General features: G+C 64.9%; 53 protein-coding genes, 1 tRNA gene and 3 pseudogenes. 43 read left to right on the top strand and 14 right to left on the bottom strand.

Translation table 11 applies throughout. From position 1 onward, the window contains the following. Positions 1-79: 79 nt before the first annotated feature. From QMX82_RS13365 to fabA, 3 genes are all read right to left on the bottom strand, one after another. The gene (locus QMX82_RS13365) at positions 80-1,294 is read right to left on the bottom strand and encodes a sugar MFS transporter (protein ID WP_282284313.1); all 1,215 of its coding nucleotides are present in this window, start codon (positions 1,292-1,294) and stop codon (positions 80-82) included. A 254-nt stretch (positions 1,295-1,548) separates the two neighbouring features. Further along, a complete protein-coding gene (fabB, locus tag QMX82_RS13360; protein WP_133862490.1) occupies positions 1,549-2,766 on the bottom strand; it encodes a beta-ketoacyl-ACP synthase I in 1,218 nt (405 codons plus the stop codon). A gap of 11 nt (positions 2,767-2,777) precedes the next feature. Further along, complete coding sequence (gene fabA / locus QMX82_RS13355; protein WP_058761548.1) at positions 2,778-3,293, bottom strand: 3-hydroxyacyl-[acyl-carrier-protein] dehydratase FabA; 516 nt, start codon at positions 3,291-3,293, stop codon at positions 2,778-2,780. A gap of 233 nt (positions 3,294-3,526) precedes the next feature. Here fabA and QMX82_RS13350 point away from each other — a divergent pair, with 233 nt between their 5' ends. From QMX82_RS13350 to QMX82_RS13325, 6 genes and pseudogenes are all read left to right on the top strand, one after another. Further along, a complete protein-coding gene (locus tag QMX82_RS13350) occupies positions 3,527-4,549 on the top strand; it encodes an NAD(P)H-dependent glycerol-3-phosphate dehydrogenase (protein ID WP_282284292.1) in 1,023 nt (340 codons plus the stop codon). A gap of 31 nt (positions 4,550-4,580) precedes the next feature. Further along, the gene (locus QMX82_RS13345; protein WP_405046448.1) at positions 4,581-4,880 is read left to right on the top strand and encodes a DUF4389 domain-containing protein; all 300 of its coding nucleotides are present in this window, start codon (positions 4,581-4,583) and stop codon (positions 4,878-4,880) included. After that, positions 4,877-5,332, top strand: a complete 456-nt coding sequence (gene sixA / locus QMX82_RS13340) for a phosphohistidine phosphatase SixA (protein WP_282284290.1) — start codon at positions 4,877-4,879, stop codon at positions 5,330-5,332. The genes QMX82_RS13345 and sixA overlap by 4 nt, the downstream gene beginning before the upstream one ends. A 20-nt stretch (positions 5,333-5,352) precedes the next feature. Beyond that, positions 5,353-5,794, top strand: a pseudogene (locus tag QMX82_RS13335) (hotdog fold thioesterase); the annotation flags it as partial. 33 nt (positions 5,795-5,827) lie between these two features. After that, complete coding sequence (locus tag QMX82_RS13330) at positions 5,828-6,709, top strand: alpha/beta fold hydrolase (protein WP_282284286.1); 882 nt, start codon at positions 5,828-5,830, stop codon at positions 6,707-6,709. Positions 6,710-6,715: 6 nt separating this feature from the next. Continuing rightward, positions 6,716-7,525, top strand: coding sequence for a DUF4892 domain-containing protein (locus QMX82_RS13325; protein ID WP_282284284.1), 810 nt, complete (start codon positions 6,716-6,718; stop codon positions 7,523-7,525). Here QMX82_RS13325 and QMX82_RS13320 read toward each other — a convergent pair. After that, positions 7,522-8,712 carry a CynX/NimT family MFS transporter gene (locus tag QMX82_RS13320; protein WP_282284282.1) on the bottom strand — a complete coding sequence of 397 codons (1,191 nt, stop codon included), beginning with the start codon at positions 8,710-8,712 and terminating at the stop codon, positions 7,522-7,524. The two genes, QMX82_RS13325 and QMX82_RS13320, sit on opposite strands and share 4 nt — an antisense overlap. A 343-nt stretch (positions 8,713-9,055) precedes the next feature. Here QMX82_RS13320 and selD point away from each other — a divergent pair, with 343 nt between their 5' ends. The 5 genes and pseudogenes from selD (at position 9,056) to QMX82_RS26020 (ending at position 13,661) form a co-directional block, all read left to right on the top strand. Next, a complete protein-coding gene (gene selD, locus QMX82_RS13315; protein WP_282284280.1) occupies positions 9,056-10,090 on the top strand; it encodes a selenide, water dikinase SelD in 1,035 nt (344 codons plus the stop codon). Beyond that, positions 10,090-11,190, top strand: a complete 1,101-nt coding sequence (mnmH, locus tag QMX82_RS13310; protein WP_282284278.1) for a tRNA 2-selenouridine(34) synthase MnmH — start codon at positions 10,090-10,092, stop codon at positions 11,188-11,190. Before selD ends, mnmH begins: the two co-directional genes overlap by 1 nt. Before the next feature lie 79 nt (positions 11,191-11,269). Next, a complete protein-coding gene (locus tag QMX82_RS13305) occupies positions 11,270-11,560 on the top strand; it encodes a hypothetical protein (protein ID WP_133862481.1) in 291 nt (96 codons plus the stop codon). Next, positions 11,511-12,776 (top strand): annotated as a pseudogene (locus QMX82_RS26025) (HAMP domain-containing protein); the annotation flags it as partial. The gene QMX82_RS13305 and the pseudogene QMX82_RS26025, both read left to right, overlap by 50 nt. A 21-nt stretch (positions 12,777-12,797) precedes the next feature. Continuing rightward, positions 12,798-13,661, top strand: a complete 864-nt coding sequence (locus tag QMX82_RS26020; protein WP_372241636.1) for a methyl-accepting chemotaxis protein — start codon at positions 12,798-12,800, stop codon at positions 13,659-13,661. 9 nt (positions 13,662-13,670) lie between these two features. Here the strand turns inward: QMX82_RS26020 and QMX82_RS13295 are convergent, their stop codons facing one another. From QMX82_RS13295 to QMX82_RS13280, 4 genes are read right to left on the bottom strand one after another with little or no spacing between them, the layout of a single operon-like run. Beyond that, entirely contained in the window at positions 13,671-14,405 is a 735-nt protein-coding gene (locus tag QMX82_RS13295; RefSeq protein WP_282284274.1) for a YciK family oxidoreductase, read from the bottom strand. 8 nt (positions 14,406-14,413) lie between these two features. After that, positions 14,414-15,085, bottom strand: a complete 672-nt coding sequence (gene mupP, locus QMX82_RS13290) for an N-acetylmuramic acid 6-phosphate phosphatase MupP (RefSeq protein WP_282284272.1) — start codon at positions 15,083-15,085, stop codon at positions 14,414-14,416. A gap of 3 nt (positions 15,086-15,088) precedes the next feature. After that, positions 15,089-15,787, bottom strand: coding sequence for a bifunctional 2-polyprenyl-6-hydroxyphenol methylase/3-demethylubiquinol 3-O-methyltransferase UbiG (gene ubiG, locus QMX82_RS13285; RefSeq protein ID WP_059315629.1), 699 nt, complete (start codon positions 15,785-15,787; stop codon positions 15,089-15,091). A gap of 32 nt (positions 15,788-15,819) precedes the next feature. Beyond that, positions 15,820-17,145, bottom strand: coding sequence for a TRZ/ATZ family hydrolase (locus QMX82_RS13280; protein WP_282284264.1), 1,326 nt, complete (start codon positions 17,143-17,145; stop codon positions 15,820-15,822). Positions 17,146-17,263: 118 nt separating this feature from the next. Between QMX82_RS13280 and mtnA the strand changes: the two genes are divergently transcribed. The 4 genes from mtnA to pheA all read left to right on the top strand — a co-directional run bounded on the left by mtnA (position 17,264) and on the right by pheA (position 23,590). After that, positions 17,264-18,337, top strand: coding sequence for an S-methyl-5-thioribose-1-phosphate isomerase (gene mtnA, locus QMX82_RS13275; RefSeq protein ID WP_158891754.1), 1,074 nt, complete (start codon positions 17,264-17,266; stop codon positions 18,335-18,337). Positions 18,338-18,570: 233 nt separating this feature from the next. Continuing rightward, positions 18,571-21,408, top strand: a complete 2,838-nt coding sequence (gene gyrA, locus QMX82_RS13270; protein ID WP_208692078.1) for a DNA gyrase subunit A — start codon at positions 18,571-18,573, stop codon at positions 21,406-21,408. Continuing rightward, positions 21,408-22,493, top strand: coding sequence for a 3-phosphoserine/phosphohydroxythreonine transaminase (gene serC / locus QMX82_RS13265; RefSeq protein ID WP_282284257.1), 1,086 nt, complete (start codon positions 21,408-21,410; stop codon positions 22,491-22,493). Before gyrA ends, serC begins: the two co-directional genes overlap by 1 nt. A 2-nt stretch (positions 22,494-22,495) precedes the next feature. Continuing rightward, entirely contained in the window at positions 22,496-23,590 is a 1,095-nt protein-coding gene (gene pheA / locus QMX82_RS13260; RefSeq protein ID WP_183629072.1) for a prephenate dehydratase, read from the top strand. Positions 23,591-23,614: 24 nt separating this feature from the next. On the opposite strand, the gene QMX82_RS13255 is transcribed toward pheA, so the two are convergent. Continuing rightward, positions 23,615-24,091 (bottom strand): DUF4124 domain-containing protein, encoded by a 477-nt coding sequence (locus QMX82_RS13255; protein WP_282284250.1) that lies wholly within the window; start codon positions 24,089-24,091, stop codon positions 23,615-23,617. A 288-nt stretch (positions 24,092-24,379) separates the two neighbouring features. Between QMX82_RS13255 and mgtE the strand changes: the two genes are divergently transcribed. Beyond that, complete coding sequence (gene mgtE / locus QMX82_RS13250) at positions 24,380-25,825, top strand: magnesium transporter (protein ID WP_423814992.1); 1,446 nt, start codon at positions 24,380-24,382, stop codon at positions 25,823-25,825. A gap of 51 nt (positions 25,826-25,876) precedes the next feature. On the opposite strand, the gene QMX82_RS13245 is transcribed toward mgtE, so the two are convergent. Beyond that, positions 25,877-26,191, bottom strand: a complete 315-nt coding sequence (locus QMX82_RS13245; RefSeq protein ID WP_007160462.1) for an Arc family DNA-binding protein — start codon at positions 26,189-26,191, stop codon at positions 25,877-25,879. Positions 26,192-26,449: 258 nt separating this feature from the next. Between QMX82_RS13245 and QMX82_RS13240 the strand changes: the two genes are divergently transcribed. The 9 genes from QMX82_RS13240 to QMX82_RS13200 all read left to right on the top strand — a co-directional run bounded on the left by QMX82_RS13240 (position 26,450) and on the right by QMX82_RS13200 (position 34,760). Beyond that, positions 26,450-26,526 (top strand) — tRNA-Arg (locus tag QMX82_RS13240). A gap of 245 nt (positions 26,527-26,771) precedes the next feature. After that, positions 26,772-27,794, top strand: coding sequence for a glycosyltransferase (locus QMX82_RS13235; RefSeq protein ID WP_282284245.1), 1,023 nt, complete (start codon positions 26,772-26,774; stop codon positions 27,792-27,794). Positions 27,795-27,841: 47 nt separating this feature from the next. Then, the gene (locus tag QMX82_RS13230; protein ID WP_423814993.1) at positions 27,842-28,906 is read left to right on the top strand and encodes an FAD-dependent oxidoreductase; all 1,065 of its coding nucleotides are present in this window, start codon (positions 27,842-27,844) and stop codon (positions 28,904-28,906) included. After that, the gene (locus QMX82_RS13225) at positions 28,887-30,518 is read left to right on the top strand and encodes a hypothetical protein (RefSeq protein WP_282284241.1); all 1,632 of its coding nucleotides are present in this window, start codon (positions 28,887-28,889) and stop codon (positions 30,516-30,518) included. Before QMX82_RS13230 ends, QMX82_RS13225 begins: the two co-directional genes overlap by 20 nt. Positions 30,519-30,523: 5 nt before the next feature. Then, the gene (locus tag QMX82_RS13220; protein ID WP_282284239.1) at positions 30,524-31,312 is read left to right on the top strand and encodes a pyridine nucleotide transhydrogenase; all 789 of its coding nucleotides are present in this window, start codon (positions 30,524-30,526) and stop codon (positions 31,310-31,312) included. After that, positions 31,312-32,145: a sugar phosphate isomerase/epimerase family protein gene (locus QMX82_RS13215; protein WP_133862469.1), complete on the top strand. Its 834-nt coding sequence runs from the start codon at positions 31,312-31,314 to the stop codon at positions 32,143-32,145. Before QMX82_RS13220 ends, QMX82_RS13215 begins: the two co-directional genes overlap by 1 nt. Next, complete coding sequence (locus QMX82_RS13210; protein ID WP_158892960.1) at positions 32,142-32,498, top strand: SMR family transporter; 357 nt, start codon at positions 32,142-32,144, stop codon at positions 32,496-32,498. The genes QMX82_RS13215 and QMX82_RS13210 overlap by 4 nt, the downstream gene beginning before the upstream one ends. Positions 32,499-32,511: 13 nt before the next feature. Then, positions 32,512-33,360 carry a glycosyltransferase family 2 protein gene (locus QMX82_RS13205; RefSeq protein WP_282284233.1) on the top strand — a complete coding sequence of 283 codons (849 nt, stop codon included), beginning with the start codon at positions 32,512-32,514 and terminating at the stop codon, positions 33,358-33,360. A gap of 44 nt (positions 33,361-33,404) precedes the next feature. Next, the gene (locus QMX82_RS13200; RefSeq protein WP_282284229.1) at positions 33,405-34,760 is read left to right on the top strand and encodes an MFS transporter; all 1,356 of its coding nucleotides are present in this window, start codon (positions 33,405-33,407) and stop codon (positions 34,758-34,760) included. A 42-nt stretch (positions 34,761-34,802) separates the two neighbouring features. Here the strand turns inward: QMX82_RS13200 and QMX82_RS13195 are convergent, their stop codons facing one another. The 4 genes from QMX82_RS13195 to flgA form a co-directional block, all read right to left on the bottom strand. After that, the gene (locus QMX82_RS13195) at positions 34,803-35,537 is read right to left on the bottom strand and encodes a flagellar brake protein (RefSeq protein ID WP_282284227.1); all 735 of its coding nucleotides are present in this window, start codon (positions 35,535-35,537) and stop codon (positions 34,803-34,805) included. 88 nt (positions 35,538-35,625) lie between these two features. Continuing rightward, entirely contained in the window at positions 35,626-36,093 is a 468-nt protein-coding gene (locus tag QMX82_RS13190; RefSeq protein ID WP_282284225.1) for a flagella synthesis protein FlgN, read from the bottom strand. Between the two features lie 60 nt (positions 36,094-36,153). Then, positions 36,154-36,462, bottom strand: a complete 309-nt coding sequence (flgM, locus tag QMX82_RS13185) for a flagellar biosynthesis anti-sigma factor FlgM (protein ID WP_059315614.1) — start codon at positions 36,460-36,462, stop codon at positions 36,154-36,156. Between the two features lie 159 nt (positions 36,463-36,621). Beyond that, the gene (gene flgA / locus QMX82_RS13180; RefSeq protein WP_423814995.1) at positions 36,622-37,350 is read right to left on the bottom strand and encodes a flagellar basal body P-ring formation chaperone FlgA; all 729 of its coding nucleotides are present in this window, start codon (positions 37,348-37,350) and stop codon (positions 36,622-36,624) included. Between the two features lie 98 nt (positions 37,351-37,448). Between flgA and QMX82_RS13175 the strand changes: the two genes are divergently transcribed. The 18 genes and pseudogenes from QMX82_RS13175 to QMX82_RS13090 form a co-directional block, all read left to right on the top strand. Further along, on the top strand, positions 37,449-38,381 hold the full coding sequence (locus QMX82_RS13175; protein WP_044340938.1) for a chemotaxis protein CheV: 933 nt from the start codon (positions 37,449-37,451) through the stop codon (positions 38,379-38,381). 42 nt (positions 38,382-38,423) lie between these two features. Beyond that, positions 38,424-39,251: a protein-glutamate O-methyltransferase CheR gene (gene cheR, locus QMX82_RS13170; protein WP_282284213.1), complete on the top strand. Its 828-nt coding sequence runs from the start codon at positions 38,424-38,426 to the stop codon at positions 39,249-39,251. A 221-nt stretch (positions 39,252-39,472) separates the two neighbouring features. Beyond that, complete coding sequence (gene flgB / locus QMX82_RS13165; RefSeq protein ID WP_282284211.1) at positions 39,473-39,895, top strand: flagellar basal body rod protein FlgB; 423 nt, start codon at positions 39,473-39,475, stop codon at positions 39,893-39,895. Positions 39,896-39,897: 2 nt separating this feature from the next. Then, the gene (flgC, locus tag QMX82_RS13160) at positions 39,898-40,335 is read left to right on the top strand and encodes a flagellar basal body rod protein FlgC (protein WP_027601641.1); all 438 of its coding nucleotides are present in this window, start codon (positions 39,898-39,900) and stop codon (positions 40,333-40,335) included. A 12-nt stretch (positions 40,336-40,347) separates the two neighbouring features. After that, positions 40,348-41,058, top strand: coding sequence for a flagellar hook assembly protein FlgD (flgD, locus tag QMX82_RS13155; protein ID WP_282284203.1), 711 nt, complete (start codon positions 40,348-40,350; stop codon positions 41,056-41,058). A gap of 26 nt (positions 41,059-41,084) precedes the next feature. Beyond that, complete coding sequence (locus QMX82_RS13150) at positions 41,085-42,608, top strand: flagellar hook protein FlgE (RefSeq protein ID WP_282284202.1); 1,524 nt, start codon at positions 41,085-41,087, stop codon at positions 42,606-42,608. Positions 42,609-42,777: 169 nt separating this feature from the next. Then, positions 42,778-43,521 (top strand): flagellar basal body rod protein FlgF, encoded by a 744-nt coding sequence (locus tag QMX82_RS13145; RefSeq protein ID WP_133862456.1) that lies wholly within the window; start codon positions 42,778-42,780, stop codon positions 43,519-43,521. Positions 43,522-43,567: 46 nt separating this feature from the next. Continuing rightward, positions 43,568-44,353: a flagellar basal-body rod protein FlgG gene (gene flgG, locus QMX82_RS13140; protein ID WP_282284198.1), complete on the top strand. Its 786-nt coding sequence runs from the start codon at positions 43,568-43,570 to the stop codon at positions 44,351-44,353. 21 nt (positions 44,354-44,374) lie between these two features. Then, complete coding sequence (flgH, locus tag QMX82_RS13135) at positions 44,375-45,070, top strand: flagellar basal body L-ring protein FlgH (protein WP_133862455.1); 696 nt, start codon at positions 44,375-44,377, stop codon at positions 45,068-45,070. Positions 45,071-45,081: 11 nt separating this feature from the next. Continuing rightward, positions 45,082-46,182 carry a flagellar basal body P-ring protein FlgI gene (locus QMX82_RS13130; protein ID WP_133862454.1) on the top strand — a complete coding sequence of 367 codons (1,101 nt, stop codon included), beginning with the start codon at positions 45,082-45,084 and terminating at the stop codon, positions 46,180-46,182. Positions 46,183-46,194: 12 nt separating this feature from the next. Then, complete coding sequence (gene flgJ, locus QMX82_RS13125) at positions 46,195-47,412, top strand: flagellar assembly peptidoglycan hydrolase FlgJ (protein WP_282284196.1); 1,218 nt, start codon at positions 46,195-46,197, stop codon at positions 47,410-47,412. Positions 47,413-47,420: 8 nt separating this feature from the next. Further along, positions 47,421-49,460 carry a flagellar hook-associated protein FlgK gene (gene flgK / locus QMX82_RS13120; protein ID WP_282284193.1) on the top strand — a complete coding sequence of 680 codons (2,040 nt, stop codon included), beginning with the start codon at positions 47,421-47,423 and terminating at the stop codon, positions 49,458-49,460. An 11-nt stretch (positions 49,461-49,471) separates the two neighbouring features. Then, on the top strand, positions 49,472-50,770 hold the full coding sequence (flgL, locus tag QMX82_RS13115) for a flagellar hook-associated protein FlgL (protein ID WP_282284191.1): 1,299 nt from the start codon (positions 49,472-49,474) through the stop codon (positions 50,768-50,770). A gap of 119 nt (positions 50,771-50,889) precedes the next feature. Beyond that, positions 50,890-51,885, top strand: coding sequence for a UDP-N-acetylglucosamine 4,6-dehydratase (inverting) (pseB, locus tag QMX82_RS13110; RefSeq protein ID WP_282284188.1), 996 nt, complete (start codon positions 50,890-50,892; stop codon positions 51,883-51,885). Continuing rightward, complete coding sequence (gene pseC / locus QMX82_RS13105) at positions 51,882-53,033, top strand: UDP-4-amino-4,6-dideoxy-N-acetyl-beta-L-altrosamine transaminase (protein ID WP_282284186.1); 1,152 nt, start codon at positions 51,882-51,884, stop codon at positions 53,031-53,033. The genes pseB and pseC overlap by 4 nt, the downstream gene beginning before the upstream one ends. Before the next feature lie 11 nt (positions 53,034-53,044). Continuing rightward, positions 53,045-53,665, top strand: a complete 621-nt coding sequence (locus QMX82_RS13100) for a pseudaminic acid biosynthesis-associated methylase (protein WP_282284185.1) — start codon at positions 53,045-53,047, stop codon at positions 53,663-53,665. After that, complete coding sequence (gene pseF, locus QMX82_RS13095) at positions 53,662-54,363, top strand: pseudaminic acid cytidylyltransferase (RefSeq protein WP_282284184.1); 702 nt, start codon at positions 53,662-53,664, stop codon at positions 54,361-54,363. The genes QMX82_RS13100 and pseF overlap by 4 nt, the downstream gene beginning before the upstream one ends. Further along, positions 54,363-54,689 (top strand): annotated as a pseudogene (locus tag QMX82_RS13090) (UDP-2,4-diacetamido-2,4,6-trideoxy-beta-L-altropyranose hydrolase); the annotation flags it as partial. The gene pseF and the pseudogene QMX82_RS13090, both read left to right, overlap by 1 nt.

Here is a 54,689-nt window from a genome sequence, read left to right as displayed (position 1 = left end):
GAGGCTGAGGGATCGGGGAGGACGGGGTCGCGGCGGGAGTGGCGAAGCGCTGGCAGGCCGCCAGCGCTTCGGGGGAGGATCAGCGACGCAGGGTGGGGCGATAGCCCATCACGCCGTAGAACAGGATGTAGAGGTAGCAGACCAGCGGGATCAGGAAGGAGGGCAGCAGGCCGATGGTGTCGGCGAAGTAGCCCTGGATGGCCGGCACCAGCGCGCCACCGACGATACCCATGCACAGCAGACCCGAACCCTTGGAGGTGAACTTGCCCAGGCCCTTGAGCGCCAGGGAGAAGATCGTCGGGAACATGATGGAGTTGAAGAAACCGATGGCCAGCAGGGACCACATGGCGACCTTGCCACCCTGCAGCACGGCGATGGCCAGCAGTACGCCAATGGCGATGGCGTTGAAGGTCAGCACCAGATTCGGCCGTACCTTGGTCATGATCACGCCGCCGATGAAGCGACCGATCATGGCGCCACCCCAGTACAGCGACAGGTACTTGGCGGCGGTGGCGGCGTTCAGGCCGGCCACGTCCGGGCTTTCCATCAGGCTCACCAGGTAGCTGCCGATGGAGACTTCCGCGCCCACGTACATGAAGATGCCGACCACGCCGAGCAGCAGGTGGCGATAGGCCCAGACGCTGCTGGCGGTCAGGGCGTTTTCGTCAGTGGCGTTGTCCTGTTCGGTGTCCTTGATCTGCGGCAGGCGGAAGAGGCCGATGATCACCGCCAGGGCCACCAGCATGCCGGCCAGGATCAGGTAGGGCAGCTGTACCGAGTGGGCGGCGGAGTCTTCGCCGACCAGTGCCAGGATGGTCACCGCGCCCACCAGCGGGCCGACGGTGGTACCCAGGGAGTTGAAGGCCTGGGTCAGGTTGAGGCGCGAGGCCGCGGTTTCCGGCTTGCCGAGGATGGTGACATAGGGATTCGCTGCCACCTGCAGCACGGTGATACCGGCCGCCAGCACGAACAGGGCGGTCAGGAAGAAGCCGTAGGACTGGGCTCCGGCTGCCGGGTAGAACAGCACGCAACCGACGCCGGCGGTGAGCAGGCCGACGATGATGCCCTTCTTGTAGCCCAGGCTTTCCACCAGGCGACCTGCCGGGAAGGACACGATGAAGTAGGCGGTGAAGAAGCAGAACTGGATCAGCGAGGCCTGCAGATAGCTGAGGGTGAAGACCGCCTTGAGGTGGGGAATGAGGATGTCGTTCAGCGAGGTGATCAGCCCCCACATGAAGAACAGCATGGTGAGGACGATCAAGGGTCCGCGGTAGCTCTGGTTTTGATTGTGCATTGGGGCTCCATGGGTACTACAGTTTCTTGTTTCTGCCCGGCATGGCCAGACAGCGCTGTCTAGGGCGGCTGCGCAGACACAGCGAAGCGGCGCGAGATTAAGCTATTCACGCTGCTGAATCCATTCTTCCTGGAGGTTCGCAGGCGAAGTGCCGGCGCCTTCGACCGCGGGTCCTGGGACCGGTTCAGCCGGGCAGGGGGCGGAAATGAAAAACGGCGCCAGAGGCGCCGTTTGGTTCACACAAGCGAGGGCTATCAGCCCTGCCAGCGCTTCAGGACCAGGGTGGCGTTGGTGCCGCCGAAGCCGAAGCTGTTGCTCATGATGAGGTCCAGCTTGGCGTCTTCCTTGGTCTCGCGCAGGATCGGCAGGTCGGCGACCTCCGGATCCAGCTCGTCGATGTTGGCCGAGCCGGCGATGAAGTTGCCTTCCATCATCAGCATGCAGTAGATGGCCTCGTGCACACCGGCCGCGCCCAGTGAGTGGCCGGACAGGCTCTTGGTGGAGCTGATGGCCGGAGCCTTGTCGCCGAACACGGCGCGCACGCCCTTGATCTCGGCCACGTCGCCCACCGGAGTGGAGGTGCCGTGGGTGTTCAGGTAGTCGATCTCGCCGTCGACGGTGGACAGCGCCTGCTGCATGCAGCGGATGGCGCCTTCGCCACTCGGGGCGACCATGTCGTAACCATCGGAGGTCGCGCCGTAGCCGACGATCTCGGCGTAGATCTTGGCGCCACGGGCCAGGGCGTGTTCGAGTTCCTCGACCACCACCATGCCGCCGCCGCCGGCGATGACGAAACCGTCACGCTTGCTGTCGTAGGCACGGGAGGCCTTTTCCGGCGTCTCGTTGTAGTCGCTGGAGAGCGCGCCCATGGCATCGAACAGCATGCTCTGGGTCCAGTGCTCTTCCTCGCCGCCGCCGGCAAAGACGACGTCCTGCTTGCCGAGCTGGATCTGCTCCATGGCCAGGCCGATGCAGTGGGCGCTGGTGGCGCAGGCCGAGGCTACGGAGTAGTTCAGGCCCTTGATCTTGAAGGGAGTGGCCAGACAGGCGGAGACCGTGCTGCTCATGGTCCGGGTCACGCGGTAGGGACCGACGCGCTTGACGCCCTTCTCGCGCAGGATGTCCAGGGCTTCCATCTGGTTGAAGGTGGAAGCGCCACCGGAACCGGCGATCAGGCCGGTACGGGGGTTGGAAACCTGGTCTTCGGCCAGGCCGGAGTCCTTGATCGCCTGCTCCATCGCCAGATAGGCGTAGGCAGCGGCATCGCCGACGAAGCGCTTGACCTTGCGGTCGATCAATTCTTCGAGGTTCAGGTCGATGGAACCGGAAACCTGACTGCGCAGACCCATTTCGGCATATTCCGGATTGTGACGGATGCCGGCACGGCCTGCGCGCAGGTTGGCGGAAACGGTGTCTTTATCATTGCCCAGGCACGAAACGATACCCAGACCGGTAATGACGACGCGACGCATGCGAAAAGCCCTTAGAAGCTATCGGTGGAAGTGAACAGGCCAACGCGCAGACCTTCGGCGGAGTAGATCTCGCGGCCGTCCACGCTTACGGTGCCATCGGCGATGGCGAGAATCAGCGACCTGTTGATGGTGCGTTTGATATGGATATTGTAGGTGACCTTCTTGGCGGTCGGCAGTACCTGGCCGAAGAACTTCACTTCACCAGAGCCCAGGGCGCGACCGCGACCCGGATTGCCCTGCCAGCCAAGGTAGAAACCGACCAGCTGCCACATGGCATCCAGGCCCAGGCAGCCCGGCATTACCGGATCGCCTTCGAAATGGCAGCCGAAGAACCAGAGGTCGGGACGGATATCGAGTTCCGCCACCAGTTCGCCCTTGCCGTATTTCCCGCCTACCTCACTGATATGCACGATCCGATCGATCATCAGCATGTTCGGTGCGGGCAATTGGGCATTGCCCGGACCGAAGAGCTCGCCACGGCTGCAGCGCAGCAAGTCTTCGTAGGTAAAGGCGTGTTGTTTGGTCATGCAAGCTCCTGTAGCTGGCCTAGGTCCAGGCTCTGGCGACTCCAATGGTCGCTCTGGGTATGGCTTCGTGTAGCAGTAGACTGTCGGGGCATGGGGAAAGTCACAGGCCAGCGCCCCGCTCGTTAACGGACCATTGTGCACTTTCCGCAGTCAATTCTCCATCCTGGGCCGCGCGAGCGGCTACCGTATACTGGCGACGAGGCCGCGCGATCGCGGTGAAGCCGAGAGTTTCGATGACAGTCCAATCCCCCATCGCCGTCCTGGGCGGCGGCAGTTTCGGTACCGCCCTGGCCAATCTGGTCGCCGAGAACGGGCTGCCGGTGCGCCTGTGGATGCGTGATCCGCAGCAGGCCGAGACCATCCGTCGCGAACGCGAGAATCCGCGCTATCTAAAGGGCATCAAGGTGCACGCCGCGGTCGAGGCGACCAGCGACCTGCAGGGCGCCATCCAGGGCTGCGAACTGATCCTGGTGGCGCTGCCGTCCAGCGCGCTGCGCCAGGCGCTGGCGCCCATCGCCCAGCAACTGGAAGGGCGTTTTCTGGTCAGCACCACCAAGGGCATCGAGGCGCATTCCTTCATGCTGATGAGCGAGATCCTCGCGGAAATCGTGCCGCGGGCGCGCATCGGCATCATCTCCGGGCCCAACCTCGCCCGCGAGATCGCCGAGCATCAGCTTACCGCCACGGTGGTGGCCAGCGAGGATGAAGAGGTCTGCCGGCGGGTCCAGGCGGCGCTGCACGGTCGCACCTTCCGCGTCTATGCCAGCGCCGACCGCCTCGGCGTGGAGCTGGCCGGTGCCCTGAAAAACGTCTACGCCATCATCGCCGGCATGGCCGCGGCCCTGGCGATGGGCGAGAACACCCGCAGCATGCTGATCACCCGCGCCCTGGCCGAGATGACCCGCTTCGCCGTGCAGCGTGGCGCCAATCCCATCACCTACCTGGGCCTGGCCGGGGTAGGGGACCTGATCGTGACCTGCTCGTCGGAGAAGAGCCGCAACTACCGGGTGGGCCAGGCCCTCGGTCGGGGACAGACCCTGGCCGAGGCGGTGGCGCAGATCGGCGAGACCGCCGAGGGCGTCAACACCCTGCGCGTGCTCAAGGAAAAGGCGGATGAGCTGGGCGTCTACATGCCCCTGGTCAACGGCCTCTATGCGATCCTGTTCGAGGGTCGCAGTCTGGGCCAGGTGATCGAGGCCCTGATGGGCGGCGAACCCAAGACCGATGTCGATGTGGCGGACGCCCCTTTTACTTGAGCCGCTACACTGTCTGAAAAGAGGAATTCCCATGTCTCAACCCGAGCATTCCCGCGAGCTGCTGGGCCTGCGCCTGATCTGGATGCTGCTGTTCCTGTTCGTCTGGCTGGGTGCGCAGTACGTGCTGGCGGTGGTGGTACTGGTGCAACTGGTGGTGCGCCTGATCAAGGGCGAGGCCAATCCCGGGCTGATCGCCTTCGGCGCCGCCCTGGGCACCTATCTGGCGCAGATCGTCCGCTTCGGCACCTTCGCCAGCGAAGTGAAGCCCTGGCCCTTCGCCGACTGGCCGGCCACCGCGCAACCCGACGACCGCTCCGCCACCGCGCCATGAGGCTCTGGCTGCTGCGCCATGGTGAAGCCGAAGCGCGAGCGCCGAGCGACGAGGTGCGCGAGCTGACCGCGGCCGGTCGCGCCGAGGTGCTGCGCAGCGCCCTGCAGCTGCAGGAAGCAAAGCTGCAGCTCATCCTGGCCAGTCCCTACGTGCGCGCGCAGCAGACGGCGGCCCTGGTCCGGCAGCAACTGGGCTGGCCGGGCGAGGTGCGCAGCGTCTCCTGGGCCACGCCCGACGGCGAGCCGGAGCGCGCCCTGGCGGAACTGGCGCGACTGGAGGTGGAGGAGCTGCTGCTGGTGACCCACAATCCCTTCGTCGGTGAACTGGCCGGGTGGTTGCTGCACGGTCATCGGCAGGCGCCGGTGGCCATGGGCACCGCCTCCCTGCTGTGCCTGGAGGCACCGCTGCCCCTAGCCGGCGGTTTCGATCTGGTCAGTCGCTTCCACGGCTGACGCCCTTGCAAGGAAAGTACATGAGCATCTGGCAGACCCTTCCGGATCCCGCGGACCTCGAGCGTGCGCTCGAAAACACCCTGGCCGAACACCTGGACATGCGCATCGAGGCCTGGGACGACAGCAGCCTTACCGCCAGCATGGTGGTCGACCGCCGCACCCACCAGCCGATGGGGCTGCTGCATGGCGGCGCCTCGGTGGCCCTGGCGGAAACCGTGGGCTCGATCGCCAGCATGCTCTGCGTGGATCGCTCGCGCTTCTATTGCGTGGGTCAGGAAATCAATGCCAACCACCTGCGCGGCGTCCGGTCCGGGCGGGTGACGGCGGTGGCCCGGCCCCTGCATCTGGGGCGCAGCAGCCATGTCTGGGATATCCGCCTGAGCGACGAAGAGGGGCGCCTGACCTGTGTCTCGCGCCTGACGGTAGCCGTGGTCGCCTTGCAGCGAGACGCCTCCCAGGCATGAAGCGCGCACTGTCGTCGGCGGAGCCAAAGTCATGACCGCCCAGGTGCAGGAATTGCGCCTGGAGCTGCCCCATATCGAGCTGAGCGCCCGGGTGTTCGGCCCGGAAGACGGCTATCCAGTGCTGGCGCTGCATGGCTGGCTCGACAATGCCATGACCTTCGCCCAGCTCGCTCCGCGGCTGCCAGGGCTGCGTATCGTCGCCCTGGATCTGCCGGGACATGGCCTGTCGGCACATCGTCCCGCGGGCGTCGGCTATGCCATCCAGGACTATGGGCTGGACGTGCTCGCTGCCGCCCGGCAACTGGGCTGGGACCGCTTCGGCCTGCTCGGGCATTCCATGGGGGCCATCGTTGGCGTCATCGCCGCCGCCGCCCTGCCGGAGCAGATCGAGCGCCTGGCGCTGATCGATGGCCTGCTGCCCTACACCACGCCGGCGGAGGAAGTCGCCGAGAAGCTGGGCAAGGCCTTGCTCGCCGAACTGGAAGTGCCCAATCGGCGCAAGCCGGTCTACGCCACCGTGGAAGACGCCGTGGCGGCGCGGTTGAAGGGCGCCCTGACGGTCAGTCGCGAAGCCGCCGAGTTGCTTGCCGAGCGCGGGCTGATGGCGGTGCCCGGCGGCTACACCTGGCGCTCCGATCCGCGCTTGCGCCTGCCCAGCCGGATCCGCTTTACGCCGGAACAGGCTGCCGCCTGCCTGGGCGCCGTCCGCTGCCCAACGGCGCTGGTGGTGGCCGCGGGCGGCCTGGTGGCGCCCCATGCCGAGGCCATGCGCCTGGCACGGCAGCAGCCGAACGTCCGTCTCCATGAACTGCCGGGCGGGCACCATCTGCATCTGGACGATGCCACGGGCGCCCAGGCCGTCGCAGATTGTTTCAATGCCTTCTTTGCCGCCGGCACCGGGCACGACGAATAATGCGGCATGCCTAGCCGTCCGTCTTGCTCGCGCTTCCCCTTCGTTCGACGCTCTTTGCTGATCGGCCTGCTGCTGTCCGCCGGGATGGCGCAGGCGGAGGTATTGCCGGAGATCGCGCCCATGGATCATGCCCAGCTCGTGCGCGAAAGCGGACCGGCCAGCGCCGAACGCCTCTATCCACTGGGACCGGTCAGTCGCATTGGCGGTCGGCTGCGCCTGGAGGACTCGCTGCAGCTGGAAGGCCAGCTGCTGACCCAGACCTTCGAGCTGGCCAGCGGTCATCCGCCGCTGGCACGGTTGGACAGCGAACGGCAGCGCCTGCAGCAGCAGGGCGCGACGCTGCTCTACTGGTGCGAAGGGCGTGATTGCGGCGCCAGCAATGTCATCGCCAACAGCCTGCTGGGCGAAGCCATGCTCTATGGGCCGGATGATCAGCAGGGGCTGCTGGTGCTGCAACTGGCGGAGCCACAGACGGTGCTGACCCTCTATGGCATCACCCGTGGCAATCGTCGCGGCTACCTGCATGCCGAGCGGCTGCAGGCCGGCCAGCCCCTGCCTGAACTGTTGCCCAGCGCCGCTACCCTGCTCAAGGAATTGCAGCGCGACGGCCAACTGCGCTTGTCCGCCCTGGAGCGGGCGCCAGAGCAACCCTGGATCGCCCGCCTTGCGGCGGCCCTGGCGCTCAATGGCGATGTGGCGGTGACCCTCGGCGGCGACCAGGCCGCAGCCTGGCAGAGCGCCCTGCGCGAGGCGGGAATCCGCGCGCCGCGGCTGCAGACCGAAGCCGGTCGGGCCGCCGGGCTCTATCGCCGCTAGACGTCGTTGACGTAGCGGGTCCGCCCTGCGCCCAGGCCGAACAGCGTGGCCAGCACGGCGATCAGGGTAAAGAGCACGCCCATGGGCGCCCAGCCGTGGGTGGCGTCGTGGATGATGCCCACCAGCAGCGGACCGAGCGAAGCCAGGCTGTAGCCCGCGCCCTGGGCCATGCCCGACAGCCGCCCGGCGGTTTCTGCATCCCGCGAGCGCAGCACCAGCAGGGCGAGGGCCAGGCTGAAGGTGCCGCCCTGGCCCAGGCCGAGGATCACCGCCCACAGCCAGAGGCTGCCGACGGGGGCGTACAGACAGCCGAGCAGGCCGGCGAGGGTCAGACTCATCACCACCACGATGGCCAGGCGCTGGTCCTGGCCGCGGGTCGCCAGCCAGGGGGCGGTGAGGGCGCTGACCAGCTGGGTCATCACCGAGCCCGACAGCATCAGTCCGGCCTGCACCATGCCCAGGCCGCGATCCATCAGCAGGGTCGGCAGCCAGCCGAAGACGATATAGGCCAGCGACGACTGCAAGCCCATGTAGAGGGTGATCTGCCAGGCCAGCCGATTGCGCCACAGCGAACCCCCAGCACCCCGCGCCGGTGCGGTCGTGGGCGCCTGGCGCAGCTGTGGCAGCCACACCAGCAGCGCGATCACGGCGACCAGGGCCCAGGCGGCGAGGGCAGGCTGCCAGTGGCCGTCGAAGGCTTCGGCAAGGGGCGCGGTGGCCCCGGCGGCCACGGCGGCGCCAATGCACAGCATCATGGTGTAGAGCCCCATCAGCTGGCCGGCCTGGGCAGCAAAGTCGCGCTTGACCAGGGCCGGCAGCAGCACGCCAAGGATGCCGATGCAGGCACCGGCGATCAGGCTGCCGAGAAACAGCCCCAGGGGCGGCAGCAGGCTGCGCAGGACGATGCCACAGGCGAGCAGTGCCAGGATGGCGCCCAGGGTGCGTTCGCTGCCCCAGCGGCGCGCCAGGCGCGGAGCCAGGGGCGCGAACAGCCCCAGGCAGAGCACCGGCAGGGTGGTGAGCAGGCCGATGGCGCTGCTGGACAGGCCCGTGCTGGCCTCGATCTGCCGCAGCAGGGGCGCCAGGCTGGAGAGGGCCGGGCGCAGGTTGAGGGCGATGAGCATGAGGCTGGCGAGCAGCAGGCCGCGTTGCCAGGACGTGAGATGGGAAGTCGCTGAGGAAGACATGAGCACTGCTATGACCGGGGAAACCGCCAATGCTAGCGCACCCTGGCCATAACGCACGGCGCTTCCCTTCGCTACCCTGCAACGGGAAAAAATAGTTGGCGGACCGGCTAAAAAATCGCCAGTTCGTTAATCGCCGCACCGCCGCTCGCTTGTCCGGGGTCAGCTGGAGGTTTTCCACGAGGTTATCCACAGCAACTGTGGATTACCCTCAGAAAACAGCCCTTTTGCTTTGGCGGGCGATCTGTTAAGCGCGGCGGGTGCCCGCCAGCAGACGGGCATTTGCTACTATTACGCCCCTTCGCGCTGCCTGTCGAATCAGCGCCACCGCTGAACCGGAGTAACGATGACCGATCCCATTCGCCTCACCCAATACAGCCACGGTGCCGGTTGTGGTTGCAAGATCGCCCCCAAGACCCTGGAGACCATCCTGGCCGGCAGCGGCGCCCAGCACCTGGATCCGCGCCTGTGGGTGGGCAATGCCTCGCGCGACGACGCGGCGGTCTATGGCCTGGACGACGAGCGCGGGGTGGTCTCCACCACCGATTTCTTCATGCCCATCGTCGATGACCCCTTCGATTTCGGCCGCATCGCCGCCACCAATGCCATCAGCGACATCTACGCCATGGGTGGCGATCCGCTGCTGGCCATCGCCATCCTCGGCTGGCCGGTCAACGTGTTGCCGCCGGAAGTGGCGCGCGAGGTCATCGCCGGGGGGCGGCGGGTGTGCGACGAGGCCGGCATTCCCCTGGCCGGCGGTCATTCCATCGATGCGCCCGAGCCGATCTTCGGCCTGGCCGTCACCGGGATCGTGGAAAAGCGTCATCTCAAGCGCAACGACACCGCGACCCTGGGCAGCCGCCTCTATCTGACCAAGCCGCTGGGCATCGGCATCCTCACCACCGCCGAGAAGCGCGCCCTGCTGCGGCCCGAGGATCGCCATCTGGCGCGCGACACCATGTGCCTGCTCAATCGTCCTGGCAGTCGCTTCGGCCGGCTGGCCGGGGTCACGGCGATGACCGACGTCACCGGCTTCGGCCTGCTCGGCCACCTGGTGGAGATGGCCGACGGCAGTGGCCTCACCGCCGAACTCGACTTCGCCGCCATTCCCCGCCTCGAAGGGGTGGAGTTCTACCTGCAGCAGGGCTGCGTGCCCGGCGGTACCGAGCGCAACTTCGACAGCTACGGCAGCCGCATCGCCCCGCTGGCCGAAGACCGCCGCCAACTGCTGTGCGATCCCCAGACCAGCGGCGGCCTGCTGGTGGCCGTGGCGCCCGAGGGCGAGGCGGAATTTCTCACCGTCGCCGCGGAGCTGGGCCTGGCTCTGCAACCCATAGGGCGACTGGTGGACCGACGCGCCCATGCGGTCGAGGTGGCCTGATGAGTCAGCGTGAGGATGCCCGCGACCTGCAGGCGTTGTTCCTGAGCGATATTCCCCTGGTCGATGTCCGCGCCCCCGTGGAGTTCGGCAAGGGCGCCTTTCCCCGGGCGACCAATCTGCCGCTGATGAACGACCTGGAACGCCAGCGCGTCGGCACCCGCTACAAGCAGCAGGGTCAGCAGGCCGCGCTGCAACTGGGTCATCAACTGGTGTCCGGTGCGGTGAAGGAAGCGCGCATCCAGGCCTGGGCCGACTTCGCCCAGGCGCATCCCGAGGGCTATCTCTATTGCTTTCGCGGCGGCTTGCGCTCGCAGATCAGCCAGGAATGGCTGCGCAGCGAAGCCGGCATCGCCTATCCGCGGGTGGTGGGGGGCTACAAGGCCATGCGCACCTTCCTCATCGACACGCTGCAGCAGGCGCTCGCCGAATGCGCCTTCGTGGTGGTGGGCGGCATGACCGGCACTGGCAAGACCGAAGTGGTGGCCCAGCTCGACAACGCCGTCGATCTCGAAGGCCACGCCAACCACCGGGGCTCCAGCTTCGGCAAGCGCGCCACGCCGCAGCCGGGGCAGATCGATTTCGAGAACAGCCTGGCCATCGACCTGCTGCGGCGTCGCCATGCGGGGCAGGCGCAATTCGTACTGGAAGACGAGTCGCGCCTGGTCGGTCGCTGCTCCCTGCCGCTGGACTTGCACCAGGGCATGCAGCAGTACCCCTTGGTCTGGCTGGAGGACAGCCGGGAAAACCGCATCGAGCGCATCCTGCGCGACTATGTCATCGACCTGGCGGCGGAATTCATCGGCCTGCACGGTCCCGAGCAGGGCTTTGCGCTGTTCGCCGAGCAACTGCGCAGGAGTCTTTCCGGCATCGCCAAGCGTCTGGGTGGTGAACGCTTCCAGCGCCTGTCGGCCATTCTCGAAGAGGCCCTGGCGGAGCAGGAGCGCTCGGGCGACGTCGCGGCTCATCGTGGCTGGATCGAGGGACTGCTGGCGGAATACTACGACCCCATGTACGCCTATCAGCGCGAGAGCAAGGCCTCCCGGGTGATCTTCAGCGGCGATCAGGCCGCCGTGGTCGAATTTTTGCGCAACCGGCACTGAACAGCCTCCGCGCTTGGCGGTCTACGCTGCGGTTATCCGGCCGTTCCGGCCGGCTGCAGGTCGCAAGGAGACAAAAGAGATGAAAGCGAAACTGGTTCCTGTTCTGGCCGCCACCCTGGCTGCCGTGGTACTCGCAGGGTGCTCGGGGAAGGTGGTCAATCGCGACAGCTGCGCCGCCCAGACCCGTTCCGCCTGGCAGGAGCTCGACCTGGCCAAGGCCGAAGGCTTTTCCGGTACGGTGAGCTATTCCAAGGCGCTGGCGCTGCTGTCCACTGCCAAGACGCAACAGCAGGTCGAGGCCTACACCGGCTGCGTGAAGAATGCGGAAAAGGCGAGCTTCTATATTCGCGAGTCCCGCGCCGGTCGTTGAGTGGTCCTACGGCTGGCAAACGGCCACCATCCAAAGCGACGTCGGCATAACCGCGTGCGACGGATTACGGCCCGTTAGCCCCCAACCCCTCAAGAATCGGCTTCTGCGGACGACAGCGTCGGTAGAACTCATTCCGTTGGGGTGCCGTATGAAAGGGATTGCCCGCTATCGCCTGGCCAATTGGCGAACCGCGACCAAACTGGCCGTGGGCTTCGGCCTGGTGCTGCTGCTGACCCTGGTGGTCGCCTTGCAGGGCGGGCTCGCGCTCAAGGACGTGGAACATCGCTTCGGTTCCCTGCGCGACATGGCCGCGGTCAACCGGCAGGTGATGCAGCTCCGCGCCCTTGAGCAGGGTTTTCGCCTCAGCGGCGAGGCGGCCCAGGCCGAGCACCTGCGGCAGGCGCTACCGCTGGTACTCGATCACCTGGGACAGCTCGGGTCCGAGGTGGGCAGCGCCAACGCGGCCGATATCGACGCTGCCCGCATGGCCACCCAGGCCTACGGCGCCGCCTTCGCCGACTATGAGCGCCTCAACACCTCACGCCGTCTGGCCATGGAGGGGGCGGCCTTCCTCGTGGAAGGCGCGGCCAACAGCCTGGATATCCTCCAGTCCGGCCTGCTGGACGATGGCGCCTATGCCCTCAAGGACTCCGGCGGCAAGCAGGGCGCCGAACTCCTGACCCTGTCGCAGCAGGTCGGCGAACTCTATCGCCTGATGCTCAAGAGCCTCGACGAAGCCCAGGCGCGGGCGAGCAAGAGCACGGTGGACGACCAGCCGCTGCCCTCGGCCAGCGCCGCCCTCGAATTGCTGGCCAAGGTGGAGCCGCAACTGAGCGATCCGGCCTATTCCTCGGTCATCCAGGACGTCTCCACCAACATCAAGGAATTCATCCGCCGCCTGGGCGACTATGCCGCCGCCCTGGCCCAGGAGCAGGCCGCCGGCGCGCGCATGAGCAGCCTGGCCGAGACCGCCGTGCAGCGGGTCGATGCCCTCTACGGCCAACAGGAAGTCGAACTGCAGGCGATGATGACCAAGCGCCTGCTGACCATCGGTGGCGTGGCCTTGCTGGCGTTGATCGTCGGCGCCCTGGCTGCGCTGATCATCACCCTGGCCATCGTCCGGCCGCTGCGCAAGGTGATCGCCGCTGCCGAACGCATCGCCCAGGGTCAGCTGGATGTCGAATTGACGGTGGATCGGGGTGACGAGATCGGCCAGCTGCAGAGATCCAGCGCCAGCATGGTGGCGGCGCTGCGCGGCATGGTCCTGCAGTTGCAGAGCGGTATCGGCCGACTCGGCCAGTCCGCGGCCGCCCTGGCCGAGCAGGCGCGCGAGGCGCAGCTGGGCGTGACCCGCCAGCGGGAGGAAACCGATCAGGTGGCCGCGGCCATGGCCGAACTGGCCGCCACGGCCCAGGGGGTCGCCGCGGACGCCGAGGCCGCTGCCGGTGCCGGCGATCAGGCCGAACGCCAGGTCAGCGATGGCCAGGCGGTGATCGGCCGCAGCCTGGCCGGCATCGAGACCCTGGGGGTGGACGTTCGCGCCGCTGCCGAGCGGCTCCAGGGCGTGTCCCACGACAGCCAGGCGATCAGCAGCGTGCTCGACGTGATCAAGGCGGTGGCCGAGCAGACCAATCTGCTGGCGCTCAACGCGGCCATCGAGGCGGCGCGCGCCGGGGAACAGGGTCGCGGCTTCGCCGTGGTCGCCGACGAGGTCCGGGCCCTGGCGCGCCGTACCCAGCAGTCGAGCGTCGAGATCGAACAACTCATCGTGGTGTTGCAGAAGGGCAGTGGCGAGGCGGTCGCGCGGATGCAGCAGAGCGAGACGCTGCTGGCCGGGACCCTGGGCAGTGCCGGTGACACGCGGCGCGCCTTTGCCGGTATCGCCACGGCGGTGGCCAGCATCCAGCAGAAGAATCAGCAGATCGCCGCGGCGGCGGTCCAGCAGCGTGGGGTGGCCGAAGAGGTCGCGGTCAATGTCACGCGCATTCGCGACGGTGCCGATCAATCCAGTCAGGCGATGGCGGCGACGGCCTCGGCCAGCCGCGAGCTGGCCGAACTGGGTGACGAACTCTCGCGCCTGGTGCAGCGCTTCCACGTCTGACCGGCGCTGTTACTGAGCGTTGAGCGCCTGGCCGGTGGTGCCCTGGCTGGCCGGACCGAGCAGATAGAGATAGACCGGCAGGATGGCGTCCGCCGCAGGCACCCGGGCCGGGTCCTCCTCGGGATAGGCCGCCGCGCGCATGGCGGTACGGGTACCGCCCGGGTTGACGCTGTTGACCCGGATACCGGCTTCTCCAAGCTCCTCGGCCCAGACCTGCATCAGGCCCTCGGTGGCGAACTTGGACACCGAATAGGCGCCCCAGCCAGCCCGGCCCTTGCGACCGACACTGCTGGAGGTGAAGATCACCGAAGCCTCACCGGCAGCCTTGAGCAGGGGCAGCAGGGCCTGGGTCAGGGCGAAGCCGGCCTGGACATTGACCTGCAGCACCTGCGCCAGGGCCGTGGCGGGCGTCTGCTCCAGCAGTACCCGCGGCCCCAGCAGGCCGGCGTTGTGCACCAGTCCATCCAGACGACCATGACGTCGCTGCAGGCGCTCAGCGACGGCGGCATAGGCCGCCGCATCGGCCTGTTCGAGATCCAGCACCAGGGTCTCGGCCTGGCCGCCGCTGGCCTGGATCTCCTGGCGCAGCTGATCCAGCGCCGCGGCATCGCGACCCTGGAGGATGAGGGTCGCGCCCAGGGCGGCGCAGCCCTTGGCCAGGGCGGCGCCGATGCCGCGATTGGCGCCGGTGACGAGGATGATCCGGTCTCTGAGCAGGTCGGCCGGAGCCTGGTAGTCGAACATCTGAACCCCTAGCAGCCGCACAGTGCGCGATCGAGCAGCGCACGCAATTCCAGCGGATGGTCGATGATGGCGTCGGCACCCCAGTGCTCGGGGTGGTCGTCCGGATGGATGTAGCCGTAGCGCGCCGCCACCGTCTTGCTGCCGGCGGCGCGGCCCGACTCGATGTCGCGCAGGTCGTCGCCGATGAACAGTGCGGTCTGGGGATCGACATCCAGTTGCCGACAGGCCAACAGCACCATCTCCGGGTCCGGCTTGCTGTGCGTGACGTGATCCGGGCAGACCAGGCAGGCCGAGCGCTTGGCCAGGCCCAGGCGCTGCATGATGGGCTCGGCGAAGCGCACCGGCTTGTTGGTCACCACGCCCCAGCGCAGCCGGGCGGCGTCGAGATCGCGCAGGATCTCCTCCATGCCGTCGAACAGCCGGGTATGGACCGCGCACTGCGTCTGGTAGCGCGCGAGGAATTCCAGGCGCAGCGGTTCGAGTTCGGCGCCCAGCGGATCGACCTCGAAGCCGGCCAGGATCATCGCCTTGGCACCGCCGGAAATGACGCCGCGCAGGCGGGCCTCGTCGGCCGCTGCCAGGCCATGGTCCTGGCGCATGGCCTGGATGATGGCGATGAAATCCGGCGCCGTGTCCAGCAGGGTGCCGTCCATGTCGAAAAGGACCGCTTGCAGACGCATGGCCTAGTCCTCGCGCTGGGTGCGCACCATGTAGTTCACCGTCACGTCGCCTTCCAGCTTGTATCTCTTGGTCAGCGGGTTGTAGGTGAGGCCGATGACGTCACGCAGATTGAGGCCGGCGGCGCGGGCCCAGGCCCCCAGCTCCGAGGGGCGGATGAACTTGCGGAAATCGTGGGTACCGCGCGGCAGCAGGCGCAGCACGTATTCGGCGCCGACGATGGCGAACAGATAGGCCTTGGGATTGCGGTTGATGGTGGAAAAGAACACCTGACCGCCCGGCTTGACCAGGTCGTGGCAGGCCTTGATCACCGAGGAGGGATCCGGCACGTGTTCGAGCATCTCCAGGCAGGTCACGATGTCGTAGGTGCCGGCGTGCTTGCGTGCGTGGTCCTCGGTGGTCTCCTGGATGTATTCCACCGGCACGCCGGATTCCAGCTGGTGCAACCGGGCCACCGCCAGGGGCGCCTCGGCCATGTCGATACCGGTCACCTGGGCACCTCGTTGGGCCATGGCTTCACTGAGGATGCCGCCACCGCAGCCGACGTCCAGCACCTTCTTGCCGGCCAGGCCAGCGTGCTGGTCGATCCAGTTGACGCGCAGCGGGTTGATGTCGTGCAGCGGCTTGAATTCGCTCTCGCGGTCCCACCAGCGGTAGGCGAGGGCCTCGAACTTGGCGATCTCGGCGTTATCGACGTTGGACATGGTGTTCTCCAGAGGCAAGGGAGCGGGGCGCGTCAGGCGCCCTGCTGGATACGGGTGGCCCACTGCTGCGCATTGGCTATGAGTTCGGCCTCGTCCAGGCGCACGAGTTCGCTCTGGCGCAGCAGCGGCACGCCGCCGACCCAGACGTCGCTGACGCGATCGCGGCCGGTGGCGTAGATGAGTTGCGAGACGGGGTCATAGAGCGGCTGCTGGGCGAGACCGCTGAGGTCGACGGCGGTCAGGTCGGCCGCCTTGCCGACTTCCAGCGAACCCAGGCAGCGCTCCAGGCCCAGGGCGCGGGCGCCGTTCAGGGTCGCCATGCGCAACGCGCGGTGGGCATCCAGGGCGGTGGCCGAGCCGGCGACGGCCTTGGCCAGCAGGGCCGCGGTACGGGTCTCGCCGAGCAGATCGAGGTCGTTGTTGCTGGCCGCGCCGTCGGTGCCGATGGCGACATTGACGCCGGCCTGCCAGAGGCGCTCCACCGGGCAGAAGCCGCTGGCCAGCTTGAGGTTGGACTCGGGGCTGTGGATGACGTGGCTGTTGGTTTCGACCAGGTTTTCCAGGTCCTCGTCGTCCACCTGGGTCATGTGCACGGCCTGGAAACGCGGGCCGAGCAGGCCCAGGCGCCGTAGCCGGCTGAGCGGCCGCTCGCCGGTCTGCTCCAGCGCCTGCTCCACCTCCAGGGCGGTCTCGTGGACGTGCATCTGAATCGGTGCCTGCAACTGCTCGGCCAGCACCAGGATCTCTTCGAGCTTGGCGTCGGCCACGGTGTAGGGCGCATGGGGGCCGAAGGCCACGCTGATGCGCTCGTGCAGCTTCATGTCGTCGAACAGTTCCAGGCCGCGACGGATCATGTCGTCGGCGGTACGGGCGCCGGGAATCGGGAAATCGAGGATCGGCAGGCAGACCTGGGCGCGCACGCCGGTGCGATGGATCGCCTCGCAAGCCACCTGGGGATAGAAGTACATGTCCGAGAAGCAGGTGATGCCGCCACGGATCTGCTCGGCGATGGCCAGGGTGGTGCCGTCACGGACGAAATCCTCGTCGACCCAGCGGCCTTCGGCGGGCCAGATGTGATCCTGCAGCCAGGTCTGCAGCGGCAGGTCGTCGGCCATGCCGCGAAACAGCGTCATGGCGGCGTGGCCATGGGCATTGATCAGCCCGGGGATCAGCACCTTGCCCGGCAGCTCCAGGGTCTCCTTGGCCGGCTGGCGCAAGGCCTCGCTGCGCGGGGCGAGCAGGGCGATGCAGCCGTCGCGCACACCCAGCGCGTAATCGCGCAGGACCACTCCGGCAGGCTCCACCGGCACGATCCAGCTGGGGAGCAACAAGAGGTCCAGGGGCGCGGGGGTGGGCATCTGCGGCGGTTCCAAGAGGGGCGAGCCGGCAGTATAGCGGTCCTTGCGGCGCTACCGCTAAATCCGCACGCCGATGCCGGTATACTGGCGGGCTACAGATTCAGGTCGAGGAGAGATCATGCGAGAGCGTCTGCTGGCGGCGGAAAAGATCAAGGCGATCGAGTGGCGGGACGGTGCCCTGCACCTGCTCGACCAGCGCCTGTTGCCGCTGCGCGAACACTGGGTCGCCTGTCACGGCGCCGCCGAAGTGGCCCAGGCCATCCGCGACATGCTGGTGCGAGGCGCGCCGGCCATCGGCATCAGCGCCGCCTATGGCGTGGTGCTGGGTGCCCGGCAGCGCGCCGCGGCGGGTGAGGACTGGCAAGCGACCGTCAACGCCGACTTCGAACTGCTGGCGGCCTCGCGGCCCACCGCGGTCAATCTGTTCTGGGCGCTCAACCGGATGCGCGAGCGTCTGGCGCGCACCGCGGGGGAGGGCGCCCTGGCGGCGCTGGAAGCCGAGGCAATAGCCATCCACCTGAGCGATCGCGAAGCCAATCTGACCATGGCCCAGCTGGGCGTCGAGCTGATCCGCAAGCACGACGCCAGCAAGCAGACCTTCCTGACCCACTGTAATACCGGCGCCCTGGCCACCGGCGGCTTCGGCACCGCCTTGGGCGTCCTGCGCGCGGCGCATCTGGACGGCCTGGTGGAATGCGTCCACGCCGACGAGACCCGCCCCTGGCTGCAGGGCTCGCGCCTGACCGCCTGGGAGCTGGCCGGGGAGGGCATCCCGGTCAGCCTCAACGCCGATGCCGCGGCGGCGCACCTGATGAAGACGCGCAACGTCGCCTGGGTGATCGTCGGCGCCGACCGCATCACCGCCAATGGCGACGTGGCCAACAAGATCGGCACCTACAACCTGGCGGTCATCGCCATGCACCACGGGGTGCGCTTCATGGTGGTGGCGCCCAGCTCCACCATCGACATGAAGCTCGCGTCCGGTGACGACATCCCCATCGAGGAACGCGCCGGTCACGAGTTGCTGGAAGTGGGCGGGCAGCGCATCGCCGCCGGCGTGGAGGCCTTCAATCCGGTGTTCGACGTCACCCCGGCCGATCTCATCGACGCCATCGTCACCGAGCGCGGTGTGGTGGAGCGTCCGGACGCCAAGAAGATGGCCGAGCTGATGAATCGCCGACGCCTGCATTGAGGCGATCGCCAGGGGCGGATACATCCCTGAATGTGTTAGAATTTCGCTCTTTGCACAGGCTTTGTCCGAAAGCCCTCGGCAGGCGGTGATGCAGTGCCGAAAACCGGTTGGAGCGCCCTTTGCGCCGCCGGTGGCAGGCGCCGCCAGACGGGCTTTCGCCTCTCCTATATCAGGCTCGGCCGACGTGCGGACGAGCCCTAGCGCTTTTCAGATCAGAAGGAACCAGGCTTCTCATGGGTGAACTGGCCAAAGAAATCCTCCCGGTCAATATCGAAGACGAATTGCGGCAGTCGTATCTCGACTACGCGATGAGCGTCATCGTCGGCCGGGCTCTGCCGGATGTGCGCGACGGCCTCAAGCCGGTGCACCGGCGCGTGCTCTACGCCATGAGCGAGCTGGGCAACGACTGGAACAAGCCGTACAAGAAATCCGCCCGTGTGGTGGGTGACGTCATCGGTAAGTACCACCCCCACGGCGATACCGCCGTCTACGACACCATCGTGCGGATGGCGCAGCCCTTCTCGCTGCGCTACATGCTGGTGGACGGCCAGGGCAACTTCGGTTCGGTGGACGGCGACAACGCCGCGGCCATGCGTTACACCGAAGTGCGGATGTCCAAGCTCGCCCACGAACTGCTGGCCGACCTGGACAAGGAAACCGTCGACTGGGTGCCCAACTACGACGGCACCGAGCAGATCCCGGCGGTGATGCCCACGCGCATCCCCAACCTGCTGGTCAATGGTTCCAGCGGCATCGCGGTCGGCATGGCCACCAACATTCCGCCGCACAACCTCGGCGAAGTGATCGATGGCTGCCTGGCGCTGATCGAGAACAGCGAGCTGACCGTCGACGACCTGATGCAGTACATCCCCGGTCCGGACTTCCCGACCGCGGGCATCATCAACGGTCGTGCCGGCATCATCGAGGCCTATCGCACCGGTCGCGGGCGCATCTATGTGCGGGCCCGCGCCGAGGTCGAGGACATCGACAAGAGCGCCAATCGCCAGCAGATCGTCATCACCGAGCTGCCCTACCAGCTCAACAAGGCACGGCTGATCGAGAAGATCGCCGAGCTGGTGAAAGAGAAGAAGATCGAAGGCATCACCGAGCTGCGCGACGAGTCCGACAAGGACGGCATGCGCGTGGTCATCGAGCTGCGTCGCGGCGAAACCCCCGAGGTGGTGCTCAACAACCTCTACGCCCAGACTCAGCTGCAGACGGTGTTCGGCATCAACGTGGTGGCCCTGCTCGACGGCCAGCCGCGCACCCTGAACCTCAAGGAACTGCTGGAAGCCTTCATCCGTCACCGCCGTGAAGTGGTGACCCGGCGGACCGTCTACGAACTGCGCAAGGCGCGCGAGCGAGGCCACATCCTCGAAGGCCAGGCGGTCGCCCTGTCCAACATCGATCCGGTCATCGAGCTGATCAAGAGCTCGCCGACCCCGGCCGAAGCCAAGGAACGCCTGATCGCCACGCCCTGGGAATCCAGCGCGGTACGCGAGATGGTCGAGCGCGCCGGCGCCGATTCCTGCCGTCCGGACGAACTGCCCGAGCAATACGGTCTGCACGACGGCAAGTACCACCTCTCGCCGGAACAGGCCCAGGCGATCCTCGACCTGCGCTTGCACCGCCTGACCGGCCTGGAGCACGAGAAGCTCATCGCCGAGTACCAGGAAATCCTGCTGCAGATCGGCGAGCTGATCCGCATCCTGACCAATCCCGAGCGGCTGATGGAAGTCATCCGCGAGGAGCTGGAAAAGGTCAAGGCCGAGTTCGGCGACAAGCGTCGCACCGAGATCATCGCCTCCCAGGTGGACCTGACCATCGCCGACCTCATCACCGAGGAAGACCGCGTCGTCACCATCTCCCATGGCGGCTACGCCAAGTCCCAGCCGCTGCACGCCTACCAGGCCCAGCGCCGGGGCGGTCGCGGCCGTTCGGCCTCGGCGGTCAAGGAAGAGGACTACATCGAGCACCTGCTGGTCGCCAACAGCCATACCACCCTGCTGCTGTTCTCCAGCCTGGGCAAGGTCTACTGGAAGCGTACCTACGAGATTCCCGAGGCCTCCCGCGCCGCCCGTGGCCGGCCGCTGGTCAACCTGCTGCCGCTGGCCGAGGGCGAGCGCATCACCGCCATGCTGCCGGTCGATCTGGAAGCCGTGCGCCAGCAGGCGCCCATCGGTGAAGAAGACCTGGGCGAGCAGGACGACAACCTGGACATCGAAGACGCCGTGCTGGTGGAAGACGACGTCGAGAGCGAAGGGGAAGGCGAAGAGGGCGAGCTCCTCGATGCCGGCCAGGACGAGCCCACCGGCGCCTACATCTTCATGGCCACCCGCAACGGCACCGTGAAGAAGACCCCGCTGGTGCAGTTCAGCCGTCCGCGCAGCAATGGCCTGATCGCGCTGAAACTGGAGGAGGGCGACAGCCTGATCGCCGCCGCCATCACCGACGGTGCCCGCGAAGTCATGCTGTTCTCCGACGGCGGCAAGGTCATCCGCTTCAAGGAGCGCCATGTGCGCACCATGGGCCGTACCGCCCGTGGCGTGCGCGGCATGCGCCTGGCCGAAAGCCAGCGCCTGATTTCCATGCTGATCCCCGAGCCGGGCGCCGAGATCCTCACCGCCAGTCTCAACGGCTTCGGCAAGCGCACCGCCATGGCCGAATACCCGCAGCGCGGCCGCGGTGGCCAGGGCGTGATCGCCATGGTCATCAACGAGCGCAACGGTCCCCTGATCGGCGCCATCCAGGTGCTGGACGGCGAAGAGATCATGCTGATCTCCGACCAGGGCACCCTGGTGCGTACCCCGGTCGAAGGCATCTCCCGTACCGGCCGTAATACCCAGGGCGTCACCCTGATCAAGCTCGGCAAGGGCGAGAAGCTGGTGGGACTGGAGCGGGTGCAGGAGCCTTCGGTGGACGAAGAGCTGCTGGATCACGAAGCCGAACTGGACGACGAGGTGCTCGACAAGGAGTTGCCGGTCGACAGCCACGAGCCGGACCAGGACGATGTGCTGCCCGGTGCCAGCGACGTACCGAGCGATGACCTTCCCGACGAGGATGACGAGTGATGAGCAAGCGTGCCTACAACTTCTGCGCCGGCCCGGCGGCCCTGCCTGAAGCTGTGCTGCGCCAGGCCCAGGCCGATCTGCTGGATTGGCAGGGCCGTGGCCTGTCGGTAATGGAGATGAGCCATCGCGGTGAAGACTTCACCGCCATCTCGAACCAGGCCGAGGCCGATCTGCGCGAGTTGCTGGGCGTCCCCGGCAACTACAAGGTGCTGTTTCTGCAGGGCGGTGCCAGTCTGCAATTCGCTCAGCTGGCGATGAACCTGATGCCCGAGGGCGGCACCGCCGACTACATCGACACCGGCATCTGGTCGCGCAAGGCCATCGAGCAGGCGCAGCACTATGGCACCGTCAATGTCGCCGCCAGCGCCAAGGGCTACGACTACTTCGCCATCCCGGGGCAGCACGAGTGGCAGCTGTCCAAGGATGCCGCCTACGTTCACTACACCCCCAACGAGACCATCGGCGGCCTGGAGTTCGACTGGATTCCGGACGTGGGCGATGTGCCCCTGGTGGCGGATGCCTCTTCCGACATCCTCTCGCGTCCGCTGGACGTCTCGCGCTTCGGGCTGATCTACGCCGGTGCGCAGAAGAACATCGGGCCCAGCGGCCTGGTGGTGGTGATCGTCCGCGAAGACCTGCTGGGTCGCGCTCGCGCCGCCTGCCCGACGCTGCTGGACTACAAGGTCGAGGCCGACAACGGCTCCATGTACAACACGCCGGCGACCTTCTCCTGGTACCTGTCGGGCCTGGTGTTCAAGTGGCTGAAGGAGCAGGGCGGCCTGCCCGCCATGGAGCGCCTGAATCGCCAGAAGAAAGAGCTGCTGTACGGCTTCATCGACGCCAGCGACTTCTACAGCAACCCCATCGCCCAGAACGACCGCTCCTGGATGAACGTACCCTTCCGCTTGGCGGACGAGCGCCTCGACAAGGCGTTCCTCGAGGGCGCCGAAGCACGCGGCCTGCTGTATCTGCAGGGGCATCGTTCGGTGGGTGGCATGCGCGCCTCCATCTACAATGCCGTCACCCTGGACGCCGTCCAGGTGCTGGTGAATTATCTGGCCGAATTCGAGAAGGAGCACGGCTGATCATGTCGGAACACGAGCTCAAGGCCCTGCGCCTGCGTATCGACAGTCTGGACGAACGCATCCAGGACCTGATCAGCGAACGCGCTCGCTGCGCCCAGGACGTGGCGCGGGTCAAGATGGGAACGCTGGCGGAAGGCGAAAAGCCCGTGTTCTATCGACCCGAGCGGGAAGCCCAGGTCCTCAAGCGGGTCATGGAGCGCAACGGCGGTCCGGTCCGTGACGAAGACATGGCGCGGCTGTTCCGCGAGATCATGTCCTGCTGCCTGGCCCTGGAGGAGCCGCTGCATGTGGCCTATCTAGGCCCGGAAGGCACCTTCTCCCAGGCCGCGGCGCTCAAGCACTTCGGCAAGGCCGTGGTGACCCGGCCCATGGCGGCCATCGACGAGGTGTTCCGCGAGGTCGCCGCCGGTGCTTCCCAGTTCGGCGTGGTGCCGGTGGAGAATTCCACCGAGGGTGCGGTCAACCACACCCTGGACAGCTTCCTCGAGCACAACCTGTCGATCTGCGGCGAGGTGGAACTGCGTATCCACCACCATCTGTTGATCGGCGAAAACACCAAGGCCGACAGCATCACCCGCATCTATTCCCACGCCCAGTCGCTGGCTCAGTGCCGCAAGTGGCTGGACTCCTATTACCCGAGCGTCGAGCGGGTGGCGGTGGCCAGCAACGCCGAAGCGGCGCGGCGGGTGAAAGGGGAGTGGAACAGCGCGGCCATCGCCGGCGACATGGCGGCCTCGCTATACGGCCTGACGCCGGTTCAGCAGAAGATCGAGGACCGCCCGGACAACTCCACGCGCTTCCTCATCATCGGCAACCAGGACGTGCCGCCCAGTGGCGACGACAAGACCTCCATCATCGTCTCCATGCAGAACAAGCCGGGCGCCCTGCACGAGCTGCTGCTGCCGTTCCACACTAACAACATCGACCTCAGCCGGATCGAGACGCGGCCTTCGCGCAGCGGCAAGTGGACCTATGTCTTCTTCATCGACTTCCTTGGCCACCAGGCCGATCCGCTGATCCGCGATGTCCTGGAGCGTCTGTCCTCCGGCGCCGTGGCGCTCAAGGTCCTCGGCTCCTATCCCCGCGCCGTACTCTGACGGCGCAGGCGTTGGTTGCGGGCGTCAGCGGCGACGCACGCAGCCGTGCTCGTCGAAGGTCACCAGTCGCGTGCGGTCCTTGCGCTGGCGCGCCTCGTAGTGATAACGGGTCAGGGCATCCAGCTGGGAAATCCGCTGCGGTTGCCCCAAGGCGTTCTCCACGTCCGCCCGGCTCATGCCGACCTTGACCTGTCCGCGGATGATCGCCTGGCGCCTTGCGCTGGCGCTGAGCAGATCGCCACAGCCATCCGTCTTGGCTGCCACCACCGTGGGCGTGCGCGCGACGTCCTTGCGGGGAGCGGCCCTGGGTTTCGCCATCAGCGTGGGTTTGGCGCCGCCCGGACGGGGATTGTCCGCGCGCTGCAGCCGGCTGTCGCTGTCCGAAGCGCAACCGCTGGCGGAAAAGGTGAGGTGGCCGTCGGCATCTTCGCAGCGATACACCGTGGTCGCCTGGGCGGTGGTGCAACCCAGCAGCAGGCCGAGTACGAGCAGCTTTTTCATGGGACGTCCTCCTTGACGTAGGGGCTCAAGCTTAGCGAAGCCAGGGGTGTTCGGCGAGGGCCGGAAGCGCGCCCTTGCGCCCTCGCGGAAGCCTTGCAAATAGCTGTTTTGAAACCCTTTTGCCTTCGCACCCGCCAGCGGTCCGGTGTATCATCCCCGCCGTCAGCCCCGCCGGGGCAGTGGTTATCCCCCCTTATGGACTTACCCAGTCAATACTCAATCGCCTTTTTCGTCCCGTTGTTGAGTTAGGGTTCGTCGGTGCGCTCCGCCGGCGGGCCGGAGTGCGCTATGACCGTAGTGAACGAAGCAGAAATCAGAAAGCCCCACGAGACGCTGCAGGAGCGGCTCGCCCAGGTCGTGGAGTTGCTGGAGCGCTACGACCTCGCTGTCGAGGCGCGTGAAGACCACGATCGCGCCCCCGTATCCCCCGCCGATATTCCCGAAGAAGGCCTCGAAGAGCTGCGTGCCCGCCTGGACGAGCTGCACCCGGCCGACGTCGCCTTCATCCTCGAAGCCCTGCCGCGCGAAGACCGTCTGACCGTCTGGGGGCTGGTCAAGACCGAGCGCGATGGCGAGATCCTGCTCGAGGTCTCGGACGCGGTCCGCGAGACCCTGATCGCCGACATGGACGATCAGGAAATCCTCGCGGTGGCCGGCCAGCTCGACGCCGACGAACTGGCCGACCTGGCGCCGGATCTGCCGCGCGATGTCGTTCACGAGCTCATGGACGCCCTCGATGCCCAGCAGCGCGAGCGGGTGCGCTCCGCGCTGTCCTACGAAGAGGATCAGGTCGGCGCGCTGATGGACTTCGAGATGGTGACCATCCGTGACGACGTCGCCCTGGAAGTGGTGCTGCGCTACCTGCGCCGCCTGAAAGAGCTGCCCGACCATACCGACAAGCTGTTCGTCGTCGATAACGACAGCATCCTCAAGGGCGTCCTGCCGATCAAGCGCCTGCTGGTCAACGATCCGGAAAAGCTGGTGGTCGAGGTCATGGCCAAGGAGGCGGTGGCCTTCCATCCGGACGGCGATGCCTATGACGCGGCCCAGGCGTTCGAGCGCTATGACCTGGTTTCGGCGCCGGTGGTGGACAAGAACGGCAAGCTGATCGGTCGTCTCACCATCGACGAGATGGTCGACCTGATCCGCGAGGAAAGCGAAAGCGAAGTCCTCAACATGGCCGGTCTGCGTGAAGACGAAGACGTCTTCGCCTCGGTGTGGAAATCGGTGGGCAATCGCTGGACCTGGCTGGCCACCAACCTCATCACGGCCTTCATCGCCTCGCGGGTCATCGGCCTGTTCGAGGGGTCGATCGAGAAACTGGTGGCCCTGGCCGCGCTCATGCCCATCGTGGCGGGCATCGGTGGCAACTCGGGCAACCAGGCCATCACCATGATCGTCCGCGCCATGGCGCTGGGACAGATCAGTGTCACCAGCACCGCGCGGCTGCTGCGCAAGGAGCTGGGCGTCGCCCTGTGCAACGGCGTCATCTGGGGTGGGGTGATAGGGCTGGTGGCCTTCTATCTGTACAGCAGCTGGTCGCTGGGCCTGGTGATGATGGGCGCCATGACCCTCAATCTGCTGCTGGCTGCCTTCATGGGGGTGCTGATCCCCATGACCCTGCAGCGCTTCGGTCGCGACCCGGCCATGGGGTCGAGCGTGTTGATCACCGCGGTGACCGACAGCGGCGGCTTCTTCATCTTCTTGGGACTCGCTACCCTGTTCCTGATGTAGGGCAGGGTAGGGTACTCCGGGCTGCCCAGGGGCAGGACAGCCCGGACGCCGTCAGGATGCGGCGTCGATATCGTGGGCGATCAGCGAGATCAGGGCGTTCTGCTGGCGACCCGACAGCTGCCGAAAGCGCTGCAGCAACTCCCGCTCGCTGGCGGTGATCTCCGGACTGTCCAGGCGAAGCCCGGGTTCGTCGCCAAGGGCGCCCTCTTGCTGCAAGCTCTGCTCGAGACGCGCGATGATTTCGGAGTTCATGCTGCGATGATGGTTGCGGGCCACATCCGCGATGCGCTCTCGCATGCCCTCGGGCAGACGCACGACGAATTTGTCAGCGGTACGGCTTGAGTAGGATCTAATGGCCTGGGTCATTGAGGTACTTCATCTGGAGTCAAAAATCAGTGAAGGCATAAGCCCTCGTCTCGTTCCGCTAGCACTCACGGCACCTTGGACTCTATAACCACCTGTCCCTAGGTATCTGTTTTTATTGACGTCAATTTACCGACGTAAACAAAAAATTGCAAAGCTGCCGAAGAACTTCCTGCCGTTGCCCGTCCTCGCGCACTGCGGCGCTGCCGAACCGGAACATGACAAACCCTCCGCTGCTCGTTACCATGAGCGCCCTTTCCTGTCCCAGTAGCTCAATTGGATAGAGCATCCCCCTCCTAAGGGGAAGGTTGGTGGTTCGACCCCACTCTGGGACACCAGATTCCTTTCCAGCACCTCTCCTCGCGATCCGACGCCCTCAGGTGCCCTTGCCGAACCGTTACAGCAGTTTGGAGGATAGGGCAAAAACAGCGACTTTGTCCGACTTCCAGCCTCTTCCGGTGGCGATTTGTGGCTGTGATCACAGCATAGAGCAGCAGACGAAAACCTGCCGAATTTATCTGTACTCTCCGTTGGCTAACCGTCTGCATTGCTTGTATCTGGAGCGCCTCTGGAGGTTCGCGTCATGGCCTTTTATCCCGTCCTACTTTCAGTCGTGTTCGTCGTTCGTAATCAGGCTGCCGAGTTGCAGAGCGTGCTCGAGCGCGCGGCAACTGTTATCGGTCCCTTGGTAAGTGACTACGAACTTATCATTGTCGACAACGCATCCTCTGATGACAGCGTAGCTCGACTCAAACAACTCACCAGCATTTCGGGCCTGCCCAACCTGCAGGTATATGCCCTGACCAAGGAAGTGGATTCCGATACCGCTGCCTGGGTGGGTCTGGAGAATGCGCTGGGTGACTTCGCAGTCGTCATAGATCCGGAAACCGATGACATCGCCTTCTTGCCTGACATGCTGCAACAGGCGGCCGGCGGCGTCGACGTGGTGTTCGCCAACAATCAGCAGAAAGTTCGGCAGACCCTGTCCTACAGTCTTTGCTCCAGAGGCTTCAACAGTCTCTACAAGCAATTCAACGGGGTCGATCTGGCCAAGGATGCGCCCCAGTACCGGATGCTCAGCAAGAAGGTCATCAATTACATCCTGCGCCATCCCGCGCCGGCCTTGACCTATCGCCACCTGCCGGCGACGGCGGGCTTCTCCCGTACCAATCTCGAATACAGCATGCCGCCGCGCAGCACCAAACCCAAGCGGCTGTCCGGCAGTTTCGATCGCGGTGCCCGCCTGCTGGTGTCCTCCACCCGCAAGCCCATGCGCATGGTCAGTTTCCTGTCCATCTTGGGGGCGCTGTCCAACCTGCTCTACTCCATCTACGTGATTGCCATCGGCCTGTTCAAGGATGACGTCGCACCGGGTTGGGTGACGATTTCATTACAGCAGTCCGGCATGTTCTTTCTCATTTCGCTGGTCCTGCTCGTCCTTGGCGAATATGTCCTGCAGTTGACCCACAGAGTCAACGAAGGGCCGCTCTATCATGTCGCCCAGGAGTTCACGAGTGCAGTCATGACGCGCCGTGACAAGCTCAATGTCGAAGTAGTGCAGGGCGGTAATGCCGCAGGACCGGCTACTCAATTTGGCATGGCCTGACGATCATGAAAGATGCGATCGTCATAGGTGGCGGATTTTACGGGGCCATGACGGCCCTGTATCTCATGCGCGTGAGGGGCTTTGCGAAAGTCACCCTGATCGAGCGGGAAGACGGGCTGTTGAAGCGTGCCTCTTACAACAATCAGGCACGTGTTCATAACGGTTATCACTATCCGCGCAGTTTCGTCACGGCCTTTCGCAGCCGGGTCAACTTGCCGCGCTTCTTGCGCGACTATCCCGACGTGGTAGTGCGGGATTTCACCAAGTTGTATGCCATTGCCCGCAACAACTCCAAGGTAACGGCCAAACAGTTCGAACGTTTCTGTCAGGGGATCGAGGCTTCCCTGCAGCCGGCGTCCGAAGAATTAAGTCGATTGTTCGACGATCGATTGATCGAGGCGGTGTATCTCACCGAGGAGTATGCCTTCAACTCTGCCGTACTCGCCGCCGAAGTGAGTCGCGAGCTCGATGCCGTCGGCGTCGAGGTGCGCCTCAAGAGTCGCGTGATGGCGATCCGCGGTGAAGCGGGGGGGCTGGGTGCCGAGGTCGTGGATGAAGCCGGACGACAGGAGGAGCTGCACTGCCGCTACCTCTTCAACTGTACCTACAGCGGCCTCAACCAGTACGGTGGCGATTTCCCCGGCACCGCTACCCGGTTACGCCACGAGATCACCGAGATGGCCCTGGTGGAGATGCCTCCGGAGCTGCGCAACCTCGGCGTGACGGTCATGGACGGTCCGTTCTTTTCCATGATGCCGTTCCCGGCGCGTGGTCTGCATACCCTGTCCCATGTGCGTTACACCCCGCACCTGAACTGGGAAGACGCCAATGGCACCGATCCCTATGCCCTGCTCGACGACTACGACCGTGCCTCGCGAGCGGACTGGATGGTGCGCGACGTGGCCCGCTACATGTCGGCTGCGGCACGGGTGGAGTACCGGGATTCGCTGTTCGAGGTGAAGACCATCCTGATGAAGAACGAAGGCGACGACGGCCGTCCCATCCTCTTCGAACAACATCCCCAGTTGCCTGGCTGCTATTCGATGCTGGGCGGCAAGATCGACAACATTTTCGATGCCCTGGAGCGCCTCGATGCCGAACCCTTCCTCTGATGCGACACCCAGGGGGGTGTCCGGCGTCGCCGGCTTCATCAGCGTTCTGATCTTTTCCATCATCAATTTCTTTCTGTTCGGCAAGGGCGTCATCCTTGACCCCTTCCACCAGGGGGAATACTTCGCCACGCTGCCGACGCTGCTGCACAGTCAACCGGGCGCCCATGCCTTCACCATCCATGGCGGGCTGGATTTCATCCCGGTGTGGCTGGCGGAGACCTGGTTCGGCGCCCAGCACACCTTCCTGGTGACCCAGATCCTCTATGGACTGTGCAATACCGGCGCAGCCTTGCTGCTCTGGGGAACGGCGGTGTTGCTGTGCCCCCTGCCCAAGGGGCGCGCGCGTCTGATCCTGCTGGTCGCCATGGGTGCCGTGGCGACCCAGGTGGTGGGCTATCGCGATCTCTTCCTGCTGCTGTCGCTGTTCCTCTTCTGTCTGCATCGCAAGGTGGAGACCACGCCGCGGCGATTGGTCTGCGAGGTGCTGCTCGGCCTGGCGGCCGGCTTCAATCTGTTCTGGTCCTATGACCGCGGCATCGCCGGGGTGCTGGCCATCGGCTCGGCCGTACTGCTCACGCTGCTGCTGCATCGGCGCCATTTCCTGTCGCTGCTGACCTTTGTCGCAACGGTTGGCTGGCTTGGCTTTGGTACCGATTTCTTCGCCCTGACCGATTACGTCAAGAACCTGACCTTCCTCCTGGAAACCTCTTCCCAGTGGGGCTATGGCCTGAATGCCCGGCCGCTGGCGCTGAGCCTGCTGCTGGCGGTGCCTACGGCGCTGGCGGGTTTCGCCCTGATCCGCTGCCTGCCGTGGCCGTGGCGCTGGAGCGAGGATCTGCCGCTGATAGGTGCCCTGGCGGTGCTGCTCGCGATCTTCTTCAAGATCGGGGTCAATCGCGCGGACTTCCAGCATATCCAGATGGGCTTCTGGGTACCGCTGCTGAGCCTGCTGTATGCCGCCCGCCGACAGCGGCTGGCCCGCAACGGCGGCTGGGACATCTCGGCGCATCCGCGTGCGGCGGCCGCGGCCATTGGCGCTGCCGTACTGATGGGGCTGGTCGGACTTAATCCTTCGCCGTTCTTTGCGGTGCTGCTGGCGGGTGCGCTGCTGGCCTTCAGCCGGCGTCTGCTGGTACCGGCCCTGGCGGCGCTGCTGGTGCTGCTCGCCGCCTTCAACCTCTACAAGTCGCCGGTCGAGCGGGTGTGGGCTCAGGGACTCGCCTGGGTGCCGGCTTTGACCGCCTTGCCGGATGACGCCGCCTTGGCCACGCCCGGGGTGCAATGGGCCTCGCGGCGCCTGCTGGAAAGCGGCGCCCACTGTGTGTTCGATCTGGCCAACAACGGAGTCATCAACGGGGTGACCGATCTGCCGGCCTGTACCAAGTACATCTATCCGGTCTATGCCACGCCGCCCTACGAGGCCGACCTGCTCAGCGATCTGCAGCATGCCGATCCGCCGGCGGTGGTGTATTCGACGACCTTCTGGTCCTTCAAGCTGAACAACATTTCCATGCACGACAAGTTTCCACGACTCAAGGCCTACCTGGACGAGCGTTATCCCGTCGAGGAATGCCAACCGGACTATTGCCTGAGATTCAAGACCAAGGGGTGAGCAACATGAAGACCGACGCATTGATAGGGTACAGCGGCTTCGTGGGGTCGACGCTGCTCAAGCAGAAGGCCTTCGGCGCGCTGTTTCGCTCCACCAATATCGACCAGATCGGCGATCAGCCCTATGGCCAGGTCATCTGCGCTGGAGCGCCGGCGCAGAAGTGGATCGCCAATCGCGATCCTGCGGCCGATCGCGAGAAGATCGATGGACTGATCGGCCACCTGTCGCGTATCCAGTGCGATTCCTTCGTGCTGATCAGCACCGTGGATGTCTTCAAGCAACCGCTTGGCGTCGATGAGACCACTGAGGTGGACGTAGAGGGGCTGCACGCCTATGGCGCCAATCGCTATCGGCTGGAGCAGTTCGTCCGTGAGCATTTCGCCAACGCCCTGATCGTCCGCCTGCCGGGCCTGGTCGGGCCTGGGCTGCGCAAGAACGTGATCTACGACCTGCTCAACGACAACAACCTGCACGCCGTGGAAAGTCGCGGCGTCTTCCAGTTCTATCCGATGGTCAATCTCGGCTATGACATCCAGACCGCTCAGGCTGCCGGGCTCGACCTGGTGCACCTGACCGCCGAGCCGATCAGCGTGGCGGACATCGCCAGCCAGGGCTTTGGACGCGACTTCGGCAACACCCTGGAGGGTACGCCGGCGCGCTACGATTTCCGCAGCGTGCATGCCGAGGTCTTCGGCGGCCGTGACGGCTACCAGTACAGCGCCCGCGACACCCTGCTCGCGGTCCGCGCCTATGCCCAGTCGGAACCCCCGGTCATCAAGGTGGAGGGTCAGTGATGCGCATCGCCATCTCCAATATCGCCTGGGATCCGACCGATGACGCCATGGTCGCCGAGATCCTGCAGCAATACCGGGTGGATGCCATCGACATCGCCCCGGGCAAGTATTTTGCCGATCCCAAGGCGGCCACCGCCCAGGAAATCCAGGTCGTGCGTCAGCAGTGGCAGGCCCGCGGCATCGAGATCACCGGCATGCAGGCGTTGCTGTTCGGCACCACGGGCCTCAACGTCTTCGGCGCCGACGACGTGCAGCGCGCGCTGCTGGCGCAGCTGGAGGGCGTCTGCCGGGTCGCCGAGGGGCTGGGCGCGACGCGCCTGGTGTTCGGCTCGCCGCGCAATCGCGATCGCTCGGGGCTGAGTGACGATCAGGCCCTGGCGCAGGCACGGGACTTCTTCCGCCGCCTGGGTGATGTGGCCGCGGCGCACCGGGTGCAGATCTGCCTGGAGCCGAATCCGCCACGCTATGGCGCCAACTTCATGATCGACAGCGATTCCACCGCCGCCGTGGTACGGGCCGTGGAGCATCCGGCGATCCTCATGCAACTCGATACCGGCGCCCTGACCATCAACGAGGAGGACGCCGCCCGCGTCCTCGAAGAGCATGCCGAACTGATCGGCCACGTCCATGCCAGCGAACCGGATCTGGTGACCCTGGGGGAGGGCGGTACCAACCACGAGGGCATCGCCTTCGCCCTAACCCGACGGCTGCCGGAGCAGGTGGTCAGCATCGAGATGCTGCCGGCCAAGCAGGGCTCCAACCTGGCCGCGCTGGAGCGTGGCGTCCAGGTCGCGGTCAAGGCCTATCGAGACTTGCCGGAGGCTGCCGCATGAAGTGGCTGATCCTGATCCTGGGCATTGCCTCCAACGCCTCGGCGAGCGTGCTGGTGAAGCTGGCCATGCTGCCCCCGCGGCGCTTTCCCAGCCTGAGCGATCCCCTGGCCGCGCTGGCCAACTGGCCATTCTGGCTGGGACTGTTCATGTATGGCCTGGCCTTTCTGCTGTACGCCGCCGCCCTTGCCAAGCTGCCGCTGAACGTGGCGCATCCGGTGCTGACGGCCGGGGCCATCGCCAGCGTCGCGCTGCTGTCGGTGGTGATCTTTCGCGAAGCCTTTCCCTGGACCACGGCGGCAGGCATCGTCCTGATCATCGCCGGTGTCGCCCTCATCACGGCCCGTGTCGGTTGAACCTGGAGGAACTATGACTACTGCAATTCCCGCCACCGAGCGCGCCCTCTGGCAGGTGCCCAGCTATTCGACGACCTTCTGGAACGGTCGCAGCCGTCCGCACTGCGTGGTGATTCCGGTCATCAACGAAGGCGAGCGGATTCTCAACCTCTTGCGGCGCATGGCGGCGGCCAGGATCGCCGACATCGCCGATGTCATCATCGTCGACGGTGGCAGCACCGACGGCTCGCTGGAGCCGCAGCGGCTGCAGGAGCTGGGCGTCCGCGGGCTGCTGGTCAAGACCGCACCGGGCAAGCTCAGCTCCCAGTTGCGCTGCGCCTATGCCTTCGTACTCGACGAAGGTTACACCGGCATCGTGACCATCGACGGCAACGACAAGGATGATCCGGACGCCATCCCGCGCTTCATCGACGCCATCGAGCAGGGCTACGACTTCGTCCAGGCTTCGCGCTTCCTGGCCGGCGGCGTGGCGGAAAACACTCCCAAGTCCCGCGATTTCGCCATTCGCTTCATCCATGCGCCCATGCTGAGCCTGGCCTCGGGTTTCCACTGGACCGACACCACTCAGGGTTTCCGCGCCTACAGCCGGGCCATGCTGCTGGATCCGCGCGTGGCACCGTTCCGTGACGAGTTCACCACCTACGAGTTGCTGGCCTATCTTTCCTACCGGGTCCCGAAATTGGGCTATCGCTGCGTGGAACTCCCCACCGTGCGGCGCTATCCGAAGGGCGAGGTACCCACCAAGATCAGCAGCGTCAGAGGTAATCTGTCGGTGCTGCAGGTACTGATGAAGGCCTGTGCAGGTCATTACAACCCACGCCTGGGCGAGGACGCTCAGCTGGCGGCGCAACGACGAAGCTGATTCCGTCGCGCTTGCCGGATGTGCAAGAGACGATGGAGTAGGCAATGGTGCGTGTGCTGTCGGCGTTTCGCGGGCTCTATTTCGCGACGCTGTTGATGTTGATCGGGACCGGTCTGCTGAGCACCTATCTCGGTCTGCGCCTGGCCGCCGATCAGGTGCAGGGGCTTTGGGTCGGCGCCCTGACCGCCGCCTATTACGCGGGCCTGGTGATAGGCGGCAAGTTGGGGCACAGGCTGATCGCCAAGGTCGGCCATATCCGCGCCTATGTAACCTGCGCCGGCGTGGTCGGCGCAGCGGTGCTGGGGATCGGTCTGCTGCCCTGGCTGCCGATGTGGCTGGCACTCAGGGTGCTGATCGGCATGGGCATGATGTGCCAGTACATGGTGCTGGAGAGCTGGCTCAACGAGCAGGCCGGCCCAGGCGAGCGCGGCAAGGTCTTTTCCGGCTACATGACCGCTTCCTACCTCGGCCTGGCGCTGGGGCAGGTGGTGCTGGTGCTCTCGCCGGATCTCGGCGTCGACAAGCTGATGCTGGTCGCCATCTGTTACGCCCTGTGCCTGGTGCCGGTGGCGGTCACCGGCAAGATCCACCCGGCACCGCTCAAGCCGGCGCCGCTGGAACCCACGTTCTTCATCCAGCGGATTCCGCAGTCGTTGACCACGACCCTGGTCGCGGGGCTGGTGATCGGCTCCTTCTATGGTCTGGCACCCCTCTATGCCAGCGCCCAGGGCCTGCCCACCGAGCGCATCGGCCTGTTCATGGCCTGCTGCATCTTCGCCGGTCTGATCGCCCAGTGGCCGATCGGCTGGCTGTCGGATCGGCATGACCGCAGCTGGCTGATCCGGGTGGTCGCCATCGCCCTGACCCTGGCTGCCCTGCCCCTGGCCGTGTTGCCCCATGTGCCGCCGGTGGTGCTGCTGCCGCTCGGCCTCATCGCCAGCCTCCTGCAATTCGTGCTCTATCCCCTGGCGGTGGCGTTGTCCAATGACCATATCGAAGGGGAACGGCGGGTATCCCTGAGCGCCATGCTGCTGGTGACCTTTGGCATCGGAGCCTGTATCGGTCCGCTGGTGGTGGGTGCCCTGATGAATCTGGTCGGGCCCAACATGCTCTATGCCTTCGTCGTGCTCTGCGGTGCCATCCTGATCTGGCGCATCCGTCCGGATGCGGTCACCGGCAAGCACCTGGTCGACGAGGCGCCGCTGAGCCACGTGCAGATGCCCGAAGGGTCGACCAGCTCGCCGCTGGCGGCCGCGCTGGATCCACGGGTCGATAGCCAGGTGGTGCATGACCAGATGCACACTGAGCCGGTCGTAGAGGAGGAACCCGTCGAGGAGGGCGCACCGCTGCAGGAAGAGATCGAGTTCCTGCAGGACCCGCCTGAATCCAAGGCGCCCTGAGCGGTGAAGGAGGGCGTCCAGCAGTCGTGGACGCCCGGTCGGTCACTCGAACCGGCGGTTTTCCCGCTGCAACTGGTAGATGAAGCGCTCGATCTGACGCTGGGCTGCGCCGGTCAGGCTGTTGAAGCAGACCCCGACGTCGCTGTATTCCATACGCTCCGGACAGGCCACGTGGCGAATGGTCACCGGGGTGTTGATGGTCCCGATTGGCAGCTCGGCGGTGAAGCTCTGTACCTGCTGCCCCGGTTGCAGCAGATGGGTCACATTGCCGGGAAAGCGCAGCTTGCAGCCCGTGGCCGACAGGTCGATCAACTGGCCTCGCAACTGGATCGGGCTGTTGCCCTGGCTCAGCTCTGCCGTCGCCGGCTGGGTCAGCAGCAACTTGACCCGATAGGCATTGCGCCGCTGGTGATAGGTGAGTTCGGTGGGCAGGCCGATCCAGTAGCAGCGATTGCCATCCAGCTCGCTGAACTCGACCGGGTGATTGATCTGCCAGGTGACCTTGATGCCTTCGTGGAAGCTGTCCACCCGGAACGACTGGCCCTGTTCGAGCAGACGTTCGGCCTCGCGTGGGATGAATTCATCCAGCGCGATCAAACCCTTCGCCTCGTCGATCTCGACGACGAAGCTCTGGAATTGCTGCCCCTGACGATTGAAGGTGATCCGCAACGGAATATGCTGCTGTTGCGCCGGCCGCAGGCAGGCCAGGATCTCGCCCTTGGAGCGATAGACCTGGGGTGGCTGAGCGGCGTGGTCGCTAGCGGAAGAGCCTTGCACCTGGAAACTCCTGTAAACAGCGGTCAGCAAGGATACTGGCTTAACGCCATCTGTACAGTGAAAAACGCTGGCATGAGAATGCCCGTGATCAAGCCGAACTCAGCGGACGCTGATAGCCGCCACCGGTCTGACTGCCGCGACGGTTGTACAACGTGGGCGCCGAAGTGCCCTGCAGTACATTCAGCAGTTTGCCGACCACGAAGCGGTTGGCCTGGATGATCTGGCCATTACGGACGTTGTGAGCCTTGCATTGCTCCATGAGCTGCGCGAGCTGACTGGAGCGCGCCAGCAATTCTTCCCCGTCGGGCTGCTGGGCGGCGTAGGCCTGCAAACCCTGCAGATCCGCCCGCAGACCATAGGTCTGGAGCAGCAGGGTGCGCTGCTGGGCGTGCTGGTCGAGCTGCTTGAGCAGGATCTGCTTGGTGCCCAGCAGGGCCTCCAGCCGATCGAGCTGGCGCTCGCTCAGAGCCTGGAACTCCTGCTCGATCAGGGCCAGCAGTTGCTCGCTCAGGTCGATGTCGTGGCGGGTGATCTCGAGCAAGTTGGCATGGGGCATGGCGCGGTTTCCGTTCGAACGTTAGTGGCGATCGTCAGAAAGGCCATGCCGAACCGGGCGTCAGGACTCGAACGCCATCAGCTTGTCGGCCACCTTCTGGCTGTCGACCTTGTAGGAGCCATCGGCGATGGCCTGTTTCAGGCGGCTGACCTTGTCGCTGTCGACCACCGGCAGATCCTTGAGCCCTGCCGTCAGGGAACTCAGTTGCTTGGCCTCGGCGCTCAAGCTGACCGACTCGCCGGAGGCGGTGCTCTTGGTAGCCTTGACGTCGCTGGTCTGAGCCGTGGACACGTCCTTGGTGGACGCCGCCTTGGTATTGCCTATGCCCGCAGTAGAGGACGAATTCAGGCGATTGATATCTAGAGCCATGAGTGAAGATCCTCGTGTCGTCTCATTCGCATGTCCGGCTTATCGGCGTGCCATGCCGAAACTTTAGCCGCAGACCTGTGCGCCTTGTCACATCCTTCGACAGGATGACGCGCAGAGGTTCAGGATGCAGACGCCAAGGTACTCCTTTTGACTTCTTCGCTAAAGCGCCACCTCCACCTGCCCCTGATCGACGACCCGACCACGGATCACCCGGTTGGAGCTCAGGTTGCGTACACGAATCTCCTCATCCTTGGCCCCTGCGCTGAGGGCTTCGCCCTGCATGCGGATATTGAAGGAAGCGCTGCGGGCATTGATCACCACCTGTTCGCCCTTGCGGATGAGTTCGGCCTGCTCGATAAAGGAGGGCGACAGCACCTGCTCGCTGACCACCTGACGCTTCAGCTGGGTACCTATCACCTGCTCCAGGCTGGTCAGGTAGCCCTGGGTCAGGGTGCCGACATCGCGCTCCACCAGGGCCACGTTCTGGTCGTCCAGCACCGCGCCGCGCAACAGCGGCTGCTGGGTAACCACCACCGGGCGATACAGCTTGACCTGGGCGGGCACGAACACCGTCCAGGGACTGCCACCTTCGCAGCGTACCTTGACGTTGATCCGGCCCACCGGTGTCGGGCTGCCCTGCTGCGACAGCGTCAGGGGTTTGTCGCAGGCGGCCAGACGCAACCGGGAATCCAGGGAGTTGATCTGAGTTTCATGGCGAGCGTTGGAATGGGTCTCGAGTAAATATTCCTGCACGCGCTCCTCAAGAAAACTTTCGACAGCGCCGATAAGTTCGTCAGATGAGGTGTAGTCGCCTTCTGCAAAGGCCTTTCCGCCCAGGCATGTCAGGATCAACACAAGATTCGCAGCCCAGCGGCAAGAGGTTTTCATAGGTCGGAAACACGTCGCTTCGATCTTCATGAGTCACATCTAAGCAAGCCCTGTGCCGAGTTTTGCGACCGGTCCGTGGCAACGAGAGGAGTCGCCAAATGGCTGGTGTATTGGACGCAGTCAACCAACGTACCCAACTGGTGGGCCAGAACCGTCTGGAGCTGCTGCTGTTCCGCCTGGATGGCTCGCAGCTCTACGGCATCAACGTCTTCAAGGTGAAGGAGGTGCTGCAGTGCCCCAAACTCACCGTGATGCCGAAATCGAGTCCGGTGGTACGGGGCGTGGCCAGCATTCGTGGCGGCACCTTTCCCATCATCGACCTGGCGATGGCCACCGGTCGTCGTGGGCTGGAAGACATCAACAACTGCTTCGTGATCATCACCGAGTACAACACCAAGGTGCAGGGCTTCCTGGTGCGCTCGGTGGAGCGAATCGTCAACATGAACTGGGAAGGCATCAATCCGCCGCCCAAGGGTACCGGTCGTGATCACTACCTGACCGCCGTCACCCGGGTCGACAACCAGCTCGTCGAAATCATCGACGTGGAAAAGATCCTCTCCGAAGTCGCACCGTCGGTCGAGACCGTGTCGGCCGGCGTCATCAGCGAAGTGGTACAGGCCAAGGCCGTCACCAAGCGCGTTCTGATCGTCGACGACTCCTCGGTGGCCCGCAAGCAGGTGAGCCGCTGCCTGGAAACCGTCGGGGTAGAGGTCATCTCCCTCAACGACGGTCGCCAGGCCCTGAACTTCCTCCAGGCGATGGTGGCTGAAGGCAAGCGTCCGGAAGAGGAATTGCTGATGATCATTTCCGACATCGAGATGCCGGAAATGGATGGCTACACCCTGACGGCGGAAATCCGTCATGATTCGCGGATGCAGAAAGTGCATATACTGCTGCATACCTCCTTGTCCGGCGTCTTCAACCAGGCGATGGTCAAGAAGGTCGGTGCGGACGACTTCCTGGCCAAGTTCCGTCCCGATGATCTTGCCTCCCGGGTAGCCGAGCGCATCAATGCGGTCGACAGTCACTAGGTGAAGGCGTCTCTATCCCGGTATCCAGAAGGCGGAGCGGCAGTGTCAGCAGTCAACGCGGATTTTGTGCTTTTTCGTGATTTCCTCGAGAAATCCAGCGGGATCCTGCTCGGTGACAACAAGCAGTACCTCGTCTCCAGTCGGCTCAACAAGCTGATGGAGACCGAGGGGATCAAGACGTTGTCGGAGTTGGTGCAGCGCATCCAGATGCAGCCCCGTAGCGGTCTGCGGGAAAAGGTCATCGATGCGATGACGACCAATGAAACCCTCTGGTTTCGCGACACCTATCCCTTCGAGGTGCTGAAGAACCGCCTCTTGCCGGAGTTGACCAAGAACACCTTCGGCCAGCGCCTGCGGGTCTGGTCGGCGGCCTGCTCCTCGGGTCAGGAACCCTATTCGCTGTCCATGACCATGGACGAATTCGAGCGCAGCGCGGCAGGGCAGGGGCGTGGCGGCATGCAGATCGTGGCGACCGACCTCTCCGGCGCCATTCTCACCGCGGCCAAGTCCGGCGAGTACGATTCGCTGGCGATCGGCCGAGGACTGTCTCCGGAGCGCCTGCAGCGCTACTTCGATGTGCAGCAGCCGGGACGCTGGGCGGTCAAGCCGGCGATTCGCAGCCGTATCGAATTCCGTGCGCTGAATCTGCTGGACAGCTACGCCAGCCTCGGCAAGTTCGACATGGTGTTCTGCCGCAACGTGCTGATCTACTTCTCCGCCGAGGTGAAGAAGGACATCCTCACGCGCATCCACGGCACCCTCAAGCCAGGCGGCTATCTGTTCCTGGGCGCCTCGGAGGCCCTCAACGGCCTGCCGGATCTCTATCAGATGGTGCAGTGCAATCCGGGCATCATCTACAAGGCCAAATAGGCCGGTGGATGGACACCCAAGGGCAGACCCAGGTCTGCCCTTTCTTTTGCGCCAAAGTTTTGCCGCACCCGATCGCGGGGCCGGCAAAGGCGGCGGAAAAACCTTGCCGCTTGCCGTCGTTCTGACTGCCGCGTCGCGCTAACCCCTTGATTTATATGGATGCTGGAGACTGGCACGGGCCTTGCTAAATCGCTTGCAAGCCACGTCAAAGGTCTCTCGACATGAGCATCAGTTTCGACAAAGCACTCGGGTTGCACGAGCAGGCGCTGAACTTCCGTTCGCAGCGCGCCGAGGTATTGGGCAACAACATCGCCAATGCCGATACCCCGGGCTACAAGGCGCGGGATCTGGATTTCAGCGCCGTGATGGCAGAGCAGGCGGCCAAGAGCGCCCCGGGCGCTGCCGGCCACTATCAGCTGGAAACCACCAACAGCCGGCATATCGCCGCCGAGGGCTTCGACATGGGCATGGGCGACTCTGCGTTGAAGTATCGCATCCCCACTCAGCCCTCGGTGGACCAGAACACCGTGGATGCGCAGGTCGAACAGGCCAACTACGCCGAAAACGCGATGAATTTCCAGGCCAGCTTCACCCTGCTCAATAGCAAGTTCAAGGGGCTGATGTCGGCCCTGCGCGGAGAGTAGCCATGTCCCTGAGTTCGCTGTTCAACATCGCCGGTAGCGGGATGAGCGCCCAGAACGTTCGCCTCAACACCGTGGCCAGCAACATGGCCAACGCCGATTCCGTGTCTTCCAGCGTCGACCAGACCTACAAGGCGCGGCATCCGGTGTTCGCCGCCCAGCTCAACGACGCCCAGGGCGGCGCCTCGCTGTTCGACGACCAGGGCCAGGCCGGGGTCGGGGTGGAGGTGAAGGGCATCGTCGAGGATCAGAGCGAGGTACAGAAGCGCTATGAACCCAACCATCCCATGGCGGACAAGGACGGCTACGTCTACTACCCCAATGTGAACGTGGTGGAGGAGATGGCCGACATGATTTCGGCCAGTCGCGCCTTCCAGACCAATGCGGAAATGATGAATACCGCCAAACAGATGATGCAGAAGGTACTGACCCTCGGTCAGTAAGGAACCGGCGCCATGGCCATAAGCACGACCAATTCAACCACTCAATCGGTGCTCGACAAGTACTCCGTCAACAAGACGGACGCTACCTCCGAGACCGCTAGCAGCGATGGCAAGAAAGGCGGCAAGCTCGGCAAGGACGAGTTCCTCAAGCTGATGGTTGCCCAGATGAACAACCAGAATCCGCTGGAGCCCCAGGGCAACGGCGAATTCATCGCGCAGCTGGCGCAGTTCAGTACCGTCGAGGGCATCACCAACCTCAACACCAGCGTCAGCTCGATCCTCTCCGGCAGCCAGTCTTCCCAGGCGCTGCAGGCGTCCACCCTGGTGGGCCGCAAGGTGATCGTCGACAGCGACAAGGTCAAGGTGGACACCAGTGCCGACTTCAAGGGCGCCCTCAACCTGACCGCCTCCAGTTCCAACGTCTGGGTCAACGTCTATGACACCAGCGGCAGTCAGGTGAATCGTCTGAACCTGGGGCAGCAGTCCAGTGGCCTGGTGAACTTCACCTGGGACGGTACCGACGCCAATGGCAAGAAGCTGGACGCCGGCACCTATCGCTTCGAGGCTCAGGCCAGCATCGACGGCAAGACCGAAGCCATGAAAACCAGTTTGCCGGCCAATGTCGACAGCGTGACGCTGGGGCAGAACGGCGGCGAAATGACACTCAACCTTGCCGGCGTCGGCAGCATCGGTATCTCCAAAGTCCAGGCGGTCGGCCAGTAAGGCGCGGCACACGAGAGGAATCCAGCATGTCTTTCAATATCGGTTTGAGCGGCATCAAGGCCGCGTCCAGTGACCTCAACATCACCGGCAACAACATCGCCAACGCCAGTACCGTCGGCTTCAAGCAGTCGCGGGCGGAGTTCCAGGACCTCTATGCCGCCTCGGTACTGGGCACCGGCAAGAATGCCCAGGGCAGCGGCGTGCTGCTCGGCAACGTCGGCCAGCTGTTCAACCAGGGCACCATCGACTCCACGCAGAATGCGCTGGACATGGGCATCAATGGCAACGGCTTCTTCATGACCAGTAACAACGGCGCCGTCCAGTACACCCGTGCGGGTTACTTCGGCACCGACAAGCAAGGCTTCATCGTCGACAACAACGGCTACAAGCTGCAGGGCTACACCACCAATGCCCAGGGTCTGCTGCAGCCTGGTGTACGCAGCGACCTGCGCATCGAGACGGCCAGTCAGGCGCCCAAGTCCACGACGCAGATCGCCCAGCAGTTCAACCTGAACTCGACCAGTGCGCCGCCGACGCTGACGCCCTTCGATCCCTCGGATCCGAAGACCTACAACTCCTCGACCTCGCTGAACATCTATGACAGCCAGGGCAACTCCCACGTCATGTCGCAATACTTCGTCAAGGCACCGGCGCCGGCCACCAACCAGTGGTCGATGCAGGTGCTGATCGACGGACGCAACCCGCTGGATCCGGGGGTTGCCACCAAAACCGCCAATACGGCGGCGGGGGTTGCCGGTGCCACGGCAAACAGTGTCGCCACGGCGGTCAACAACATGTCCGGGGCCACGCCCCAGGTGAAGGCCATCGCCAACAACGCCGCCGCCGCTGCCGGTGCGACTCCGGCTTCGGTCGCCGCGGCCGTGGCCGCCTATGGCACCCAGCCGCAGAGCTTTGGCGTGACCTTCGATGCGGCCGGCAAGCTGAGCACCGTGAGCTCTTCTTCGGCGGGCGTCAGCATCGATCCGAAGACCAATATCATCACCTTCGCCACCGATCCCACCGGATCGAGCGGCAGTGGCTGGATCCCGGCGATCTCCGATGGTGGCAACCCGGCGAACTACAGCTGGAATGGCGCGCTGGGCAATACCGGCGGCTTCACCTTCGATCCGCGCGGCTCGACGCAATTCTCTACCGCCTTCGCGGTGAACAGCGTCAACCAGGACGGCTACACCACCGGTCAGCTGTCCGGTCTGGAGATCGACGATACCGGCCAGATCTTCGCGCGCTACACCAACGGTCAATCCAAGGTCCAGGGTCAGGTCGTGCTGGCGAACTTCGCCAACGTCCAGGGCCTGACTCCCATGGGCAAGACCTCCTGGACCGAGTCCGCGGAGTCCGGTCAGCCGGTGGTGGGCACGCCACGGGCCGGTACCCTGGGTTCCTTGCAATCCGGTGCGCTGGAAGCTTCCAACGTGGACATCTCCACCGAGCTGGTCGATATGATCGTGGCGCAGCGCAACTACCAGGCGAACGCCAAGACCATCGAGACCGAGAACGCCATCACCCAGACCATCATCAACCTGCGTTGATGTCGTTTCTCTGACGGCTTGCCGCTCAGGCGTCAGGAAAAGCCTCCCTTGGGAGGCTTTTCTATTCTCAAGTCATTGATTCAGTGGGGTTTCCGTTTTCTGGAACGGGCCTTGCTATAGAACCTCCGAACGCAAGCTTGGCGGCAATCTGCCGCCGTCGGAGGATCAGATGGACAAGCTGCTGTACGTCGCCATGACCGGCGCCAGCCAGAACGAAATGGCCCAGCGCGCCCATGCCAACAACCTGGCCAACGTCTCGACCTCGGGATTCCGCAAGGATCTCGAACAGGCGCGCTCGATGCAGGTGTTCGGCGAAACCATGCCGTCGCGCGTCTATTCCATGAGTGAGCGGCCGGCGACGGATTTCACTCCCGGTGCGCTGCAGGAGACCGGGCGTGACCTGGACGTGGCAGTCCAGGGGCCGGGCTTCGTCGCGGTCCAGGATCCCTCCGGCAAGGAGGCCTACGTCCGCACCTCCAGCCTGCAGATCGATCCCCTCGGCATGCTGCGGACCGGCAGCGGCTTGCCGGTGCTCGGCAATGGCGGACCCATCGCCGTGCCGCCCGCTTCCAAGGTGGAAATCGGTCAGGACGGCAGCATCACCGTGCGCGGCTCCGGTCAGGCGGCCAACGCCCTGGCCCAGGTCGATCGCATCAAGCTGGTCAATCCCGACACCAAGCAGATGGAAAAGGGGCTCGACGGCCTGTTGCACATGAAGCAGGGCCAGGCTGCGCCGCCCATGGACGCCAACGTGTCCCTGGTGTCCGGCTTCGTCGAGTCGAGCAACGTCAATGCGGCGGAGGAGATGACCTCCATCCTGTCGCTGTCCCGCCAGTTCGAGCTGCAGGTGAAGATGATGCGCAGCGCCGAAGACAACGACGCGGCGCTGGCAAAGGTTTTGCAATTCTCCTGATCAAGGCTAGCGCCGACGTAAAACCGGCACTTCGAGGAATACCATCATGATGTCGTCACTGTGGGTCGCCAAGACCGGTCTGTCCGCCCAGGACATGAACCTCACCACCATCTCCAACAACCTGGCCAACGTGTCCACCACGGGCTTCAAGCGCGATCGCGCCGAATTCCAGGACCTGCTGTACCAGATCCGTCGCCAGCCGGGTGCCCAGTCCACCCAGGACAACCAGCTGCCCTCCGGCCTGCAACTGGGTACCGGTGTGCGCATCGTCGGCACCCAGAAGAACTTCACCGAGGGTTCGCTGCAGACCACCGACCAGCCGCTGGACATGGCCATCAACGGCGACGGCTTCTTCCAGGTGACCATGCCTGACGGGACCATCAACTACACCCGTGACGGTACCTTCCACCTGAATGCCGATGGTCAGCTGGTCACCGCCAACGGCTTCGCCCTGCAGCCCGCCATCGTGCTGCCGGCCGATACCAAGACCTTCACCGTTGGCGAAGACGGCACCGTGTCGGTCACCACCGCCGGCCAGGCCGCGCCCCAGGTCATCGGCAATCTGCAGATCGCCCAGTTCGTCAACCCGGGCGGTCTCCAGGCCGTGGGCCAGAACCTGTTCACCGAAACCGCGTCCAGCGGTGCGCCCCAGGTCGGTACCCCGGGCCTCAACGGCCTTGGCACCGTGCTGCAGAGCACCCTGGAAAACTCCAACGTGAGCACCGTCGAGGAGCTGGTGAACATGATCACCACCCAGCGCGCCTACGAGATGAATTCCAAGGTCATCAAAGCGGCCGACGACATGCTCGGCTTCGTCAGTCAACAGCTCTAATCCCCTGTGAGGAAGCGCTCCATGAAACCTCTGTTCGCCGTCGCCCCGCTCCTGGGAGCGCTCGTACTCGCAGGATGCGTAGCCCCGGCCGCCAAGCCGGACGATCCCTACTACGCCCCGGTGCTGCCGCGCACGCCGGTGCCGGCGGCGCAGAACAACGGCGCCATCTTCCAGTCGGGGTTCGAGCAGAATCTCTATACCGACCGCAAGGCCTTCCGCATCGGCGACATCATCACCGTCACCCTGCAGGAGAAGACCCAGGCCAGCAAGAACGCCAGTTCCGACGTCGCCAAGAACAGCAAGGCGACCCTGGGGCTGACCTCGCTGTTCGGCGCCAAGCCGAAGATCCCCAATCCCCTGGCCGATGGCGACCTGAGCCTGGACGCCGGCTTCTCCGGCAACCGCTCCAACACCGGCAAGTCCACGGCGGCCCAGGGCAACAGCCTGTCCGGCTCGCTGACCGTGACCATCGCCGAGGTGCTGCCGAACGGCATCCTGGTGGTCCGTGGCGAGAAGTGGCTGACGCTCAACACCGGCAACGAACTCATGCGCATCCAGGGCATGGTCCGCGCCGACGACATCGCCACCGACAACACCGTGTCGTCCACCCGCGTGGCCGATGCCCGTATCACCTATTCGGGCACCGGCGCCTTCGCCGATGCCAGTCAGCCGGGCTGGCTGAGCCAGTTCTTCGGCAGCCCGCTGATGCCCTTCTGAGGATGAGCGCCATGTTCAAGACCCTCATCGCCGCTGCCGCCCTGGCCCTGGTCATGCCCCTGGCCCAGGCGGATCGGCTCAAGGACATCGCCAGCATCCAGGGCGTGCGGACCAACCAGCTAATCGGCTACGGCCTGGTGGTGGGTCTGCCCGGTACCGGCGACCAGACCACCCAGACGCCCTTCACCGTGCAGACCTTCAACAACATGCTGGCCCAGTTCGGCATCAAGGTGCCGCCGGGTACCACGGCGCAGCTGAAGAACGTCGCGGCGGTGTCCATCCATGCCGATCTGCCGGCCTTTTCCAAACCCGGCCAGACCATCGACATCACGGTGTCCTCCATCGGCAATTCCAAGAGTCTGAGAGGCGGCAGTCTGCTGCTCTCGCCGCTCAAGGGTATCGATGGCCAGATCTACGCCATCGCCCAGGGCAACCTGGTAGTCGGGGGTTTTGACGCCGAAGGCCGTGACGGCTCTAAGATTACCGTCAACGTTCCGTCATCCGGCCGCATTCCCAATGGCGCCACCGTCGAGCGACCGGTGCCGAGCGGCTTCGATCAGGGCAACAGCATCACGCTGGACCTCAATCGCAGCGACTTCACCACCGCCAAGCGCATCGTCGACAAGATCAACGAGACACTTGGCGCGGGTGTTGCATCAGCTGTTGATGCCGGATCGATTCGTGTCACGGCGCCGGTGGATCCTGGCCAGCGCGTCGACTACATCTCGATCCTGGAGAACATGGAGGTGGATCCGGGGCAGGCGGTGGCCAAGGTCATCGTCAACTCCCGCACCGGGACCATCGTCATCGGCCAGAACGTCAAGGTCTCGCCGGCGGCGGTGACCCAGGGCAGCCTGACCGTGACCATCAGCGAGGACCCCCAGGTGAGCCAGCCCAATCCCTTGTCGGGTGGGCAGACGGTGGTGACCCCCCAGTCGACCGTCAAGGCCAAGCAGGAGGCCAAGCCGATGTTCAAGTTCGGTCCGGGTACCACGTTGGACGAGATCGTGAGAGCGGTGAATCAGGTGGGCGCGGCGCCCAGCGACCTGGTGGCCATTCTCGAAGCGTTGAAACAGGCCGGCGCCTTGCAGGCCGATCTGATCGTTATCTAAGGAGAACGGGCGATGGAATCTCGTCTGGGTGGCAACTACGGCAACGTCAAGGATTCGGGGGCCTTTACCGACCTGAATCGGTTGGCCCAGATGAAGGGTAAGGACCGCGACAGCTCGGAAAACGTCAAGAAGGTCGCCGGCGAATTCGAGTCGCTGTTCCTGAGCCAGATGCTCAAGTCCATGCGCAGCGCCAACCAGGCGCTGGCGGACAAGGACAGTCCCTTTTCCAGCGAGACCACCAAGCAGTACCAGGACATGTACGACCAGCAGCTGGCCGTCTCCCTGTCCCGGGACGGCGGCGGTATCGGCCTGGCCAACGTGCTCGAACGTCAGTTGAGCAAGACCGCCCAGCCGTCGGCGCGCCCCAATCCCTTTGCCCAGGTCGGCCAGGCTGCGCCCACCGAAGGCCAGCTGGCCGCTGGTCGCAACGCCAAACTCAACGACGTGGCGAGCCACGGCCTCAAGCCGGCCAATGCGGTGGCGTCCGGGCGTGACGATTCCAGCGCGCTGAATTCGCGTCGGCTGGCGCTGCCCGGGCGACTGGCCGAGCGTACCGCCGCCAATATTTCCGGCGCGGCCGAGCAGGGCGCCACCCTCAAGCAGAGCTTCCAGGACGTCGCGGCTGCCCAGAGCGCCTGGCGTCAGCAGGCTACGCAACCCGGCAGCAAGCCGGCCGCCGCGACCGAGGCCGTCGCCAGCGTGGATGGCGCCGCTGCCACCGGCAAGACCCGTTTCCGTACCCGCCAGGAATTCGTCGATACCATGATGCCCATGGCCGAAGCCGCGGCGAAGCGCCTGGGCGTGGATCCCAAGTTCCTGGTCGCCCAGGCGGCGCTGGAAACCGGTTGGGGCAAGCACATGGTCAAGCAGGCCGACGGCAGCAACAGCAACAACCTGTTCGGCATCAAGTCCCACGGCTGGGACGGCGGCAGCGCCCCGGCGGTGACCCAGGAGTTCGTCAACGGCAAGGCAGTGACCGAGACCGCCAAGTTCCGCACCTACGATTCCTTCGCCGACAGCTTCCACGACTACGTGAACTTCCTGCAGAGCAACGACCGCTACGACAAGGCGCTGTCCACCAACGGCAACTCCGAGCGCTTCATGCAGGGCCTGCAGCAGGCCGGCTACGCCACCGATCCGCAATACGCACGCAAGGTGATCCAGATCGCCCGCAACATGAACACCTATCAGACGGTCGCCTCCCTGGGCACCAGTCCGTCCCGCGGTTGAGGTGAGCCATGGCTGATCTACTTTCCATTGGTCTGTCGGGCCTGAGGTCCACGCAAAACGCCCTGACCACCACCGGCCACAACATCGCCAACGTCAACACGCCTGGCTATTCGCGGCAGGAGGCCATCCAGCAGACCAACATCGCCCAGTTCAATGGCGCGGGTTACATCGGTTCCGGCTCCCAGACGGTGGATGTGCGTCGTCTCGCCAGCGATTTCCTCACCAGCCAGGTGCGCTCGGCCACCAGCCAGAACAGCGAGCTGCAGACCTTCAAGAGCCAGATCTCCCAGCTCGATGGGCTGCTGTCCGACAACACCACCGGTATCACCCCGGCGATGCAGAAGTTCTTCGCCACCCTGCAGACCGCCTCCCAGGATCCGTCCTCGGTTCCGGCGCGGGAAGCCGTGCTCGCCCAGGCCCAGGGCCTGAGCAAGTCCTTCAATACCCTGTATGACCAGATCGACAAGCAGAACGGCCAGATCAACGATCAGCTGTCGGCTCTCACTGGCCAGATCAACTCCCTGGCCAAGAGCGTCGGTAGCCTGAACGATGCCATCGCCCGCTCCAAGGCGGCCGGCGCGGCGCCCAACGACCTGATCGATTCTCGTGATCAGGCCATCAAGCAGCTGTCCGGCATGGTCGGTCTGCAGGTGGTCAGCCAGGACGATGGCTCGTTGAACCTGTTCGTCGGCACCGGTCAGCCACTGGTGGTCGGCAGCAATGTCTCGACCCTGGCCGCTCAGCCGGGTAACGACGATCCATCGCGTTACCAGGTCACCCTGACGGCGGGCAGCACCTCGCAGATCATCACCTCGCAGGTCAGTGGCGGCGAGATGGGCGGTCTGCTGTCCTACCGGGACACGGCGCTGGACCATGCCTACAACAGCCTGGGCCAGTTGGCGCTGACCCTGACCGATACCCTGAACAAGCAGCTGGGGCAGGGCCTGGATCTGGCCGGTAACGCCGGTTCGCCGCTGTTCAGCGACGTCAACGGGGGTCAGAGCACCGGTCTGCGGGTCATGGGGCGGTCGACCAACTTCGGTTCGGCCTCCGCCACGCTGAACATCACCGATACCGCCAAGCTGAATCCCAGCGACTATCGGCTGGACTTCGACGGTACCAACTTCAAGGCGCTGCGCGTCAGTGATAGCACCAGCATCACGGTGACCCGCAGCGGTACCGATCCGGTCACCCTGACCTTTGCCGATGCCCAGGGCGCCGATCAGGGCTTCAAGGTGCAGTTTACCGCGGCCGAACTGAACAAGGCCCAGGCAGGCGACGTCTTCAGTCTCCAGCCCACCCGTCGCGGTGCGGCGCAGATGAGTGTGGAGCTGAACCAGTCCAGCCAGCTGGGCTTCGCCGGTACCGCCAAGGCTGCCAGCACGACCAACAACCGCGGTACAGGTGCCATCACCCAGCCTGATCTGAAGAGTGCGCCCTCGCCAGTCAGTACCGCCGATCTGGGTAGGCTGTTCGGTGGCGGTGGCATCAAGCTGAGTTTCAATGCCGCCGCTGGCAACCTGACCGGGACCCTGCCCACCGGCGCCACCCTGAGTTATGTCTCGCCGTCCACCACCGGCCTGACCTCGGGCCAGACCAATACCCTGCGGCTGCAATACACCGACCCGAACACCAACAACAGCTACAGCTACGATTTCAACGTCAGCGGCGTGCCTCAGGATGGCGACAGCTTCACCCTGGGCGCCAACAGTGGCGCGGTCTCGGACAACCGCAATGCCCTGAACCTGGTGGCCTTGCAGACCAAGACCACCATGGGCGGCTATGGCACCACCGGCACCACCTACAACAACGCCTACGGCGGCCTGGTGGAGCGGGTCGGTACCCTGACCGCCCAGGTGCGGGTGGACTCGGCCGCCAGCGAAACCGTGCTCAAGCAATCCGAAGACAATCGCGATTCCCTGTCAGCGGTGAACCTGGACGAGGAGGCGGCCAAGCTCGTCCAGTTCCAGCAGTACTACGGTGCCTCGGCGCAGGTCATCAAGATCGCCCAGTCGCTGTTCGACACCCTGATCGGCGCCTTCAGATAAGGAACCCGCCCATGCGCATCTCTACCGTCCAGGCGTTCAACAACGGCATCAGCGGCCTGCAGAACAACTACAGCGATGTCAGTCGCTCCCAGGAACAGATCAGCACCGGCAAGAAGATCCTCACTCCGGCGGACGATCCAGTGGCGTCGATCAAGCTGTTGCAGCTGAGTCAGGAAGAGGCGCTCAACGGTCAGTACAACACCGGCATGACCGCCGCCACGAACAGCCTCACTACCCAGGAATCCATGCTGACCTCGGTGGAAACGGTGCTGACGCGTATTCGCGAAATCGCTGTCCAGGCTGGCAATGGCACCCTCGATCCTACCGATCGCGCGTCCCTGGCCAAGGAAGTTGGCCAGCGCGAAGACGAGCTGATGAACCTGATGAACAGCAAGGATGCCAGCGGCAAGTACCTGTTCTCCGGCTCCATGGGCGACACCCAGCCCTATGTGCGCAATGCCGACGGCACCTACAGCTACAACGGCGATGAAGGCCAGCGCAGCGTGCAGATCGCCAGCTCTACCTTCGTGCCCATCAGCGACAGCGGCAAGGACGCCTTCGAGAACAACTTCAACGCCAATCGGGTGGATACCAGCAAGGTCGCGACCAACACCGGTACCGGGCGGATCTCCCTCGGCCTGGTGGAGGACAAGGGCGCCTATGATTCGACCTTTCCGGCCAGCGCGCCGCCGGCAGCCAGCGACGGTATCGGCATTCATTTTCTCGATGACAAGAAATACGTCGTCTACGACCTCGCCAAGGCGCCCACGGCCGCCCAGTGGGCGGCCTACGATCCGGCCAATCCGCCGGCAGGTCAGCTCAAGGCGGACAGCCTCAACAGTACCCAGGAAGCCAGCAAGTTCATCCGCTACGGTGGGGTGAAGGTGCAGCTGGACGGCGCTCCCGCTGCCGGCGATGAGTTCAAGATCACCCGCGACACCGCCAACGAGAAGCGCAGCCTGCTCAACGTGGTATCCGATCTGCGCAAGGCCCTGGAAAATGGTGACAGCAGTACCGAGGGGGTCTATCAGATCCGTGACAGCGCCGCCGTGGCCCTGAGCAACCTGGACACCGCCTACACCCAGGTCGATGGCGTGCGTGGCAAGGTCGGCGCCCGTCTCAACGTCATCGACTCCACCAGCGACTTCATCGCCAACGTCAGCCTGGTCAACAAGTCGGTGCAGTCGGATCTCCAGGATCTCGACTACCCTGAAGCGCTGTCGCGCTACGCCCTGCAGAACACCGTGCTGCAGGCGTCGCAGCAGAGTTTCGTGAAGATCGCCCAGTTGAGTCTGTTCAAATACCTGTAAGGACTTCGGCCAACGCGTAACCGGGATTGGCCGATTTTTTGCTGCTACTCTTCCGATAGGCCAGATGCGCCGGTTTTCCGCCGCCTTGGCCGCTCGACTCATCGCGAAGGGATAGCAACATGTTTGATGGCCTGTCGATCTTCATCTCGGGTGGTACCGGCTCCTTCGGCCGCGCCTTCGTCAAGCGGCTGTTGAGCGACTACCAGCCCAAGCGGGTGGTGGTGTTCTCCCGCGACGAACTCAAGCAGTACGAAATGAGCCAGGAATTCGACGCGCCCTGCATGCGTTATTTCCTCGGCGACGTGCGCGACGAGCAGCGCCTGCAGCAGGCCATGCGCGGCATCGATCTGGTGGTGCATGCCGCCGCGCTCAAACAGGTGCCGGCGGCCGAGTACAATCCCACCGAATGCATCCGCACCAACGTCAATGGTGCGGAAAACATCATCGCCGCGGCGCTGCAGAACGGCGTGAAGAAGGTCATCGCCCTGTCCACCGACAAGGCGGCCAGTCCGATCAATCTCTATGGCGCCACCAAGCTGCTCTCGGACAAGCTGTTCGTTGCCGCCAACAACATCGCCGGCAGTCGCGACACCTCCTTCGCCGTGGTGCGCTACGGCAATGTGGTCGGCTCCCGCGGCTCGGTACTGCCGCTGTTTCGCAAGCTGATCGCCAAGGGCGCCGAGGATCTGCCGATCACCGATGCGCGCATGACGCGCTTCTGGATCACCCTCGACGAGGGCGTGGATTTCGTCATGCGCAGCTTCGAGCGCATGCAGGGCGGCGAGTTGTTCGTACCCAAGATTCCCTCGGCGCGCATTGTCGATCTGGCCACCGCCCTGGCGCCGGACCTGCCACAGCGCCAGGTCGGTATCCGTCCGGGTGAAAAGCTGCACGAGATGATGATCTCCCGGGACGACAGCCCCCATACCCTGGAATTCGCGCATCACTATGTCATCGCGCCGGCGATGAGTTTCAACCAGCCCTGCGATTACTCGCTTGATGGCCTGGGCGAGCAGGGGCGGCCGGTCGAACCGGGTTTCGAATACCTGTCCGACAGCAACCCCGATTATCTAGACGTCGCGGCGCTCCGCCAGCTGGTCGAGCGCTGCCCATGAGCGGCATTCCCTATGGTCGGCAATCCATCAGCGAAGCGGACATCGCCGCGGTCACCGCCGTGCTGCGTTCCGACTGGCTGACCCAGGGGCCGATGATCGAGCGCTTCGAACAGGCGGTGGCGGGGCGCTGCGAAGCAGCGCATGGCGTGGCCGTGTGCAATGCCACGGCGGCGCTGCATCTCGCCTGCCTGGCACTGGACCTGGGGCCAGGCGATCTGCTCTGGACCTCGCCCAATACCTTCTTGGCCAGCGCCAACTGTGCGCGCTATTGCGGCGCCGACGTCGACTTCGTCGACATAGATCCCAGCACCCTCAATCTCAGCGTCCCGGCGCTGGCCGCCAAGCTGGAAGTCGCCGAGCGGGCCGGGCGACTGCCGAAGATCCTGGTGCCCGTGGCCTTCGCCGGCCAGAGCTGCGACATGGCCGCCATCCAGCCTCTGGCACGGCGCTATGGCTTCAAGGTGATCGAGGATGCCTCCCACGCCATAGGGGCAAGGTACGCGGGGCAGGCCGTGGGCTCGGGTGCCCAGGCCGACATCACCGTGTTCAGCTTCCATCCGGTGAAGATCGTCACCACCGGCGAAGGCGGGCTGCTCACTACCAATGATGTCGCCCTTGCCGAACGGCTGCGGCGACTGCGCAGCCATGGCATCACCCGCGACCCGGCGTTGCTGCAGGCCGCAGGGCAGGGTGGCTGGCACTACGAGCAGCTGGAACTGGGCTTCAACTACCGCATCACCGATATCCAGGCGGCCCTGGGGCTGTCGCAGCTCGACCGTCTGGAGCCCTTCATCGCGCGCCGGCGCGCCCTGGTCCAGCGCTATCGGGAGCTGCTGGCAGGATTGCCGGTCGGCCTTATCGGCGACCAGATCGGTGCCGAGTCGGCCTGGCACCTTTTTCCCATCCGGGTGGATGAACGCCAGCGCCATCGGGTCTTCGCCGGGATGAGAGCCGCCGGTGTCGGCGTCAACCTGCACTATATTCCCGTGCACCTGCAGCCCTATTACCGCGCTCTGGGCTTCGCGCCCGGCGATTTTCCGGAAGCCGAGCGCTACTACGCCCAGGCCCTGAGCCTGCCGCTGTACGCCGACCTGAGCGAGGCACAGCAGGATCGGGTGGTTGAAACCCTAGCCGAGTTGTTGAAGTAGAGGAAAGGACCATGCGAGAGATGACCGCGCAAGAGCGCTTCTGGCAGGGTGAATTCGGCGATGCCTACGTCGACCGCAACACCGGCGCTGCGGCCGTGGCCAGCAGCCTGGCCTTCTTCGGGCGTGCTCTGGCCCGTGCCGGCACTCTGGGTAGCGTGCTCGAGCTGGGCACCAACCGTGGCCTCAATCTGCAGGCCCTGCGCGCCCTGTTGCCCCAGGCGCAGCTGCAGGGGGTGGAACTCAACGGCAAGGCCTGCGCCCTGGCCCGGACGCTGAACGTGGCCGATATCTGGGAGGGTTCGCTGTTCGACTATCCCGTGACCGCGGGTTTCGATCTGGCGTTCACCAAGGGCGTGCTCATCCATCTGCCTCCCGACTTGCTGCCGGCTGCCTACGACAAGCTGTACCAGGCCAGCCGACGCTTCATCCTGGTCGCCGAGTACTACAACCCCACGCCGGTGGAAGTGAGCTATCGCGGCCATGCCGAGCGGCTGTTCAAGCGCGATTTCGCTGGTGACCTGCTCGACCGCCATGCCGATCTGCGCCTGTTGGACTACGGATTCGTCTATCACCGCGACCCGCTGTTTCCCGCCGATGACATCTCCTGGTTCCTGCTGGAGAAACAGGCGTGACCGCCATCGCCATCATTCCCGCCCGGGGCGGCAGCAAGCGTATCCCGCGCAAGAACATCAAGGTCTTCCACGGCCGGCCGATGATGGCCTATTCCATCCAGGCGGCCCTGGAGAGCGGGCTGTTCGCGCGAGTAGTGGTCAGTACCGACGATACCGAGATCGCCGAGGTAGCCCGGAGCTGGGGCGCCGAGGTGCCCTTCCTGCGTCCTGCCGAGCTGGCGGATGACCATGCCGGCACCGTCGAGGTGATCCAGCATGCGGTGGCGGCGCTGCGCGAGCAGGGCGAGAACTTCGCCTACGCCTGTTGCCTCTACGCCACAGCGCCCTTCGTGACGCCGGCCGACCTGACACGAGGGCTGGATGCGCTCGAAAGCCATCCGGACAAGGCCTATGCCTTCACCGTCACCGATTACGCCTCGCCGGTGCAACGGGCGTTGCGGCTACGCCCGGACGGCGGTGTCGAATCGCTCTATCCAGCGTTCTACGAAACCCGCTCCCAGGATCTGGAGCCGGCTTTCCACGATGCCGGCCAGTTCTACTGGGGACGCACCGAGGCCTGGGCGCAGGGTGCACCCCTGCATGCGCCGCACTCGCTGCCCGTACGGCTGCCGCGGTATCGGGTGCAGGATATCGATACCCCCGAAGATTGGCAGCGCGCGGAAACTCTGTTCGCTGCCCTGGGAGCGATGCCTCGGTGATGCGGATCCTGGTGCGTGTGGATGCCTCGCCCGTGATCGGTGGCGGCCATCTGGCACGCTGTGTCACGCTGGCGAGGGCGCTGGAGGCACCGGGTGCGCAGTGCACCTTTGTCTGCCGTTTGACTGAGCCTGCCTGGCGCGCACTGATCCCCCAAGCCTGTGAAGTCCTGCTGTTGCCCCCGCTCGGATCGGCGTCTGGCTATCCCGAGCAACTGATCGACACCGAGGAAGACTTCCTGGCGACGCAGGCCCTGCTGGGCGAGCGGTGCTTCGACTGGTGCCTGATCGATCATTACGGCCTGGCCGCGGACTGGCATGCCAAGGTC

This window comes from Pseudomonas sp. PS02302, assembly GCF_029959585.1.
Lineage (GTDB): Bacteria > Pseudomonadota > Gammaproteobacteria > Pseudomonadales > Pseudomonadaceae > Chryseomonas > Chryseomonas aestiva.
This window is presented reverse-complemented; position numbering and strand designations above follow the sequence as displayed.

What these genes read in the sequence shown, in the direction of transcription:
- QMX82_RS13225 (WP_282284241.1), top strand. Translation starts at nt 28,887, where the DNA reads ATGCCGAACCCTTCCTCTGATGCGACACCCAGGGGGGTGTCCGGCGTC.
- flgJ (WP_282284196.1), top strand. Translation starts at nt 46,195, where the DNA reads ATGGAATCTCGTCTGGGTGGCAACTACGGCAACGTCAAGGATTCGGGG.
- QMX82_RS13345 (WP_405046448.1), top strand. Translation starts at nt 4,581, where the DNA reads ATGTCTCAACCCGAGCATTCCCGCGAGCTGCTGGGCCTGCGCCTGATC.
- flgA (WP_423814995.1), bottom strand. Translation starts at nt 37,350, where the DNA reads ATGAAAACCTCTTGCCGCTGGGCTGCGAATCTTGTGTTGATCCTGACA.
- flgH (WP_133862455.1), top strand. Translation starts at nt 44,375, where the DNA reads ATGAAACCTCTGTTCGCCGTCGCCCCGCTCCTGGGAGCGCTCGTACTC.
- selD (WP_282284280.1), top strand. Translation starts at nt 9,056, where the DNA reads ATGACCGATCCCATTCGCCTCACCCAATACAGCCACGGTGCCGGTTGT.
- QMX82_RS13330 (WP_282284286.1), top strand. Translation starts at nt 5,828, where the DNA reads ATGACCGCCCAGGTGCAGGAATTGCGCCTGGAGCTGCCCCATATCGAG.
- QMX82_RS13295 (WP_282284274.1), bottom strand. Translation starts at nt 14,405, where the DNA reads ATGTTCGACTACCAGGCTCCGGCCGACCTGCTCAGAGACCGGATCATC.
- sixA (WP_282284290.1), top strand. Translation starts at nt 4,877, where the DNA reads ATGAGGCTCTGGCTGCTGCGCCATGGTGAAGCCGAAGCGCGAGCGCCG.
- QMX82_RS13190 (WP_282284225.1), bottom strand. Translation starts at nt 36,093, where the DNA reads ATGCCCCATGCCAACTTGCTCGAGATCACCCGCCACGACATCGACCTG.
- QMX82_RS13280 (WP_282284264.1), bottom strand. Translation starts at nt 17,145, where the DNA reads ATGCCCACCCCCGCGCCCCTGGACCTCTTGTTGCTCCCCAGCTGGATC.
- QMX82_RS13130 (WP_133862454.1), top strand. Translation starts at nt 45,082, where the DNA reads ATGTTCAAGACCCTCATCGCCGCTGCCGCCCTGGCCCTGGTCATGCCC.
- flgD (WP_282284203.1), top strand. Translation starts at nt 40,348, where the DNA reads ATGGCCATAAGCACGACCAATTCAACCACTCAATCGGTGCTCGACAAG.
- QMX82_RS13205 (WP_282284233.1), top strand. Translation starts at nt 32,512, where the DNA reads ATGACTACTGCAATTCCCGCCACCGAGCGCGCCCTCTGGCAGGTGCCC.
- QMX82_RS13215 (WP_133862469.1), top strand. Translation starts at nt 31,312, where the DNA reads ATGCGCATCGCCATCTCCAATATCGCCTGGGATCCGACCGATGACGCC.
- gyrA (WP_208692078.1), top strand. Translation starts at nt 18,571, where the DNA reads ATGGGTGAACTGGCCAAAGAAATCCTCCCGGTCAATATCGAAGACGAA.
- flgC (WP_027601641.1), top strand. Translation starts at nt 39,898, where the DNA reads ATGTCCCTGAGTTCGCTGTTCAACATCGCCGGTAGCGGGATGAGCGCC.
- QMX82_RS26020 (WP_372241636.1), top strand. Translation starts at nt 12,798, where the DNA reads ATGGTGGCGGCGCTGCGCGGCATGGTCCTGCAGTTGCAGAGCGGTATC.
- QMX82_RS13175 (WP_044340938.1), top strand. Translation starts at nt 37,449, where the DNA reads ATGGCTGGTGTATTGGACGCAGTCAACCAACGTACCCAACTGGTGGGC.
- mnmH (WP_282284278.1), top strand. Translation starts at nt 10,090, where the DNA reads ATGAGTCAGCGTGAGGATGCCCGCGACCTGCAGGCGTTGTTCCTGAGC.
- pseB (WP_282284188.1), top strand. Translation starts at nt 50,890, where the DNA reads ATGTTTGATGGCCTGTCGATCTTCATCTCGGGTGGTACCGGCTCCTTC.
- QMX82_RS13245 (WP_007160462.1), bottom strand. Translation starts at nt 26,191, where the DNA reads ATGACCCAGGCCATTAGATCCTACTCAAGCCGTACCGCTGACAAATTC.
- fabB (WP_133862490.1), bottom strand. Translation starts at nt 2,766, where the DNA reads ATGCGTCGCGTCGTCATTACCGGTCTGGGTATCGTTTCGTGCCTGGGC.
- pheA (WP_183629072.1), top strand. Translation starts at nt 22,496, where the DNA reads ATGTCGGAACACGAGCTCAAGGCCCTGCGCCTGCGTATCGACAGTCTG.
- QMX82_RS13235 (WP_282284245.1), top strand. Translation starts at nt 26,772, where the DNA reads ATGGCCTTTTATCCCGTCCTACTTTCAGTCGTGTTCGTCGTTCGTAAT.
- QMX82_RS13210 (WP_158892960.1), top strand. Translation starts at nt 32,142, where the DNA reads ATGAAGTGGCTGATCCTGATCCTGGGCATTGCCTCCAACGCCTCGGCG.
- QMX82_RS13255 (WP_282284250.1), bottom strand. Translation starts at nt 24,091, where the DNA reads ATGAAAAAGCTGCTCGTACTCGGCCTGCTGCTGGGTTGCACCACCGCC.
- flgK (WP_282284193.1), top strand. Translation starts at nt 47,421, where the DNA reads ATGGCTGATCTACTTTCCATTGGTCTGTCGGGCCTGAGGTCCACGCAA.
- QMX82_RS13220 (WP_282284239.1), top strand. Translation starts at nt 30,524, where the DNA reads ATGAAGACCGACGCATTGATAGGGTACAGCGGCTTCGTGGGGTCGACG.
- QMX82_RS13320 (WP_282284282.1), bottom strand. Translation starts at nt 8,712, where the DNA reads ATGTCTTCCTCAGCGACTTCCCATCTCACGTCCTGGCAACGCGGCCTG.
- flgG (WP_282284198.1), top strand. Translation starts at nt 43,568, where the DNA reads ATGATGTCGTCACTGTGGGTCGCCAAGACCGGTCTGTCCGCCCAGGAC.
- fabA (WP_058761548.1), bottom strand. Translation starts at nt 3,293, where the DNA reads ATGACCAAACAACACGCCTTTACCTACGAAGACTTGCTGCGCTGCAGC.
- flgM (WP_059315614.1), bottom strand. Translation starts at nt 36,462, where the DNA reads ATGGCTCTAGATATCAATCGCCTGAATTCGTCCTCTACTGCGGGCATA.
- QMX82_RS13350 (WP_282284292.1), top strand. Translation starts at nt 3,527, where the DNA reads ATGACAGTCCAATCCCCCATCGCCGTCCTGGGCGGCGGCAGTTTCGGT.
- flgL (WP_282284191.1), top strand. Translation starts at nt 49,472, where the DNA reads ATGCGCATCTCTACCGTCCAGGCGTTCAACAACGGCATCAGCGGCCTG.
- QMX82_RS13200 (WP_282284229.1), top strand. Translation starts at nt 33,405, where the DNA reads ATGGTGCGTGTGCTGTCGGCGTTTCGCGGGCTCTATTTCGCGACGCTG.
- flgB (WP_282284211.1), top strand. Translation starts at nt 39,473, where the DNA reads ATGAGCATCAGTTTCGACAAAGCACTCGGGTTGCACGAGCAGGCGCTG.
- QMX82_RS13230 (WP_423814993.1), top strand. Translation starts at nt 27,842, where the DNA reads ATGACGGCCCTGTATCTCATGCGCGTGAGGGGCTTTGCGAAAGTCACC.
- QMX82_RS13100 (WP_282284185.1), top strand. Translation starts at nt 53,045, where the DNA reads ATGCGAGAGATGACCGCGCAAGAGCGCTTCTGGCAGGGTGAATTCGGC.
- mtnA (WP_158891754.1), top strand. Translation starts at nt 17,264, where the DNA reads ATGCGAGAGCGTCTGCTGGCGGCGGAAAAGATCAAGGCGATCGAGTGG.
- mgtE (WP_423814992.1), top strand. Translation starts at nt 24,380, where the DNA reads ATGACCGTAGTGAACGAAGCAGAAATCAGAAAGCCCCACGAGACGCTG.
- ubiG (WP_059315629.1), bottom strand. Translation starts at nt 15,787, where the DNA reads ATGTCCAACGTCGATAACGCCGAGATCGCCAAGTTCGAGGCCCTCGCC.
- QMX82_RS13305 (WP_133862481.1), top strand. Translation starts at nt 11,270, where the DNA reads ATGAAAGCGAAACTGGTTCCTGTTCTGGCCGCCACCCTGGCTGCCGTG.
- mupP (WP_282284272.1), bottom strand. Translation starts at nt 15,085, where the DNA reads ATGCGTCTGCAAGCGGTCCTTTTCGACATGGACGGCACCCTGCTGGAC.
- serC (WP_282284257.1), top strand. Translation starts at nt 21,408, where the DNA reads ATGAGCAAGCGTGCCTACAACTTCTGCGCCGGCCCGGCGGCCCTGCCT.
- QMX82_RS13325 (WP_282284284.1), top strand. Translation starts at nt 6,716, where the DNA reads ATGCCTAGCCGTCCGTCTTGCTCGCGCTTCCCCTTCGTTCGACGCTCT.
- QMX82_RS13145 (WP_133862456.1), top strand. Translation starts at nt 42,778, where the DNA reads ATGGACAAGCTGCTGTACGTCGCCATGACCGGCGCCAGCCAGAACGAA.
- QMX82_RS13150 (WP_282284202.1), top strand. Translation starts at nt 41,085, where the DNA reads ATGTCTTTCAATATCGGTTTGAGCGGCATCAAGGCCGCGTCCAGTGAC.
- QMX82_RS13365 (WP_282284313.1), bottom strand. Translation starts at nt 1,294, where the DNA reads ATGCACAATCAAAACCAGAGCTACCGCGGACCCTTGATCGTCCTCACC.
- pseC (WP_282284186.1), top strand. Translation starts at nt 51,882, where the DNA reads ATGAGCGGCATTCCCTATGGTCGGCAATCCATCAGCGAAGCGGACATC.